This window comes from Thauera aromatica (assembly GCF_023093595.1).
GTDB lineage: Bacteria > Pseudomonadota > Gammaproteobacteria > Burkholderiales > Rhodocyclaceae > Thauera > Thauera aromatica_A.
The window spans coordinates 1-56,909 of sequence record NZ_JALLIK010000097.1; the positions used below are offsets into that span (position 1 = coordinate 1).

At 66.4% G+C, this 56,909-nt stretch carries 51 protein-coding genes (1 of these 51 running past the window's edge); 10 read left to right on the top strand and 41 right to left on the bottom strand.

Annotated elements, in window-relative coordinates; translation table 11 throughout:
• Positions 1-100: 100 nt before the first annotated feature.
• From MXC99_RS07590 to rpsB, 24 genes are all read right to left on the bottom strand, one after another.
• Positions 101-601, bottom strand: coding sequence for a hypothetical protein (locus MXC99_RS07590; RefSeq protein WP_247724876.1), 501 nt, complete (start codon positions 599-601; stop codon positions 101-103).
• Positions 602-670: 69 nt separating this feature from the next.
• Positions 671-2,359: an AIPR family protein gene (locus MXC99_RS07595; protein WP_247724877.1), complete on the bottom strand. Its 1,689-nt coding sequence runs from the start codon at positions 2,357-2,359 to the stop codon at positions 671-673.
• Positions 2,356-5,757, bottom strand: a complete 3,402-nt coding sequence (locus MXC99_RS07600; RefSeq protein WP_247724878.1) for a BREX-1 system adenine-specific DNA-methyltransferase PglX — start codon at positions 5,755-5,757, stop codon at positions 2,356-2,358. Before MXC99_RS07600 ends, MXC99_RS07595 begins: the two co-directional genes overlap by 4 nt.
• A 33-nt stretch (positions 5,758-5,790) precedes the next feature.
• On the bottom strand, positions 5,791-6,192 hold the full coding sequence (locus tag MXC99_RS07605; protein WP_247724879.1) for a PIN domain-containing protein: 402 nt from the start codon (positions 6,190-6,192) through the stop codon (positions 5,791-5,793).
• A gap of 5 nt (positions 6,193-6,197) precedes the next feature.
• Positions 6,198-6,494, bottom strand: a complete 297-nt coding sequence (locus tag MXC99_RS07610; protein WP_247724880.1) for an antitoxin — start codon at positions 6,492-6,494, stop codon at positions 6,198-6,200.
• 38 nt (positions 6,495-6,532) lie between these two features.
• A complete protein-coding gene (brxC, locus tag MXC99_RS07615; RefSeq protein WP_247724881.1) occupies positions 6,533-9,994 on the bottom strand; it encodes a BREX system P-loop protein BrxC in 3,462 nt (1,153 codons plus the stop codon).
• Positions 9,995-10,037: 43 nt separating this feature from the next.
• Complete coding sequence (locus MXC99_RS07620) at positions 10,038-10,604, bottom strand: BREX protein BrxB domain-containing protein (RefSeq protein WP_247724882.1); 567 nt, start codon at positions 10,602-10,604, stop codon at positions 10,038-10,040.
• Positions 10,597-11,376, bottom strand: a complete 780-nt coding sequence (locus MXC99_RS07625; RefSeq protein WP_247724883.1) for a hypothetical protein — start codon at positions 11,374-11,376, stop codon at positions 10,597-10,599. The genes MXC99_RS07620 and MXC99_RS07625 overlap by 8 nt, the downstream gene beginning before the upstream one ends.
• 30 nt (positions 11,377-11,406) lie before the next feature.
• Positions 11,407-12,213: a TrmH family RNA methyltransferase gene (locus MXC99_RS07630; protein WP_247724884.1), complete on the bottom strand. Its 807-nt coding sequence runs from the start codon at positions 12,211-12,213 to the stop codon at positions 11,407-11,409.
• Positions 12,210-12,848, bottom strand: a complete 639-nt coding sequence (gene rnhB / locus MXC99_RS07635; RefSeq protein WP_247724885.1) for a ribonuclease HII — start codon at positions 12,846-12,848, stop codon at positions 12,210-12,212. Before rnhB ends, MXC99_RS07630 begins: the two co-directional genes overlap by 4 nt.
• A complete protein-coding gene (lpxB, locus tag MXC99_RS07640; RefSeq protein WP_247724886.1) occupies positions 12,845-13,996 on the bottom strand; it encodes a lipid-A-disaccharide synthase in 1,152 nt (383 codons plus the stop codon). The genes rnhB and lpxB overlap by 4 nt, the downstream gene beginning before the upstream one ends.
• A 13-nt stretch (positions 13,997-14,009) precedes the next feature.
• On the bottom strand, positions 14,010-14,780 hold the full coding sequence (gene lpxA / locus MXC99_RS07645) for an acyl-ACP--UDP-N-acetylglucosamine O-acyltransferase (RefSeq protein ID WP_247724887.1): 771 nt from the start codon (positions 14,778-14,780) through the stop codon (positions 14,010-14,012).
• A complete protein-coding gene (gene fabZ / locus MXC99_RS07650) occupies positions 14,777-15,211 on the bottom strand; it encodes a 3-hydroxyacyl-ACP dehydratase FabZ (RefSeq protein WP_247724888.1) in 435 nt (144 codons plus the stop codon). The genes lpxA and fabZ overlap by 4 nt, the downstream gene beginning before the upstream one ends.
• A gap of 8 nt (positions 15,212-15,219) precedes the next feature.
• Positions 15,220-16,254 (bottom strand): UDP-3-O-(3-hydroxymyristoyl)glucosamine N-acyltransferase, encoded by a 1,035-nt coding sequence (lpxD, locus tag MXC99_RS07655; protein ID WP_247724889.1) that lies wholly within the window; start codon positions 16,252-16,254, stop codon positions 15,220-15,222.
• Positions 16,255-16,266: 12 nt separating this feature from the next.
• A complete protein-coding gene (locus MXC99_RS07660; RefSeq protein ID WP_247724890.1) occupies positions 16,267-16,767 on the bottom strand; it encodes an OmpH family outer membrane protein in 501 nt (166 codons plus the stop codon).
• A 35-nt stretch (positions 16,768-16,802) separates the two neighbouring features.
• Positions 16,803-19,163 (bottom strand): outer membrane protein assembly factor BamA, encoded by a 2,361-nt coding sequence (bamA, locus tag MXC99_RS07665; RefSeq protein ID WP_247724891.1) that lies wholly within the window; start codon positions 19,161-19,163, stop codon positions 16,803-16,805.
• A gap of 8 nt (positions 19,164-19,171) precedes the next feature.
• Complete coding sequence (gene rseP, locus MXC99_RS07670; RefSeq protein ID WP_247724892.1) at positions 19,172-20,536, bottom strand: RIP metalloprotease RseP; 1,365 nt, start codon at positions 20,534-20,536, stop codon at positions 19,172-19,174.
• Entirely contained in the window at positions 20,533-21,735 is a 1,203-nt protein-coding gene (gene ispC / locus MXC99_RS07675; protein WP_247724893.1) for a 1-deoxy-D-xylulose-5-phosphate reductoisomerase, read from the bottom strand. Before ispC ends, rseP begins: the two co-directional genes overlap by 4 nt.
• A 63-nt stretch (positions 21,736-21,798) precedes the next feature.
• On the bottom strand, positions 21,799-22,620 hold the full coding sequence (locus MXC99_RS07680) for a phosphatidate cytidylyltransferase (protein WP_247724894.1): 822 nt from the start codon (positions 22,618-22,620) through the stop codon (positions 21,799-21,801).
• A complete protein-coding gene (gene uppS / locus MXC99_RS07685; protein ID WP_247724895.1) occupies positions 22,613-23,398 on the bottom strand; it encodes a polyprenyl diphosphate synthase in 786 nt (261 codons plus the stop codon). The genes MXC99_RS07680 and uppS overlap by 8 nt, the downstream gene beginning before the upstream one ends.
• Positions 23,399-23,447: 49 nt before the next feature.
• A complete protein-coding gene (gene frr, locus MXC99_RS07690) occupies positions 23,448-24,005 on the bottom strand; it encodes a ribosome recycling factor (protein WP_247724896.1) in 558 nt (185 codons plus the stop codon).
• Positions 24,006-24,023: 18 nt separating this feature from the next.
• Positions 24,024-24,737, bottom strand: coding sequence for a UMP kinase (pyrH, locus tag MXC99_RS07695; protein ID WP_075148936.1), 714 nt, complete (start codon positions 24,735-24,737; stop codon positions 24,024-24,026).
• A gap of 10 nt (positions 24,738-24,747) precedes the next feature.
• Positions 24,748-25,644, bottom strand: a complete 897-nt coding sequence (gene tsf / locus MXC99_RS07700) for a translation elongation factor Ts (RefSeq protein WP_075148937.1) — start codon at positions 25,642-25,644, stop codon at positions 24,748-24,750.
• A gap of 90 nt (positions 25,645-25,734) precedes the next feature.
• Positions 25,735-26,490 carry a 30S ribosomal protein S2 gene (rpsB, locus tag MXC99_RS07705; protein WP_075148938.1) on the bottom strand — a complete coding sequence of 252 codons (756 nt, stop codon included), beginning with the start codon at positions 26,488-26,490 and terminating at the stop codon, positions 25,735-25,737.
• Between the two features lie 322 nt (positions 26,491-26,812).
• On the opposite strand from rpsB, the gene map reads away from it, so the two are divergent.
• Positions 26,813-27,634, top strand: coding sequence for a type I methionyl aminopeptidase (gene map / locus MXC99_RS07710; protein ID WP_247724897.1), 822 nt, complete (start codon positions 26,813-26,815; stop codon positions 27,632-27,634).
• Between the two features lie 29 nt (positions 27,635-27,663).
• A complete protein-coding gene (locus tag MXC99_RS07715) occupies positions 27,664-30,240 on the top strand; it encodes a [protein-PII] uridylyltransferase (RefSeq protein ID WP_247724898.1) in 2,577 nt (858 codons plus the stop codon).
• Positions 30,241-30,247: 7 nt separating this feature from the next.
• Here the strand turns inward: MXC99_RS07715 and MXC99_RS07720 are convergent, their stop codons facing one another.
• Entirely contained in the window at positions 30,248-30,754 is a 507-nt protein-coding gene (locus MXC99_RS07720; protein WP_247724899.1) for a TIGR00645 family protein, read from the bottom strand.
• Positions 30,755-30,762: 8 nt separating this feature from the next.
• Positions 30,763-31,500 (bottom strand): S-methyl-5'-thioinosine phosphorylase, encoded by a 738-nt coding sequence (locus MXC99_RS07725; RefSeq protein WP_247724900.1) that lies wholly within the window; start codon positions 31,498-31,500, stop codon positions 30,763-30,765.
• A 131-nt stretch (positions 31,501-31,631) separates the two neighbouring features.
• Between MXC99_RS07725 and typA the strand changes: the two genes are divergently transcribed.
• A complete protein-coding gene (gene typA, locus MXC99_RS07730) occupies positions 31,632-33,449 on the top strand; it encodes a translational GTPase TypA (protein ID WP_247724901.1) in 1,818 nt (605 codons plus the stop codon).
• Positions 33,450-33,623: 174 nt separating this feature from the next.
• Here typA and galU read toward each other — a convergent pair whose 3' ends face one another.
• The 4 genes from galU to smc form a co-directional block, all read right to left on the bottom strand.
• The gene (galU, locus tag MXC99_RS07735; RefSeq protein WP_247724930.1) at positions 33,624-34,526 is read right to left on the bottom strand and encodes a UTP--glucose-1-phosphate uridylyltransferase GalU; all 903 of its coding nucleotides are present in this window, start codon (positions 34,524-34,526) and stop codon (positions 33,624-33,626) included.
• 76 nt (positions 34,527-34,602) lie between these two features.
• A complete protein-coding gene (gene ligA, locus MXC99_RS07740; RefSeq protein ID WP_247724902.1) occupies positions 34,603-36,717 on the bottom strand; it encodes an NAD-dependent DNA ligase LigA in 2,115 nt (704 codons plus the stop codon).
• A 13-nt stretch (positions 36,718-36,730) separates the two neighbouring features.
• Positions 36,731-37,816, bottom strand: a complete 1,086-nt coding sequence (locus MXC99_RS07745; protein ID WP_247724903.1) for a cell division protein ZipA C-terminal FtsZ-binding domain-containing protein — start codon at positions 37,814-37,816, stop codon at positions 36,731-36,733.
• Between the two features lie 34 nt (positions 37,817-37,850).
• Entirely contained in the window at positions 37,851-41,456 is a 3,606-nt protein-coding gene (gene smc / locus MXC99_RS07750) for a chromosome segregation protein SMC (protein WP_247724931.1), read from the bottom strand.
• 187 nt (positions 41,457-41,643) lie between these two features.
• Here smc and MXC99_RS07755 point away from each other — a divergent pair, with 187 nt between their 5' ends.
• From MXC99_RS07755 to prmB, 6 genes are all read left to right on the top strand, one after another.
• A complete protein-coding gene (locus tag MXC99_RS07755) occupies positions 41,644-41,817 on the top strand; it encodes a hypothetical protein (protein WP_247724904.1) in 174 nt (57 codons plus the stop codon).
• Positions 41,814-43,007, top strand: coding sequence for a succinyldiaminopimelate transaminase (gene dapC, locus MXC99_RS07760; protein WP_247724905.1), 1,194 nt, complete (start codon positions 41,814-41,816; stop codon positions 43,005-43,007). The genes MXC99_RS07755 and dapC overlap by 4 nt, the downstream gene beginning before the upstream one ends.
• Before the next feature lie 20 nt (positions 43,008-43,027).
• Positions 43,028-43,849 carry a 2,3,4,5-tetrahydropyridine-2,6-dicarboxylate N-succinyltransferase gene (dapD, locus tag MXC99_RS07765; protein WP_247724906.1) on the top strand — a complete coding sequence of 274 codons (822 nt, stop codon included), beginning with the start codon at positions 43,028-43,030 and terminating at the stop codon, positions 43,847-43,849.
• 40 nt (positions 43,850-43,889) lie between these two features.
• Positions 43,890-45,065, top strand: coding sequence for a PilT/PilU family type 4a pilus ATPase (locus MXC99_RS07770; RefSeq protein WP_247724907.1), 1,176 nt, complete (start codon positions 43,890-43,892; stop codon positions 45,063-45,065).
• Positions 45,066-45,126: 61 nt separating this feature from the next.
• A complete protein-coding gene (gene dapE, locus MXC99_RS07775; RefSeq protein ID WP_247724908.1) occupies positions 45,127-46,275 on the top strand; it encodes a succinyl-diaminopimelate desuccinylase in 1,149 nt (382 codons plus the stop codon).
• Positions 46,276-46,385: 110 nt separating this feature from the next.
• Positions 46,386-47,336: a 50S ribosomal protein L3 N(5)-glutamine methyltransferase gene (gene prmB, locus MXC99_RS07780; protein WP_247724909.1), complete on the top strand. Its 951-nt coding sequence runs from the start codon at positions 46,386-46,388 to the stop codon at positions 47,334-47,336.
• A 152-nt stretch (positions 47,337-47,488) separates the two neighbouring features.
• Here prmB and iscX read toward each other — a convergent pair whose 3' ends face one another.
• The 11 genes from iscX to MXC99_RS07835 all read right to left on the bottom strand — a co-directional run bounded on the left by iscX (position 47,489) and on the right by MXC99_RS07835 (position 56,009).
• A complete protein-coding gene (gene iscX, locus MXC99_RS07785; protein ID WP_247724910.1) occupies positions 47,489-47,683 on the bottom strand; it encodes a Fe-S cluster assembly protein IscX in 195 nt (64 codons plus the stop codon).
• 1 nt (position 47,684) lies between these two features.
• On the bottom strand, positions 47,685-48,026 hold the full coding sequence (gene fdx / locus MXC99_RS07790) for an ISC system 2Fe-2S type ferredoxin (RefSeq protein ID WP_075148952.1): 342 nt from the start codon (positions 48,024-48,026) through the stop codon (positions 47,685-47,687).
• Positions 48,023-49,891 (bottom strand): Fe-S protein assembly chaperone HscA, encoded by a 1,869-nt coding sequence (gene hscA / locus MXC99_RS07795; protein WP_247724911.1) that lies wholly within the window; start codon positions 49,889-49,891, stop codon positions 48,023-48,025. The genes fdx and hscA overlap by 4 nt, the downstream gene beginning before the upstream one ends.
• Before the next feature lie 17 nt (positions 49,892-49,908).
• Positions 49,909-50,442: a Fe-S protein assembly co-chaperone HscB gene (hscB, locus tag MXC99_RS07800; RefSeq protein ID WP_247724912.1), complete on the bottom strand. Its 534-nt coding sequence runs from the start codon at positions 50,440-50,442 to the stop codon at positions 49,909-49,911.
• A gap of 10 nt (positions 50,443-50,452) precedes the next feature.
• Positions 50,453-50,776: an iron-sulfur cluster assembly protein IscA gene (gene iscA, locus MXC99_RS07805; RefSeq protein WP_107221146.1), complete on the bottom strand. Its 324-nt coding sequence runs from the start codon at positions 50,774-50,776 to the stop codon at positions 50,453-50,455.
• 38 nt (positions 50,777-50,814) lie between these two features.
• Positions 50,815-51,198, bottom strand: coding sequence for a Fe-S cluster assembly scaffold IscU (iscU, locus tag MXC99_RS07810; protein ID WP_247724913.1), 384 nt, complete (start codon positions 51,196-51,198; stop codon positions 50,815-50,817).
• Between the two features lie 80 nt (positions 51,199-51,278).
• A complete protein-coding gene (locus tag MXC99_RS07815) occupies positions 51,279-52,490 on the bottom strand; it encodes an IscS subfamily cysteine desulfurase (RefSeq protein WP_282100138.1) in 1,212 nt (403 codons plus the stop codon).
• Positions 52,491-52,509: 19 nt separating this feature from the next.
• The gene (locus MXC99_RS07820; RefSeq protein WP_247724914.1) at positions 52,510-53,706 is read right to left on the bottom strand and encodes a cysteine desulfurase family protein; all 1,197 of its coding nucleotides are present in this window, start codon (positions 53,704-53,706) and stop codon (positions 52,510-52,512) included.
• A 14-nt stretch (positions 53,707-53,720) separates the two neighbouring features.
• A complete protein-coding gene (iscR, locus tag MXC99_RS07825; RefSeq protein WP_247724915.1) occupies positions 53,721-54,203 on the bottom strand; it encodes a Fe-S cluster assembly transcriptional regulator IscR in 483 nt (160 codons plus the stop codon).
• A gap of 164 nt (positions 54,204-54,367) precedes the next feature.
• Positions 54,368-55,123, bottom strand: a complete 756-nt coding sequence (gene cysE, locus MXC99_RS07830) for a serine O-acetyltransferase (RefSeq protein ID WP_247724916.1) — start codon at positions 55,121-55,123, stop codon at positions 54,368-54,370.
• Positions 55,124-55,268: 145 nt separating this feature from the next.
• Complete coding sequence (locus MXC99_RS07835; protein ID WP_247724917.1) at positions 55,269-56,009, bottom strand: RNA methyltransferase; 741 nt, start codon at positions 56,007-56,009, stop codon at positions 55,269-55,271.
• 133 nt (positions 56,010-56,142) lie between these two features.
• Here MXC99_RS07835 and MXC99_RS07840 point away from each other — a divergent pair, with 133 nt between their 5' ends.
• On the top strand, positions 56,143-56,909 hold the 5' portion of the coding sequence (locus MXC99_RS07840) for an inositol monophosphatase family protein (RefSeq protein ID WP_247724918.1). The gene runs 46 nt beyond the window's last position; the window shows 767 of its 813 coding nt (coding positions 1-767); the start codon lies at positions 56,143-56,145; the stop codon falls past the right edge of the window.

Below are 56,909 nucleotides of genomic sequence, written 5' to 3' on the forward strand. Positions count from 1 at the left end.
TGGCGCAGCTCACCCCAAGGCTGTGGAAGCAACACTTCGCGGCCAATCCGCTGCGATCCGATCTCTTCGAAATCTCGAAGTAGGCAAGGACGCCGGGCAGTTACCGCTTACCGCCCGACGACAGGGCGCGTAGCAAAGCCTTCTGTGTCGCTTGGTCTTGAGCGACATCCAATCCCAGACCACCATTCTTCGACGTCAGGAAAGCGTTGAGCGTCCAGTCCTTGGCATTGACCTGAGTCCAGAACACACCGCGATACTGCAACTCGGCGAGAGGTTGGAGGTGGCGTGGGCAGGACTCAATGGCACGGAGGTCGGCACGCGAGACGCCCGGCAGGTACACCACCGGCACGCCATCCAGCGCCAAACCATCGAGCTTTCCGGCCAAAGCACATTTCAGCCAGATGGCCGGACCTTGAAGCGCCTCGGGCGCATACTCACCAAGCATCAAAATGGGCCGACCCGAGGCTCGCAAGGCCTTTACGACCGGAACCCACTGGTGCTCTGCGTCCGTCCAGAGTATCGCCTCTGGCTGTGCTTGCACCGATTTATTGAACCTGCCTGCCTCTTTCAGGGCCTGGGCAAGGGCTTTAAGAATATTCATTCAGCCTTCCTGCAGAAACCCATCACCAGTCTGCGAACTCACCAGAAACGGCGTGCGTGTCATCGACAATTATCCCAACAGTGGCATCTCCAGAATCTTCTGGATTAGGTCGCCACGGCGGAAGGTGGCCGACAACTGGAGCGTGGACACCGCCTTACTGCCGTACAAATCGTCAAGCGCGCGCTGGATGTCCTCGGCCGAACGCGCGAAATCATCCTCCCCGTGCGTCTCGATGTACCGCTTGGCCTCATCGAAGACACGATGGGTCAATCCCGACAGCGGCAGCTTTAGCGCCTTCAGAATACGCTGCCCCATTCGCATCGCGATGAAACACGAGGCGTAGCGCACCAACAGTGCGTCATCTGAGCTAGGCCTACGTCGATGGTTTTCGGCAATGCGATAGAGCAACACCGCCACAATGACCTGCGCCCCATTCACGTCGGCCGGAAACACATTGTCGTAGAGCTTCCCGAAGTGCTCCCGAGTCAAGAATTTGGCTTGATGCGGTGCCGTGCGCCATACCGCAAGCAGCGCCTCGGCGGCCGCACCCGCTGTGATATCGGTGGACTTCGGCGCACCATCCGTCCGCTTGCGCCGATAATTGAAACCCAGCGAGGCAATACTGGCTTCGAGCTGACGCTGAATTTCATCATTGGCACGCAAGTCCTTCAGATCGACTGGGTTCTGGCTGTTGGTCGCGTGCGTGATCTGGTGAACGATATCTTCCTTCTCTTTCGGCAGTTCATACACCCGCACCAGCACGCTTGCCTGCGCCGGCAAGAATTCGCCACGCTCTGCCATCTCGTCCAGCGTCTTGTAGATCGTCATGCAGGTCTGCGCGCCATTAACGATCTGCAGGTTCTCCGCCTGCACCTGATAATCCCCTCCCTGCAACCCGTTGTACTTGAAGTGGTCGCAGATGATGGTGAGGCCGTTGTTGAAGAAGTAGAAATTTTCCGGCGCACTAGAGCGCAGGGTGGCACGGATGCCCTCGTTCACCCGGTTACCGTGCAAGCCGAGGTAGCGCCGCACATTGCGCTCCAGCAGGCGTTCGCCGTGCGCCTTCATCAATGCCCCCACTTCGGTCACAGGCATGCGACCCACGCACACCCGGCTAAAGTTCATGTCCTCAACATTGGCCTTCCCGACCAGGCGTAACGTCGCGTCCACCTGCTTGGGCCGCTGCAAAATGCCGACAAGCACATCGTGATTGACGTGCTCCCAAGTCACCTGCTCGCCGAACCCCGCCAGCTCGATCAGGCGTTGAGCCTGATCGTTCCAGCGCAGGCCGTTGTTGCAGGCAATCGCACGCACCCGTGGGATGAAACCGTCGCGCACCATAGCGCGCGCCTGCTCAACCCGCACCCGCAACCTGTCGTTAATGGTGCCCAGTTCAGCTTGAGGATCGAAAATGTGGCGGATGGCATTGATGAGCGCCTTGATGCCGCCCTCATCGAAATTGCCATCGGCCTCGAGCCTCGTTGCGTACTTGGACTGAAAAACGGTGACGACGAACTCGCCGTCCACCTCCTCCGTCACCTGCATCGCATCCACGCCAAAGTCGCCACTGCCATCGGTCACACAATCGAACGCTTCGCGTGCATCCAGGTCGAGCATGGTCTTCACGCACAGATACACAAATGCTAACGACCGCAGCCGGCCTTCATCGGTCAGCTTCAGCTCATCCCTGGCCCATTCACGGATTTCATCCTGCACGCCCTTAAGACGCTGATCGATGATAGATGCATTGAGATTCATTGTTCCTTCTCCTTGCTTGCCGCCGCCCGCTTCTCCACCAGCGTCAGGTGATGGTCATTGATGCGGTCGCCATTGAACACAGCGAACCACGGTGCGCTTTCCACGTCCTTGCCGCGGTCCTTGTCCCACTTGATGTTGAGCTTCGGGCCCTTGTTGTGGCGCAGCACGCCGGCGGTCATCCAGGGGCGGATGTTGAGGCGCACGCCGTCGTTGAGGTCGGGGTTCCAGCCGATGGGCTGCTCGGCGAGCGGTTTCCAGCGCACGAAAATGTCGAAGGGCGCTTCGCCTTCGAGGATGGCTTCGAGCTTTTTCTTCAGCGCCTGCGCGGCGGCCAGCCGCTGCGGGGCGCCGTCGAGGCCGCTGGCCACACCGGCTTCCTGAATGCGAATCCAGTCGCCCAGGTAGGTGTGGATGAGGCGCTCCAGGTTGCGGGCGTCGAGCTTGTGGTAATTGACCAGCGCGCCGAAACCGTCCTTGAGGCCGTCCCACACATGCCAGATGAAGGGGCGGTGGTGGAAGCGCTTGGCGTGCTGCTCGAAGAACTTCTCGCGCAGCCACACTTCCAGGCTCTTGCCGGCGCAATCGGCCTCGGCCAGCAGGCGGTCGAGGGTGGAGGCTTTCCAACTGCCCGGGGTGACGGTTTCCCAGGCGTCGATGAGCAGTGCCAGCAGGCGTTCAAAGGCGGGCTTTTCACCGCGCACGGCGGGCAGGCAGACGATGCCGTCGTCATCGGCGTGAGCAGCGAGCTTGTCGGTGTGCGCAATCCACTGGCGGGCTTCATCGGCGAGTTCCATGTCGGCGTCGGTCTCGGCCGGCCAGCGGTAGCCGAGCAGGCGGGCGACGGCGACTTGCAGCGGGTCGGTGGCGGGCTGCGGGTGTCCGTGGAACAGCCACTGGGTGGGGTCGTCGGAATAGGGTTTGGGCAGGCCGTTGGGGTAGCGTTCGGCGGCGACTTGCTGCCAGTGGGCGAGGTCGAAGGGGACTTTGACCAAGTCTCCACGTACCTTGAGCGTCTGATTCGCCTTGCGAACCTCGACGGCATAGGACGGGTCTGCGCAGTAGCACCAAAGTGCTGGCACAACGGCTTCATCTTCTGCAATCAGAACGACTGCGTTCTCATCAAACAGGCCACCGAGGTATGACGTTGCTGGCAGATCCCGCATCGCACTGATAAGAACGCCCTGGCGCCCCCAGGCGTTCTTGCCTCGAAGCCAAGAACCTACTTGGTCTTCCCCCAGCTTCTCGACCACGAAATCGTAAAGTGCCCCATTACCGTCCTCCCAAAAAACCAGGCTCTCGCATCCGGAGAAATCTGCACGAGCGTCGACTGTGCTTTGCATCTTTGCCCAGCCTGACGGAATTTCACCGAACTCCCAGTGCTTTCGATAGAAACGAATCGAGTCCCCCGTGCAGATACCGAGGTTATGGTAGGCAAATTTGTTCAGCACAGTGACGGACGAGGACTCTCCGAACATCACCCGCGCATCCGGATTCCCCAACTGCCCCTTCTGCCCCACCGACACCACCTCCCCCTCCCGCAGCAGCGCCGCCTTCTCCACCGCCCCCTTCGGCCCGCTGGCATCCACGCCGCGCAAGTCAAACGCCTCGTCCGCCGGCGCATGGGTCTGGGTGAGCAGGACGGCCTGCACGACCTCGCCGCTGATGGTCTCGAAGGCACCCGGCCCCAGCCGCGCCAGCAGATTCCACTGCACCCGCTTCAGCAGACTTTCGCGCTGCTTCTTGTAGCTGGTGAGGAACAGCCAGTTCTGCGGCATCACAATCTGCACCACACCGGCCGCGCCGCGCTGCGACAGTTCCAGGCAACGCTCCAGGAACACGTTGGCGAGGTCGTTCTTGGCGTCCGGGTAATGGGTTTCGCAGAAGGCCTTCAGCGCGTCGGACTGCTTGCCGCGCGCCAGATAGGGCACGTTGGTCGCCACCAGGTGGTAGCGCGCATCCAGCAGCCGCGCCGCATCGAGCAGGCCGCGGGCGGTCAGGGCGTGGTCCCAAGCCTCATCCTGCACCTCGTTGCCCTCGCCCCACAGCGTGGCCGGGCGCTCGGTGGACAGTGCCCGCTCCAGCAGCGCGCGCAAGGTGTCGAAGCTGGGGGTGGCGAGGTCGTTCTTCAGGCTCCGCGCTGGGTCGAGCAGGCTGCCCAGCAGCGGCGCTTGCGAGAAGCTGTCGTGCAGCAGGCGCAGTTCCTGGCGCAGGTAGGCGGGGTTCGGGACGTCCTCAGTTGCGTTCTCTGGAACCAGCGCCATCCAGTCCGGCGCCCGCGCGGCCACCTTCAGCCCGCAGCAAGCGACGTTGGGCGCGGGCATGTGCGCGCGCACGCCCAGCGGCTGGCCGGCCTCGTCCGGGAAGCGCCAGGCGGCGAGCGCCAGCGCGAACACTGCGATTTCCACGCAGCGCGGGTCCAGTTCCAGGCCGTGCAGGTTGTCGCGCAGCACCGCATCCACCGCCTCGCGGGCGGAGAGGTGTTCCGCCGTCATGCGCATCGGCACCAGCATCAGAAAGGCCGCCACCAGAAAATGCCCCGACCCGCAGCAGGGGTCGAGCAGCTTGAAATCGGCGAGGGTGTCGGGCCAGCCCTCGAACTTGCCGGCTGCGGGCGTACCGTCGTCCAGCGTGCGCAGGTAGGTGAGCGGCACCGGGCAGGGCGTGTCCGGGTGGCGGGTGAGCCACCAGGCGCCGAGTGAGTTGTGGAGCAGGAAGTCCACCATGTAGGGCTCGGTGAACAGCTGGGTGACGGCGGGCAACTCGTCTGCGCCAATCTTCACCTCGGAGGCGTTGACCTCGTCCTTGCGCCGCGCCTGCCAGAACTGATACACCCAGCCCAGGCTGTCGCTGGCCTGAAAGACCTCGGGCGGCAGGCCGCTAAGCAGGCGTTCCAGCTCGCGCTGATGCTCGGGCGCGAACACGAGCTCGAACACCGGATGCTGCGGCTTGAACACCTGCGGCAACATGCGCGCGGCGAGCTTGCCCGCCAGTTCCCACTCGCTGCGCGCGCCCATCGCCATCTCGGGGTGGTGGTCGACCATCTCGCGGCAGTCCTGCAACGACACCGCCGCGCCCGGCTCCCACAGCAGCAGGCCGTTTTCGGCGAGGAAGCGGGCAAACAGCATGCGGTGCCAGTGCTCGTAGGCCACCTCCCACACCAGCCGGCGCAGCTCCTGGGTGTCGTCACCGTGCTTGGCATCGCCCAGGCTGCGGCCGTGGGCGCGCAGGCGGCGGCGCAGGGCGCGCTGTTCGTCGTTCAGGTAGTCCGGCGCCCTGCCCTCGCCCACCGCGAGCTGCTGCAAGGCGGCACGGGCGGCGGTCTCGGCGATGTCGCGGGCGGACTTGACGGTGTTTTCGAGTTGGGTGCGCAGGGGCTTGGCGAGGCTGGCTTGGGTCATGCAGAACCTTGATGTCGTATGCGATGGGCGCAGTCAGGCCGCGACCCAGTTTTCCAGCCGCAGGCCGGGGTAGTCGCGGAAGTCGTCTTCATTGTTGGTGACCAGCACCGCGCCGGCGGCGATGGCGTGGGCGGCGATGAGGCGGTCGAGCGCATCGCGGCGGCGGTCGCGGATGGCTGCACGCAAGATGCCGAACTGCTCGGCAGCCGCTTCGGTGAAGGGCAGCACCGGGATGCGTTGCACCAGCAGCGCGAGCACCTTTTCGTCATGGTCGCGGTTACGCTGCTGCATCTCCAGGCCGGCACGCAGCTCGGCGTAGGTGACGACCGACATCAGCGCTTCGCCCTGCTTCAAGGCAGCCAGGCGCTGCAACACCTGCGGCGGGTGACGCTGGATGAGGTGGATGCAGATGTTGGTGTCGAGCATGTAAGGCATCGCGCTCAGGCTCCGTCGGTCGATTTTGGCGACTCATCCGCATCCGCGGGGCCACTGCCGAACACGCCGCCCCAGTCGCGCTCTTTTTGTTCGTGAAACTCGCGCCCGCCCGCCATGAAATCGGGGCTGAAGGAGGCAAGAATCGCCGGCACGTCCGCCAGGGTTTCGCGTTCCACGGGGCGCAGCACCAGGGTGTTGCCAACGCGCTCGATTTCGACCTCGTCAGCAGGCCCCAGAAAGGCGAGCTCCTTGGGGATGCGCACCGCGAGCGAATTGCCGCTCTTGAACATACGCGTCAGCATGGCGACCTCTGTGTAATGTATATACTGGATATACAAGTTTAGAAGGTCAGCGGGCCTTTGGCTACCTGGGCCAGCAAGAGCTGCTCCACTTCAGCAAGCCAGCTCCTGACCTCATCGACATCGTTGAGCGTGCGCTGCGGCAGCTTGACTTGAACCACGTTGGGCTTGAGGAGCTTGGCGGCGTCCATGCGCACGGCAGCGAAGCGGGTCGTGAGCGCCTGCGTGCGCTCGATCCAGCGCTGCAGGTCGCAGTCGTCCAGTGCATCGGCGAGCCTCTCGGCGGTAGAGATGTCGAGCGTGGCAGGCGGGTCGATGTGGTGAGCGCGAATCAGCGCGGCGTGTTTTTCGCCGTCGAGCTTTTGCCAGTTGCTGTCGGCCTCGAGCTGCGCCATCTGCGCCTCATGCTCGGCGCGGTAGGCGTCAAGCTTGGCGGTAAGGGCCTTGCGCAAGGTATCGGTGGCGCGCTCCAGCACCGGGCGAACGGGGTCGGGCTCGGCCAGCAAGCTGCGCTGCGCGGAGATGGCCGCGACCTCGGCCTTCAGGTCTGCGTAAGGACCGAGTGAAGTGGCATAGTCCAGCAGTGCGTCGAGCTGATTCCAGAGCGGCAGACGCTTTTGAATGAGCTGCGCGGTCTGCTCCCACTGCTTGGCCAGCGCGGTGAGTTCATCGGCCTTGGAAACGAGCTCCAACAAGAGATCATTGCCGCTCGCCTGCTCCAGAGCGGTGACGGCTGCGGCACTGGGCGGTTCCGGCTGGGGCGCGGGGCCGCCAGCTGCAGCGGCCAGCGTCTTGAGCTTGGTAATGAATGCGGGCGCCTTGGCCAGCTCCTCACCCGGCTGGCAGCCGATGCCCAGATTCTGGAACAGCCCGCGAATCTTGATTTTCTGGATGGGGGTGATGTTGACGGATTCCGGCTCGAAGAAGGTCTGGGTGAGCTTGCTGCGTTCCAGCGATTTGGCGTCGACCGCCTTGTGCGCGGTGTCGCGCGCCTTGAGTTCGCCGGTGGCGAGCAGGATGTAGAGCGCGCCGTCGATGGTGTCGCGCGGCCAACCGTAAGGGGGCGATTCGAAATTCTCGCGGATGTCGGCGCCTTTCTTACCTGCTCCCAGGAAGCCGACAATCTTCTGGCACACCGGGTGGGACTTGGGCTCCTGCAGATGGTTGATAGCGCGCATGGCTTCGGCGTTGCCCTTGCGGGCTTCGTCCAGCACCTTGTCCCAGCCCTTCTGGTCGGCGACGTCGAACTCGCGATAGAGCCGGATGACCGAGGACTTCACCGCAGCGTTGAGACGCTCGGCCAGGTCGTTGCCTTGGGTAAGCTCCTGACCGCCCGCCTGAAACACGCGAACGCCCGCAAACAAGGTGTTGAGCAGGGTCTCGATTTCCTTCTCGGCGTTGCGCTGACGGCTTTCCATCGAGCGCTGCGCGTTGCGGCCTTCCTCGGTGTTGGGCGTGCCCTTGCGACTGAGCGTGGCCTTGGCGGCTTCCAGGGTGACGATGGCGTTGGCGAGGTCCGTCTTGCTCTGCGCCGGCAGGTAGGCAAAGAGCGTGGGGTTCTCTGCGCTTTTCATGCGCGCTTCGGCGATGACCGACTTCTCGTCCGTCTGCCAGCCATCCTGAATCCAGAGGTAAAGGGCCTTGTCGTGGTCTTTCGGCAGCGCCTCGTCGAAGCAGGCCGAGAGCGTGCGCACCTCGGGCGCCGAGCCCTGGACCGCGCGCACTTTGCTCAATACGGCACGGAAGCGCGTCTTGAAGAACTCCGCACGCTTGACCTCAACGTTCTGTGGCGAAGCCTTGAGCTGGGACTCCTGGGCGCGGAACTCGTCATACCAGGCGCTCGATTCGCGCGTCTGCAGATGGTACTCAGCGCCATTGGGGCCATCGAGCGCCATCACCAGGTGGTCTTTCTCCTGCAGCTCATCGAGCAGCGCAGGAATGGTTCGGCGAAGCTCGGTCGAGCCACCCTTCAGGTCGGTGACCAGCAAATCGGCCAGCACGTCCTCCGTCGGCTTGAGGCCGATGGCAAGCGCCTTCTCCGCGGGGAGCTTGTTGATGAGATAGATGAGCTTGAGCAGTCGCGCCTTGCGCTGAGACGACGCGTCGCCGGCAGCGAACTTCTGCACGCCCTCGAAGATTTCCCGCGACAGCTGGGCGGTGGAGACCAGGTTGGCGGCAATCTGGTCGTAGAGGAAATCGCCCGAGACCACGTGGCCCAGCGGCCGCTCGGCGGTTTCCAGCGCGGCTTCATGGACCACGCGCAGCTGACTGCGCAGTTGGGCGACCGTGCCGGTGGCGTCGATGGTGCGCAGGATGTTTTCCCAGAAGCGGCGGCGCACCGGCAGGATGGGGTAGTCGGCAGTGATAACCGCTTCGTCGTCGGTGACGTGTTCGAGCTTGGTGCCGCGCAGGTGGCGGGAGATTTCGCCCAGGTTGTCGCGCCAGACACGGTCGATTTCGGGCTGGGCGGTCGGCTTCTTGGCGAGGATGATTTTGCGGGTGACGTTCTCGACGTCCCAGTCGCCCAGCGTGACCTGCACCGGGAAGCGACCCATCAGGCGCTGCAGGTTGGGCATGCCGGAGAGCGCCGACTGGCCCGTACCGACGAACAGCAGCTGGCCATTGAAGTGCTTGGAGAGCGACTCGGTCACCTCCTGCACCTTGTAGGCCTTCTCGGCGTCGGAGCCGATGTACTGTTGTACCTCGTCAAGCACGACCAGCGTCAGCGGGAACTTGCCGCCTTCCGACAGCGCGCCCTGGATGGCAGCGACCATCTCGTCGTTGGTCACGTCGGTGACCTGCGGGAACTGGGCCTTGATGAGCTGCCGCAGCGCCGATTCGCTCTCGGCCATCTTCGGGCTGGCCTGCAGCAGTGCCTTGGACAGGTGGCCGGATACATACAGGTGTGGGAGCTCATGCGTAAAGCTGCGGCCCGCCGCCTCCAGGTTGGACTGCACCGCATCGAGCAGCCCCTCGTGCTTGAGCCACATCACGAAGCGGGCCTGTGCGAACTGCTCTGGCAGTCCCTTCGACTTGAAGATGATGCCCAGCAGCGCCAGGCGCACGTTGTCCCCTGCCCCGGCACCGAGCTTGCCGGCTGCCGCATGCAGCCCGCCGTTGCGCTTGCCTTCGGTGCTCAGCTCCTTGAGCTGGTCTGCGACCGCGTCGGGAAGGTGCGCCAGGCCGCGAGCCGAGGCACCGCCAGGTAGCTGCAGGTCGGTCCACAGCGCACGCAGCATCTTGGCCAGGTGAGACTTACCCGAGCCGTAGAAGCCGGAAATCCACACCCCAGGCTGTTCGGACTTGGTTCCGAGGTTGCGCAGGAAGGTCGAGAGGATGGTTTCCATGCCCTTCGCGTACTGGCCATCGCACACGAAGGTTTCGAGCTCGTAACGCAGCACCTCGAGGGCGGCGGCGGAGTGGTCTTCGGAGACTTCGGCGACACCATTGTTGGCCAGCCGGTTCTGCTCGGGGGATTTGACGTAGATGTCGCGGTTCAGCACAGCGTGTTCCCTTGTTCTTGTTGTGACTGCAGCTCCGTGTTGCTCAGGCTTCCTTGGCCAGCAGCGGCACGGCGAGGTAGTTCCAGCCGTCGCGCGCGTCGAGCAGCCGGTAGGCGTGGTTCTCCGGGTGGTACTCGCCGGGGAAGAAGACCACCAGGCGACCGCCCACCGCGTCCTTGATCCCTTCCACGACCGAGGAGACGCGCGCCAGTCCGAAGAGGCTGCCCACGCCCATCAGGGCCACCACCGTGCTCGGCGTCGCCTCGGCGGCAAGGGTCGTTTTGATGCGCTCGACCAGGTCGTGGACGAACTCGACGATTTCGCCGGCCTGATAACCGGTGAGGTCCTCCGGGCAGTCGAAATAGGCGTCGCGATATTCCTGCGCCGCCATCCACTCGGGGAAGGCGTTGGTGACATCGAGGAGCAGCCATTCATGGCCGGCCTCGATCGTGACCAGGCGGAACTCGTCGATATGCGCCCGCAGCCGCAGCTCGTCGGTCTTGTCGTAGACCGCGAAGATGACGCGCTGGATGGCCGCCAGGCCACCCGCCCACGGCACCGAGATGTGCGCCCGATAAGCGCCGACCAGTTTGCCAAGCTTGCTACTCATGCAGCCACTGCTCCTCTTCGGCAGTCAGGAACCCCGGGAAGCGGACTTCCTTGACCCCGCCCGCGTTCAGGAAAACGATTTGCCCACGATGCGAGGCCGAGTTCGCCAGGGCCTCGAGCTCACTCGGCGAGCAGCACAACAGCGTCATCCAGTGCGAGGAGAACAGCCGCTGCCCCGAGAGCCCTTCAAGATGACTCAAGAATAAAGCATAGGTGATGTTGGTTGGCGTGACTTTTGGCGCTGTGCGAACCTTTCGCACCTTACCTGCCATGAAGCCGGCCTGCGTCCAGCTCCCGTTGATGTTCTGCGCGAGGGACTTGAGCGAGGCGGCACTGAAACGGTCGGGCTCGTCTGACGCGATGAGCGCCTCCAGCTCCTCGCGGCGCACGCTTTCGCCTTCGGCCTTGGCGAGCACGAAGGCTTCCGACAACCGGAGCAACGGATCGCGCACGAGGGCAAGCATGAGGGCGAGCACGGGCCGGGCTGTTTCGTCCAGAGTCCAGAGCTTTCGAAAAACCCGGAACACAGGAATGGCAGGGTCTAATCCATAGAGTTCGACGAGATGACCGAAGGTAAGCTGGCGTGATTTTTGTGTCGGTTTGCCGAGGATATTGAGATTGACCACTTCATCCCGGTAGCCGTTATGGACGGTGTTCGGTGAGGTGTGCTCGAAAAGGAGCATGAGCTCGTCGAGCATCATCGTGCGGGCCGCATGCGTGCCGCCGCGACCAAGCCGGTAGCCGAACTTGATGAGGAATTCGTTTGAAATCACAGGTCCTTGGCAGACATGCAGCGACTGGTATCAGCCGGGAGCGCGGTCATGCAGCAGCGCGCGCTGGCGGCGCTGTTCGAACAGGCATACGGCGACCGCGGCGCCGACGTTGAGCGATTCGATGCCGCCCGCCATCGGGATCAGCACGCGCTGGTCGGCGGCGGCGAGCAGCGCGGGCGACAGCCCCTGGCCTTCGGCGCCGAACAGCCAGGCGACGGGGCCGGCGAGATCGAGCGCATACAGCGGCCGGGCGCCCTCGCCCAGCGCTGTCGCCAAGCGGCGGCCGGGATAAGCGGCGAGTCGGGATACGGCGTCGGCATGTTCTTCGATCCGCAGCACGAACTGTGCCCCCATCCCCGCGCGCAAGGCCCGCGGCGACCAGGCCTGGGTGCAGCCCGCGGTAAGCAGCGCATGGCCGATGCCGGCCGCCGCCGCGGTGCGCAGGATGGTGCCGAGGTTGCCGGGGTCCTGCACCCCGTCGAGCACGATGAGATCCCCGTCCAGCGCCCGTGGCGGCGCAGTGGGCGGCAGGTCGATCACGGCGAGCAGCCCGGAAGGGGCGTCGACCGGGCTGACGTGGGCGAACAGCGTGTCGGTGAGCAGGATGCGCTCGGTCGCGGACGGCGCGCGTTCGAGCAGGGCGCAATGTTCGGCGCGCAACAATCCGGACTCGGACACGATCAGGGCCTTCAGCGGCCACTGCGCGGCGAGCGCGGCATCGACGAGGTGGGCGCCGTCGAGCACGGTCTCGCCGGACTTGCGCCGCTCGCGCGCCGAGTGGGCGAGCGCGTGCAGGCGCTTGACCGTAGGGTTGTCGCGGGCGCGGATCGCCTTCACGGTGCCGGCGGGCGTCCCAGCAGCTTGCGCACCGGGGCGAAGCTGCGGCGGTAGAAGTCGGCGACGCCGTGCGCCTGCAGCGCGGCGAGGTGCGCCGCGGTGGGATAGCCCTTGTGCGCGGCGAGGCCGTATTGCGGCCACTGCGCGTCGAGCGTGCGCATCGCCGCATCGCGCGCGGTCTTGGCCAGGATGGAGGCGGCCGAGATCGCCGCTTCGGTGGCATCGCCCTTGACGATCGCGCGCGCCGGGTACGGCAGCGCCGGGCAGCGGTTGCCGTCGATCCGCACTTCGCCGGGGGCGCCGCAGCGCCCCAGGTCGAGCGCCATCACCGCGCGCTGCATCGCCAGCAAAGTGGCGTGGAGGATGTTCAGGCGGTCGATCTCCTCGACGCTGGCTTCGGCCACCGCCCACGCCAGGGCGTGGGTGCGGATCAGCGGCGCGAGGCGGTCGCGGGCCGCTTCGCTAAGCTTTTTCGAATCGGCGAGGCCGGCGATCGGGCGCGCCGGATCGAGGATCACCGCGGCGGCGACCACCGGCCCGCACAGCGGCCCGCGGCCGGCTTCGTCGACGCCGCAGACGAGCACGGGCGCCTGGCCGGCGGCCGGCAGGTCCGGAGCGAACAGGTCCGGGGTCATGCGCCGGCGCCTTTCAGATAAGGCAGGATCGCCGCCGCCGCCTTGGCCGCGGTGTCCTGGCGCAGGCTCAGGTGGAGTTCGGCGAAGCGCGCTTCGAGCGCGGCGCGGCGGCGATCGTCGGCGAGCCAGGCTTCAAGCGCGGTGGCGAGTTTTTCCGGCTCGGCGTCGTCCTGCAGCAGCTCGGGAACGATGCCTTCGTTGCACAGGATGTTCGGCAGCCCCACCCAGGGCAGGTAGGCCAGGCGCTTCATCAGCCGGTACTGCCACTTGCCGATGCGGTAGGTGATGACCATCGGCCGCTTGAGCAGCGCGGCCTCCAGGCTGGCGGTGCCGCTCGCCACCAGGACCACGTCGGCGGCGGTCATCGCTTCCACCGCCTGTCCGGGCAGGATGCGGATCGGCAGGTCGGCGGCCTGGGTGCGGCGCATGGCGTCGTCGAACAGCTGGCGCGTTTCCGGCGTCGCCAGCGGAACGAGAAAGCGCACCGCGGGGTTACGTGCGAGCAGGCGGCGCGCGGTGCCGATATAGGTGTCGGCGAGGTTGCGCACTTCCGACTGGCGGCTGCCGGGGAGCAGCGCGACGACCGGCCCCGCGCCGTCCACCCCGAGCGCGGCGCGCGCGGCGGCACGGTCGGGGTGCAGCGGGAAGACATCGGCGAGCGGATGGCCGACGTAGCTCACCGCCACGCCGGCGCGCTCGTAGAGGACGGGCTCGAACGGGAACAGGCACAGCATGTGCGACACCGCGCGCGCGATGCGCTTGATCCGCCCGCCGCGCCAGGCCCAGATCGACGGGCTGACGAAGTGGATCGCCGGGATCCCGGCGTCCTTGGCCCGGCCCTCGAGCCAGAGGTTGAAGTCGGGGGCGTCGACGCCGATGAAGGCGGCCGGGCGCTCGGCACGGATCTGCGCCAGCAGCGTGCGGCGGATTGCGGACAGTTCACGGTAGCGCTTGAGCGCATCGACGTAACCATGGACGGCGAGGCGCTCGCACGGCCAGCGCGCATCGAAGCCTTCGGCGATCATCTTCGGGCCGCCGATGCCGAAGAACTCGGCCTCGGGCAGGTGGCGGCGCAGGGCGCGGATGAGGTGGCTGGCAAGCAGGTCGCCGGAAGCTTCGCCGGCGACCATGGCGATGCGGACGGTCATCGCGTCGGGGCGCTCAGCGCACCAGGCCGCGCCCGGATTCGGCGATGAATTCGGCGAACGGCGCGGCTTCGGCGTGCCCGGCGACGATTTCGGCGACGCGCGCGCGGGCTTCGTCGAGCGACAGGCCGGAACGGTACAGCGCACGGTAAGCGCGCTTGATCGCGGCGATGCCGTCGACGCTGTAGCCGCGCCGCTTGAGGCCTTCGCTGTTGATGCCGTGGGGCTTGGCCGGATTGCCGGCGACGGTGACGAAAGGCGGCAGGTCCTGCAGCAGCACGGTGCCGACGCCGCAGAAACTGTGCGCGCCGACGCGGCAGAACTGGTGCACACCGGTGAAGCCGCCGAGGATCGCCCAGTCGCCGACATGGACGTGGCCGGCGAGGGTGGCGTTGTTGGCGAAGATGGTATGGTCACCGACTTGGCAGTCGTGGGCGATGTGCACGTAGGCCATGATCCAGTTGTCGCTGCCGACGCGGGTGACGTGGGCGTCCTGGCTGGTGCCGACATTGAACGAGCAGAACTCGCGGATCGTGTTGCGGTCGCCGATCTCGAGCCGGGTGGGCTCGGCGTCGTACTTCTTGTCCTGCGGGCTGGCGCCGATCGAGCAGAACTGGAAGATCTCGTTGTCGCGGCCGATGCGGGTATGGCCTTCGATGACCACGTGCGGACCGATACGGGTGCCGTCGCCGATCTCGGCGTGCTCGCCGACGATCGAGTAGGCGCCGACGCTGACGCCGGCCCCGAGCTTCGCGCCGGGATGGATGAGAGCGGTGGGGTGGATCATAGGGTCTTCAGCGCGCACATCAACTCGGCCTCGGTCGCGACGTCGCCGTCGACGCGGGCCACGCCCCTGTACTTGTAGATGTTGCGCTTGCTCTGGGTGATCTCGACGTCGAAGATCAGCTGGTCGCCGGGCACCACCGGACGCTTGAAGCGCACGCTGTCGATGCCGGCGAAGTACACCACGGAGTTTTCGTCGGGCTTGACGCCCATGCTCTTGAACGACAGCACCGCAGCGGCCTGGGCCATCGCCTCCACGATCAGCACCCCCGGCATTACCGGATGGTGGGGAAAGTGCCCCGGAAAAAAGGGCTCGTTGATGGTCACGTTCTTCAGCGCCTTGATGCGCTTGCCTTCTTCGATCTCGAGTACCCGGTCGATCAGCAGGAAGGGATAGCGGTGCGGCAGGTACTCGATGATTTCGTTGATGTTCATGGTGTGGTTCAGTCTGGATTGCGGCCGTTCCGACCGTCGTGCGGGTGTTCGAGGGCGCGTACACGCGTCGCAAGCGCATCGAGGCGGCGCAGGTGAGCGAAATTGCGTACCCATTCGGTGTGGCTCTGGACAGGCAGGCTGGCCGTATAGACACCCGGTCGGGTGATCGATTTGCTCACCAGAGTGCCGGCGGAAATGACGACATCATCGCAGATGGAAAGGTGGCCGATGATCCCGGCCTGGCCGCCGATCATGCAGCGCGCCCCGATCTGAGTGCTGCCGGCGATGCCGACACAGCCGGCGATCGCAGTGTATTGGCCGATGCGCACGTTGTGGGCGATCTGGATCTGGTTGTCGAGCTTGCAGCCGTCGCCGATCACGGTGTCGTCGAGCGCGCCGCGGTCGATGGTGGTGTTGGCGCCGATTTCGACCTCATTGCCGATGACGACCCGGCCGACCTGCGGAATCTTGACCCAGCGCCCGGACTTTTCACGGGCGAAGCCGAAGCCGTCGGCGCCGATCACCGCGCCGGCATGGACGATGCAGTTCTCGCCGATGACGCAGTCGTGGTAGATCGTCACGCGCGGCGCCAGCCGGGTGCCCTGCCCGATGCGGGCGCCGCGGCCGACGTGGCAGCCGGCGCCGACCACGACACCGTCACCGAGTTCGACGCCCGCCTCGATCGAGGCGCCGGGGCCGATCTCGACCGTCGGCGGCACGGCGCAGGCGACGACTGCGTGCGGATGCACGCCGGGCTGCGGCACCGGCAGGGGAGAGAACAGCTGGGCAACGCGCGCGAAATACAGATAAGGATCGGGGGTGACGATACGCGGCCGGTCGACGAGCAGATCGGCCGCGTCCGGCGCGACGATTACCGCGCTCGCCGCGCTGCGCTGCAGCTGCGGCAGGTACTTGCGGTTGGCGAGGAAGGCCAGGTCGCCCTCCCCGGCCTGCTCCAGCGTGGCGACGCGGCGTATCTCGACACCGGCATCGCCGACCAGCGCGCCGCCGAGCCGCGCCACCAGTTCGTCGAGACGGAACATGCGGGCGTGGCTTTACTTGGCCTCGGACAGGGCCTTGATGACCTTGTCGGTGACGTCGATCTTCGGGCTGGCGTAAACCGCTTCCTGGAAGATGATGTCGTAGCTTTCGCTCTCGGCGATCTGCTTGACCGTGCGGTTGGCCTTGTCCAGCACCGAGGCGAGTTCCTCGTTGCGGCGCTGGTTGAGGTCCTCGCGGAATTCGCGCTGCTTGCGCTGGAAGTCGCGGTTGAGCTCGCCCAATGCGCGCTCTTTGGTGCGCCGGTCGCTGTCGGCCATGGTCGTGCCGTTGCGCTCGAGTTCTTCCTGCATGGACTGGAGGTCCTTCGCCAGGCGCTGCAGTTCCTGGTCGCGCTTTTCGAATTCCTTCTCCAGTCGCTGCTGGGCGCGCACGGCGGGTGCGGCCTCGCGCATCACGCGATCGGAATTGACAAAGCCGATCTTCGTCTCGGCGATGGCGACCTGGGAAATGCCGACCAGCGCGGCGGCCACCAGGGAGAGGGTGCGGACGTTCACTTATGCCTCCGGATGAAGCTTGATGTTGTGGTCAATCAAAACACGCTGCCAAGCTGGAACTGGAAGCGCTGGATTTCGTCGTCCGCTTCCTTTTTCAGCGGATGGCCGAAGCTGAACTTGAGCGGCCCGATCGGCGAACTCCACGAAAAGGCCAGGCCGGTACTGTAGCGCAGGTTGCTGAAATCGAGATCCTGGTCGACGAAACCCGTGCTGCCCTTGACCAGGGGGTCCTGCTGCTCGCCCCAGACGTAACCCGCGTCGAAGAAGGCCGAGACGCGGAAGGTACGGTCCGAGCCCGCCCCCGGCATCGGGAAGTAGAATTCGGCATTGCCGACGAGCTTGCGCGTACCGCCGGTCGAAGTGATGTCGCCGTCGTTGTCGATGTAGGTCGGGCCGACCGAGCCCTGCTCGTAGCCGCGGACCGAACCGATGCCGCCGACGAAGTAGTTCTTGTAGAACGGTACCTCCTTGCCGCCGAAACCTTCCGCCCAGCCTAGATCGGCGTTGAGCATCAGCGCGTAGTCGCGTCCGATCGGGAACCAGTGCTGGTACTGGTAGCCGAGCTTGGCGTAGCGCAGATCGCCGGCGGGGACGGTCACTTCGCCATAAACGCGCTGATAGACCCCTTTGCGGGTGTAGATCACGCTGTCGCGGCTGTCGCGCGACCAGCCCATCGTCAGCAGCAGGCTGCTGACCGTGGTTTCGCCGACGCCATCGGCGCCGCTGCAGCCGTTATCCCTGCAGAATTCCTGGTAGAGGAAAGGGCTTTCCGCATAGGTCGTGATCTGGGTGCGGTCCGCGGTCAGGCCGAAATTGATCTGGTCGTCTTCGGCGATCGGCCAGCCCAGGCGCAGACCGGCGCCGGTCGATACCGTCTTGTAGGGCGACACGGAATCGAGTTCGGTCGGGTCGTAGGTGCGGTGGTACAGGTCCCAACCGAGACTGACGCCGTCGACGGTGTAGTACGGATTGGTGAAGGACAAGGACAGAGTGCGGCTGGATTTGCTCGTATTCAGGCCGAGATTGAGCGCGTTGCCGCTGCCGAACAGGTTCTGCTGCGCGATCGATGCCGACAGCACGATGCTCTCCGAGCTCGAGAAGCCGGCGCCCAGCATCAGGTTGCCGGTGGGTCGTTCCTTGACGTTGAAGTTCACGTCGACCTGGTCGGTCGTGCCCGGCACCACCGGAGTCTCGACATTGACCTCCTCGAAGAAACCGAGGCGGTCGATGCGGGTGCGCGAGCGGTTGATCGCCTCGGCGTCGTACCAGCCGCCTTCCATCTGCCGCATCTCGCGGCGGACCACCTCGTCGCGGGTCTTGGTGTTGCCGCCGACGTTGATGCGGCGCACATAGACGCGGCGGCCCGGGTCGACGAATACGGTGAACGCGACTTCGCGTTTTTCCTTGTCGACTTCGGGGGCGGCGTTGACGTTGGCGAAGGCGTAGCCCTCGTTACCGAGCCGGTCGGTGATCGCCTTCGTCGTTTCGGTGAGTTTTTCGCGCGAGAACGTGTCGCCGGGACGGATCTGGGCAAGCGCCTGGTACTCGGACTCGGGCAGCACCAGATCACCGGTGAAACGCACGCTGCCGACGGTGTACTTCTCGCCTTCGGTGATGTTCAGGGTGATGTAGATGTCCTGCTTGTCGGGGGTGATCGAAACCTGGGTGGAGTCGATGTTGAAGTCGAGGTAGCCCTGATTCAGGTAGAAGGAACGCAGGGTCTCGAGGTCGGCCGACAGCTTCTGGCGCGAGTACTGGTCGTTTTTCGTGTACCAGGTCAGCCAGCCCGGCGTGGTCAGCTGCATCCGGTCGAGCAGGTCCTTGTCCTTGAAGGCCTTCGCGCCGATGATGTTGATCTGGCGGATCTTGGCGACGCCGCCCTCGTCCACCGCGAAGTCGATCGCGACCCGGTTGCGCTCGAGCGGCGTCACCGTGGTGGTGACGGTAGCGGCGTATTTTCCGCGCGACAGGTACTGCCGCTTGAGCTCCTGCTCGGCCCGCTCGAGCAGGGCGCGGTCGAAGATGCGCGACTCGGCCAGGCCGACTTCGCGCAGCCCCTTCTTGAGGGCGTCCTTGTCGAACTCCTTGACCCCGGCGAAATCGATCTGCGCGATCGCCGGGCGCTCATCGACGACGACGACGATCGTGTCGCCTTCGGTCTCGATGCGCACGTCGTTGAAGAAGCCGGTTGCGAACAGGGCCTTGATGGCCTGGGCAGCCTGGGATTCGTCGAAGGTTTCCCCCACCCGCACCGGCAGGTAGTTGAACACCGTGCCCGCCTCGGTGCGCTGGATGCCTTCCACCCGGATGTCCTTGACTACGAAGGGGTCGAACGCGAAGGCCGGCGCTGCGGCGAAAAGGGCCACCATGAGCCCGGGCAGGAGCTTACGATTCATGCGGGAGTTCAGCCGGAAATGAGACGATTGATGTCGTTATAGAAGGCGAATGCCATAAGCATCACCAGGAGGACGAGACCGATCTGCTGACCGATCTCCATGACGCGCTCCGGGATCGGGCCGCCCTTGATGAGCTCGACCGTATAATACAGCAAGTGTCCGCCGTCCAGCACCGGGATGGGAAGCAGGTTGAGCACCCCCAGGCTGATGCTGATGAGAGCGACGAACTTCAGGTAATGGCTCAATCCCAACTGCGCGCTCTGGCCCGCGTAGTCGGCGATCGTCACCGGCCCGGAAAGGTTTTTCCACGACACTTCTCCGGTGATCATGCGGCCGATCATCTGCAGGCTGAGCACGCTGGTTTCCCAGGTCTGGCGGACCGCTTTCGCCGCCGCATCAAAAGGCCCGTAGCGCACGGTGGCGAACATCGACAATCCGCCCGGTGCCGGCTCGGCCACCGCGACGCCGATGCGGCCGATGCGCTCGCCGTTCTCGCTCGCCGCATCGGGAGTCACGAGGTATTCCGCCTCCTCCCCTGCGCGCCGGATCTCGAAGCGCAGCGGCACACCGGGCGCCTGGCGCACCTTGAGCACCAGCTCGCCCCAGGCCGCAATCGGCTCGCCGCCGATGGCAAGCACCTCGTCGCCCGGCAGCAATCCGGCGCGGGCGGCCGCACCGTCCTCGGACAGGCGTCCGAGCACCGGCCGGATCAGCGGGCGCCAGGGCTTGAGGCCGATGCGGGCGATCAGATCCTGGTCCTCGCCATCGATCGCGATCCCGCTCAGATCGAACCGCCGGAAAGTCTCCACGTCTTCGAGCGTGCGCACCTGGAGCAGCACTTCGCGACGATCGAGGGCATGGCGCAGCAGGACCCAGCGCAGATCCTGCCAGCTGTGCACCGGCTCCTCGTCCACCGCCACCACCAGATCGCCTTCGCGCACCCCCGCGGCGACGGCGATGGCCGGCGTATCGGAGAGCGCGATGCGCGGGCGCAGCTCCTCGATTCCGGCCACGAACAGTCCCCAGTACAGCACGATGGCGAGAAGAAAGTTCGCCAGCGGACCGGCGGCGACGATGGCGAAGCGCCGGTACACGCTCTGGCGGTTGAAGCTGCGGTGCAGCTCGGCCGGCGCGACCGGCGCTTCGCGTTCGTCGAGCATCTTCACGTAGCCCCCCAGGGGGAAGGCGGCGATCGCCCACTCGGTGCCGTCGCGTCCGGCGCGCCGAACGTACAGCGGCTTGCCGAAACCGATCGAAAAGCGCAGCACCTTCACTCCGCACCAGCGGGCGACGAGGTAGTGCCCCATCTCATGCACCAGGATCAGCAGACCAAGGGCGAGCGCGAACGGAATCAGGTAGTTCAGCAGGTTCATCGGGCAGCCTGTCGTTGGCGGATTTCGCTGCGGGCCCATTCACGGCCGCAGGCGTCGGCGGCGAACACCGCCTCGAGCGAATCGACCGTGAGCGTGGTGCTGCGTTCCAGGCAGGCGGCGATCACGCGGGCGATGTCGAGAAAGCCGATGCGCCGCTCGAGGAAGGCGGCCACCGCCTCCTCGTTGGCGGCGTTGAGCACCGCCGGCGCCGCGCCGCCCGCACGCAGCGCATCGAAGGCCAGCGCCAGGCAGGGAAAGCGCTGCAGGTCGGGACGCTCGAAATCGAGCCGTGCGACTTCGAACAGGTCGAGCGGGCGCACCCCGGCCTCGATGCGCTCGGGCCAGGCCATGGCATGGGCGATCGGGGTGCGCATGTCGGGGTTGCCGAGCTGGGCGATGACCGACCCGTCGGCGTACTCGACCATCGAATGAATGACGCTCTGGCGATGGATGACGACCTCGATCATCTCGGCGGGCACACCGAACAGCCAGTGCGCCTCGATCACTTCGAGGCCCTTGTTCATCATCGTCGCCGAATCGACCGAGATCTTGCGCCCCATCACCCAGTTGGGGTGGGCGCAGGCCTGCTCGGGGGTCACCGCGGCAAACGCCTCCGGCGCCGCGGCGCGGAACGGCCCGCCCGAAGCGGTGAGCAGCACCCGGCGCACGCCCGCCGCCCGCGGCTGGCGCGCATAGCCGGCCGGCAGGGACTGGAAAACGGCGTTGTGCTCGCTGTCGATCGGCAGCAGGGTCGCGCCGCTGGCGGCGACCGCGTCCATGAACAGCGCCCCGGACAGGACCAGTGCTTCCTTGTTGGCGAGCAGCACCTTCTTGCCCGCCCGTGCCGCGGCCAGGGTCGGGCGCAGCCCGGCGGCGCCGACGATGGCGGCCATGACCATGTCCGCCTCGGGGGCGGCGGCAATGCTCTCCAGCGCCTTCGCCCCGCTCAGCACTTCGGTGGCGCTGCCCGCCGCACGCAGCTCGGACGCCAGTCGCGCGGCCGCCTCCTCGTCCACCATCACCGCATAGCGTGGCGCGAACTGCAGGCACTGGGCGAGCAGCTTGTCGTACTGGCGCCGGGCGCTGAGGGCAAAAACCTGGAAGCGCTGTGGATGACGTGCGACCACGTCGAGCGTGCTCTGCCCGATCGAGCCGGTGGCTCCCAGCAGGGTGAGGCGTTGAGGTGCGTGTTCAGCCATGGAAAGGAGGCCTTGGAGATCCGGAGAGTCGCCGCTGTACTGTGCCGGAAACGTGAGCGGCGGTCAGCGGGCCAGCCACAAGGTGGCGAGTGCCACCAGCGGCAGGGTCGAGGTGAGGCTGTCGATACGATCGAGGATACCGCCGTGGCCGGGCAGCAGGGCGCCACTGTCCTTGAGACCGGCCTGGCGCTTGAGCAGCGACTCGAACAGGTCGCCGACGACGCTGGCCGCGGTCCAGGCGATCAACGCCGCAGCGATCGCCGGCGCTCCCCCGGCGTGGTCCGCCCCGAGCGCGACCAGCACGCCGAAGCCGAACAGCAGCACCGCGAGCACCGCGCCGACTGCGCCCTCCCAGGTCTTGCCCGGGCTGATCGAAGGCGCCAGTTTGTGCCGTCCGAACGCGCGCCCGGAAAAATAGGCGGCGATGTCCGCGACCCAGACCACCGCCATCGTCCCCAGCAGCACCCAGGGGCCGAACGCGCGCAACTGCATGAGCGCGAGCGCAGTCGGGATGAGCACGACGAAGCCGACCAGCGAGGCGAGCAGCGGACGGGTGAAGGACCATTTGCGCGCAAGCCAGAGCGGGACGACGAAAGCCCAGAACAGGGCACTGATCCCATACAGCGGAATCAGCACGACCGCGCCGCCCGGCTCGCCCCGCCCCAGCCCGGTGAGAAAACCGAGCATGGCGCAGGCGATCCCGAACACGATTGCGGTGGACATGCGCAAGGAGTACTCGAAGCGTGCCAGCCCGCCCCACTCCCAGGCGGCCGCGGCACAGACGGCCGCGCACAGCACCACCCAGCCGGTGGCGGGGAGCAGGAACACCGCCCCCAGCAGGCCGCCGAGGAGCAGGATCGCGGTGATGACCCGCTCTTTAAGCATGGGGAGCCCGTGGCTCGCCGCCCGCTGCGGCCAGCTGTTCGCTCGTGCGCCCGAAGCGGCGCTCGCGGCCGTTATAGGATTCGATCGCGAGGTCGAGGGCGGCGCCGTCGAAATCAGGCCACAAGGTATCGGTGAAATACAGTTCGGTATAGGCCAGTTGCCACAGCAGGAAGTTGCTGATGCGCTTTTCGCCGCCGGTACGGATGAAAAGGTCGGGCTCGGGAGCGAAGCACATCGACAGCTCGCCGGCGAGTTCTTCCTCGCTGAAGCCTTCACTGCGCCCGGGATGGCGCGCGATCAGCCGCGACATCGCCTGCAGGATGTCCCAGCGTCCGCCGTAATTGGCCGCAACGCTCAGATGGAAGCGGGTATTGGCCGCGGTCAGCGCTTCGGCTTCACGGATCACGCCGACCAGCTGCGGGTCGAAGCGCGACAGATCGCCGATGACGCAGAAACGGATGCCGTTTTCGTGGAGGCGGGCGACCTCCTTCTGCAACGACTTGAGGAACAGCTGCATCAGGAAGGAAACCTCGTCGGCGGGGCGGCGCCAGTTTTCCGAGCTGAACGCGAACACGGTGAGATATTCGACACCACGTTCGATGCAGCGCCGGATCACCGCGCGCAAAGCTTCGACGCCACGCGAATGCCCCGCCACCCGGGGCATGAAGCGCTTGCGCGCCCAGCGCCCGTTGCCGTCCATGATGACAGCGACGTGGCGCGGCACCGAGGCCACTTCGGGAATGTCGCGCGTGGAGCTCTTGAAGCGTTTGCCGCTCATGGTCCGCCTCCTGTTCGACGCTGGCGGCAACCGTGCCGCCGCGCGCGGATCAGATCTGCATCAGCTCCTGCTCTTTCTGGGCAAGCAGCTTGTCGATCTCGGCGACGTACTTGTCGGTGAGCTTCTGGATTTCGTCCTCGGCCCGGCGCTCGTCGTCTTCCGAGATCGCCTTGTCCTTGACCGCGTCCTTGAGCTGCTGGTTGGCATCGCGACGCAGGTTGCGGATCGCGACCTTGGCGGTTTCGCCTTCGTGGCGCACGACCTTGGTCAGGTCGCGGCGGCGCTCTTCGGTCAGCGCCGGCATCGGCACGCGCAGCAGTTCGCCCATGTTGGCCGGATTGAGGCCGAGGTCGCTGTCGCGGATGGCCTTCTCGACCTTCGCCATCATCGGCTTTTCCCAGCACTGCACGCCGATCGTGCGGGCGTCGATCAGGGTGATGTTGGCGACCTGATTGACCGGCACCATCGAGCCGTAATACTCGACCATGACGTGGTCGAGGAGGCCGGTATGGGCGCGGCCGGTCCGCACTTTGGCGAGATCGGTCCTCAGCGCCTCGACCGACTTCTGCATTTTCTGTTCGATGATCTTCTTGAGTTCGGGAATCATGCGCGCACTCTCCAGGGTTCAGGAATGGACCAGGGTGCCTTCGTCTTCGCCCATCACCACGCGCTTGAGCGCGCCGGGCTTGAAGATCGAGAACACGTTGATCGGCAGCTTCTGGTCGCGGCACAGGGCGAACGCGGTGGCATCGAGCACCGCCAGGTTGCGGCCGATCGCCTCGTCGAAGCTGATCCGGTGATAGCGCTGTGCGCTCGGATCCTTCTTGGGGTCGGCGGTATACACGCCATCGACCTTGGTCGCCTTGAGCACGATCTGGGCGCCGATCTCCGAGCCGCGTAGCGCGGCGGCGGTATCGGTAGTGAAGAAGGGGTTGCCGGTGCCGGCGGCGAAGATCACCACCCGGCCTTCTTCCAGATGACGGATCGCGCGGCCGCGGATGTAGGGCTCGACGACCTGGTCGATGCGCAGCGCCGACTGCACGCGCGCCTCCAGGTCCATGCGCTGCATCGCGTCGGCCAGCGCCATCGCGTTCATCACCGTCGCCAGCATGCCCATGTAGTCGGCAGTGGCGCGGTCCATGCCGGAAGCCGCGCCCTTCATGCCGCGGAAGATGTTGCCGCCGCCGATCACCACGCCGACCTGCACACCGAGCCGGGTGACTTCGGCAATTTCGGAGACGATCCGGCTGACGACGTCCTCGTTGATCCCATAGGCATCGTCACCCATGAGGGCCTCGCCCGAGAGCTTGAGCAGGATGCGCTTGTAGGCGGCGGACACGCTGTTCCCCTTACTTCTTGGCTGCGGCGGCAGCCTGTTCGGCCACTTCGGCGGCGAAGTCGGTGACTTTCTTCTCGATGCCTTCGCCGACCAGATACAGCACAAAACCCGCGACCGAGGCGCCCCGGGCCTTCAGCAGTTGCTCGATGGTCTGTTTGCCGTCCTCGGCCTTGACGAAGACCTGGCCGAGCAAGGTGACTTCCTTGAGGAACTTCTGCACCGTGCCTTCGGCGATCTTCTCGAGCATCGCGTCCGGCTTGCCGGCTTCGCGCGCCTTCTCGATGGCGATGCGGCGCTCGGCGTCGATCAGCTCCTGCGACACGCCGCTGGAGTCCAGCGACTTCGGCTTCGAGGCGGCGATGTGCATCGCCAGATCCTTGGCGAGCTGCTCGTCGCCACCGACGAGATCAACCAGCACGCCGATCTTGGCCCCGGCATGCACATAGCTGGCGAGCTGACCCTGAGCTTCGATGCGGGCGAAGCGACGGATGCTCATGTTTTCGCCGATCTTGCCCACCAGCGCGGTGCGGATCGCCTCGACGCTCTGACCGCCGATCTCGAGCGCGGACAGCGCGGCGACATCGGCCGGGTTCTTCTGCGCGACCAGTTCGGCGAGCTGTGCGGCGAGGGCGATGAAGTCGTCGTTCTTGGCGACGAAGTCGGTTTCGCAGTTCAGTTCGACCATCGCGGCGAGCTTGCCACCGGCAGCCAGAAAGGTGCCGACGATGCCTTCGGCGGTGACGCGGGCAGCGGCCTTGGACGCCTTGTTGCCGAGCTTGACGCGCAGGATCTCTTCGGCCTTGTCCATGTCGCCGGCGGCTTCGGTCAGCGCCTTCTTGCACTCCATCATCGGCGCGTCGGTCTTCTCGCGCAGTTCCTTGACCATGCTTGCGGTGATTTCCGCCATGCTAGCTCCTGAATATTCGTGTGTGGGGTATGCGGCGGGAAGATCGGGCCGCAGTGCAAACGGGGCCTCGCGGGCCCCGTGTGATCTGGATCAGGCCTGGTCCTGCGTGCCTTCTTCCTCGACCTCGACGAACTCGTCGCCGCCGGCATCGACGATTTCCTGCAGCACCTGGCTGCGTCCCTGGAGCACGGCATCGGCCACGCCGCGGGCGTAGAGGCGGATCGCGCGCGAGGAGTCGTCGTTGCCCGGGATCACGTAATCCACGCCTTCGGGCGAATGGTTGGTGTCGACCACGGCGACGACCGGAATACCCAGCTTCTGCGCTTCGGTGATGGCGATCTTGTGGTAGCCGACGTCGATCACGAACAGCGCATCGGGCAGACCGCCCATGTCCTTGATGCCGCCGATCGACTTCTGCAGCTTCTCGAGTTCGCGGCGCACGGTCAGCGCTTCGCGCTTTGACAGACGCTCGACCGAGCCGTCTTCCATCATCGCCTCGACTTCCTTCAGGCGCTTGATCGACTGCTTGACCGTCTTGAAGTTGGTCAGCATGCCGCCGAGCCAGCGCTCATCGACAAAAGGCATGCCCGCGCGCTGGGCTTCTTCGGCGATGATCTCGCGCGCCTGGCGCTTGGTGCTGACAAACAGGATGTTGCCGCGGTTGGCGGCGAGCTTGCGCGTGAACTCCACCGCTTCGTTGTACTTCACCATCGTCTTTTCGAGATTGACGATGTGGATCTTGTTGCGCTGACCGAAGATGTAGGGGGCCATGCGCGGGTTCCAGAATCGGGTCTGGTGGCCGAAATGGACGCCGGCTTCGAGCATCTGACGCATTGTGACTGACATGTGTGACTCCAAACTAAAAGGGTTGAGCCTCCGCCCTGCAGAGGGGATCGCGACATCCGGCGCGCTTTGCACGCTAGCGGATGCTGGTCCCCGACACGCCATCGACTGCGAAATGAAAGCCGTGCATGCCGCACTTTGCCTTCCCGCGCCGATGGACCCTTTCCTGCCGGGCGTGCGGATTTTGCCTGCCTGAGCAGACAAGCCGGCGATATTAACATGGCGTCAGCAGGCCACTCAAGGCTTGTGCCGCTCGGCGTTTGCCCACGCGGGGCGCTTGCGATAGCCTTGTCGTATTTTCCGCCCCAACCCAGAAGAACAGACAATGAGCATCACCATCAAGACCCCTGAAGAGATCGAACGGATGCGCACGGCCTGCCGCCTCGCCGCCGAAGTGCTCGACTACATCGCCCCCTTCGTCGTCCCCGGGGTGACCACGGCCGAACTCGACCGCCTGTGCCACGACTACATGGTCGATGTCCAGCACACCATTCCCGCGCCGCTCAACTACGCGCCTCCGGGCTACACCCCCTACCCGAAATCGATCTGCACTTCGATCAACCATCAGGTCTGCCACGGCGTCCCCGGCGGTAAGGCGCTGAAGAAAGGCGACATCGTCAATATCGACATCACGGTGATCAAGGACGGCTTTCACGGTGACACCAGCCGGATGTACCTGGTCGGCGGCGAAGGCAGCGCCAGCATCATCGCCCGGCGCCTGACCCACATCACCTACGAGTGCCTGTGGCTGGGCATCGCTGCGGTCCATCCCGGTGGCCGCCTGGGCGACATCGGCGCCGCGATCCAGAAGCATGCCGAGGGCAACGGCTTTTCGGTGGTGCGCGAATTCTGCGGCCACGGCATCGGGCGCAATTTCCACGAGGACCCGCAGGTCCTGCACTACGGCAAGGCCGGCACCGGGCCGGAACTGAAGCCGGGGATGATCTTCACCATCGAACCGATGATCAATGCGGGCAAGGCGGCGATCTCCGAGTTGCCCGACGGCTGGACCATCGTCACCAAGGACCGCAGCCTGTCCGCACAGTGGGAACATACCGTTCTGGTGACCGAAACCGGGGTCGAAGTGCTCACCCTGTCCGCCCACTGCCCGCCGCCGCCCGCCCTGGTCGCGGCCCGCTTCGGCTGACGTGGGCTTCGAGCGGGACGCCCGCCCCGATGTACGACGCACTGACCGCTGCGCTGCAGCCGACCGTGGCGGCGGCGAGACGCCGGCTCGCCGAGGGCATGGCCGCCCTGCGCGCCCGCTACGAGGCCAGGCCGCAGACCGCCACCGTGCTCAGGGGACGGGCGCAGCTCGTCGATGAGGCGATCTCGACCCTGTGGGCGGCCTGCGCCATGCCCCCGCCCGCCGCCGTGGTCGCGGTGGGCGGCTACGGCCGGGGCGAGCTGTTTCCCGCTTCCGATGTCGATCTGCTGATCCTGCTGCCGGCACCGGCCGACGCCGACCTCCAAGTGCGCCTCGCCGCGCTGGTCGGCGCGCTGTGGGACATGGGCCTCGAAATCGGCCACGCGGTGCGCACGGTGGACGAATGCCTGGTGATCGCGGCAGACGACATCACCGTGCAGACGAACCTGCTCGAGGCGCGGCTGCTCGCGGGCAGCGCGGCGCTGTTCGGCGAACTCTGCGCGCGCTACCGCGAAGCCCTCGACGTGCGCACCTTCTTCAAGGCTAAGCGACTCGAACAGGAACAGCGCTACGCCCGCTTCAACGAAACGCCGTACGCGCTCGAACCCAACTGCAAGGAAAGCCCGGGGGGACTGCGCGACCTGCAGATGCTCGGCTGGATCGCGCGCGCCGCCGGCCTCGGTCGCAACTGGCGCGACCTCGCGCGCCGGCGCCTGATCACCGGGGGCGAGGCGGGCGAACTGCGCAAGGTCGAGCGTTTCCTCCAGCATCTGCGCATCCGCCTGCACTACCTCGCGGGGCGGGCCGAAGACCGCCTGCTCTTCGATCACCAGGAAAAACTCGCCGCGATCCTGGGCATCGAAGCCACCGCTACCCGCCGCGCCTCCGAAGTGCTGATGCAGCGCTACTACGTCACCGCCAAGATCGTCATGCAGCTCAATACCGTGCTGCTGCAGAACTACGGCAGCGTGATCTTTCCCGACCGCGGCGCGGCGATCGTCGTCAATGCCCGTTTCCAGGTCGTACACGAACTGCTCGACCTGCGCGAGGAAGACCTGTTCGAGCGCGAGCCGGCGGCCATCCTCGAATCCTTCCTGCTGCTCGAGCAACGCTCCGAGCTCAAGGGCATGAGCGCGCGCATGCTGCGCGCCCTATGGATCAACCGGAACCGGGTCAACGCCGCTTTTCGCGCCCGCCCCGAGCACCGCGCCCTGTTTTTGCAGATCCTCCAGCAAAAGCGCGGCATCCTCCATGCCTTCCGGCGGATGAACGAATACGGCATCCTGTCGCGCTACATTCCGGCCTGGCGCCGGATCGTCGGTCAGATGCAGCACGACCTCTTCCACGTCTACACCGTGGACCAGCACATCCTGATGGTGCTGCGCAACCTGCGCCGCTTCACGATGGGCGAACACGCGCACGAATACCCGCTGATGACGCGCTTGATGATGGGCTTCGAGCGCTACTGGCTGCTTTACCTCGCCGCCCTCTTCCACGACATCGCCAAGGGCCGTGGCGGCGACCATTCCAAGCTGGGGATGGCCGACGCACGCGAGTTCTGCACGCAGCACGCCCTGCCCGACGAAGACGGCGCGCTGGTCGTCTGGCTGGTCGAGCACCACCTGACGATGTCGCACGTCGCGCAAAAGGAAGACACCTCCGACCCCGAAATCATCGCGCGCTTCGCTGCCGTCGTCGGCGACGAGCGCCGCCTGGTCGCGCTCTACCTGCTCACCCATGCCGATGTCCGCGGCACCAGCCCGAAAGTGTGGAATGGCTGGAAGGGCAAGCTGCTCGAAGACCTGTTCTTCGCTACCCGCCGCCTGCTGCGCGGCGCCACGCCGCAGGAAGCACTCGGCCTCGACGACCGCCTCGAGGACGCGCGCAAGCTGCTGCGCTACTACGGCTTGCGCCCGGGCATCGAGGAGGCGCTGTGGGCGCAGCTCGACCCGGTGTATTTCATGCGCCACTCCGCCGAGGAGATCGCTTGGCACACCCGCGTGCTCTACCACCGCCCCCGCTCCGAACAGCCGGTGGTGAAGGCGCGCGTCGCCGAGGGCGAGGACGGCGTGCAGGTGATGGTGTTCACCCGTGACCAGAAGGATTTGTTCGTACACCTGACCGGCCTCTTCGGGCGCATGGGCTTCACCATTCTCGACGCCAAGGTACACACCACCCGCCACGGCTTCGCCCTCGACAGCTTCATGTTGCAGGACCCCGGGCATGCGGCCTCGTACCGCAACATCGTCACCCTCATCGAACATGAGCTGAGCACCCGCCTGCAGTCCCCGGGCGCACCCGAGCGCCCCGCGCGCGGGCGGATGTCGCGCCAGGTCCGGCATTTTCCGATCACCCCGGAAGTCAGCATCCGCCCCGACGAGGCCGGCCGCCACTACGTGCTGTCGCTGACCGCGGCGGATCGGCCGGGGCTGCTGTTCGATGTCGCCTCGGTCCTCGCCGCCCACGGCATCCGCCTGCACACGGCGAAGATCGCCACCCTGGGCGAGCGCGTCGAGGACGCGTTCCTGCTCACCGGCCAGGCGCTGGCGCAGGATACCCAGGTCCTGAAGATCGAGCGCGAGCTGCTCGAGCGCCTGCAGGTTTGAGCAGAACTCAGTGACCCTTGCCCGCCAGCCGGTCCATCGCAGCGTAAAGGAGACCGGAAACGACGAAAGTCAGGTGAATGCCGACCATCCAGCCGAGATGGCTGTCGGTGAGGTTGGCGACGTTCATGAAGGCCTTCAGCAGCTCGATCCCGGAAATCGCCACGATCGAGCCGATCAGCTTGAGCTTCAGGTCGGAGAAGCCGATGTGGCCCATCCAGTCGGGGCGGTCGCGGTGGCTGTGCAGATCCTCCATTTTCGAGACGAAGTTCTCGTAGCCGCTGAACATGATGATGATCAACAGATTCATGATCAGCGCGATGTCGACCAGCGACAGGACGCCGATGATGAGCTCGCCGCCGCTGGCGGTGAAGATGCCGGCGAACAGGCGCACGATTTCCTTGCCGAACTTCACCAGCAGCAGCAACATCGCCAGCACCAGCCCGAAATAGACCGGCGCCATCAGCCAGCGGCTGGCGAACAGCACATGTTCGAACGCGCTTTCCAGACGTTTCATATCGCTCCTCAGACCCGGCAAAGACATTCGAGCACGGCGCGCACGCGCACCATGGACTCCTGCAGCACCACTTCGATGTCGTCGAAATGGATGCCGTGCTCGCTCGACGAGCGGCCCGCTGCGTAGTTCACCACCACGTTGATCGCCGCATAGGGAAGCTCGAGTTCGCGCGCGAGCACCGCTTCGGGCATCGCCGTCATGCCCACGAGTTCGGCGCCGTCGCGCTCGAAGCGGTCGATTTCCGCCGCCGTTTCCAGGCGCGGCCCCTGGGCCGCAGCATAGACGCCGCCGTCGAAGGCGCTGTCGCCCGCCGCCGTTGCCGCGCGCAGCAGCCGCTGGCGCAAGGCCTCGTCATAGGGGCGGGTGAAATCGACGTGCCGCACCGGAGTGTCGATGCCGTCAAAAAAGGTGCTCTCGCGCCCCCAGGTGTAATCGATGATCTGGTTCGGCACCACCAGCGTGCCCGGCGGCCAGTCGGCGCGGATGCTGCCCACCGAGGCCACCGAGACGATGCCCTCGACCTTGGCCTGCTTCAGCGCCCAGATATTGGCGCGGTAATTGACCCGGTGCGGCGGAATGGTGTGGCCGTGGCCGTGGCGGGCGAGAAAGACCACCGGCGCCTCGCACATCCTGCCGAACGTCAGTGCAGCGGAAGGCTCGCCGAAGGGCGTGCGCGCCACTTCACGGCGCACGTTTTCCATATTCGAAAGCTGCGTCAGGCCGCTGCCGCCGATGATTGCGAGCATTGAGCGAAACTCCATGGAACGGGGCGGCGGATTCTATCACGGGCCCGTTCCCGCCCAGCTCGCCGAGAATTCATGTTGCAGCGCCGCAGCCCATGGTAGAATCCTCGCCCTTTCAAAGACTTCCCGCCTCCATGTCCCGCGCCATCCGCAACATCGCCATCATCGCCCACGTCGACCACGGCAAGACCACCCTCGTCGACCAGCTGCTGCGCCAGTCCGGCACCTTCCGTGAAAACCAGCAGGTCGCCGAACGGGTCATGGACTCGGGGGACATCGAGAAGGAGCGCGGCATCACCATCCTGTCGAAGAACTGCGCGATCCAGTACGGCGACACCCACATCAACATCGTCGACACGCCGGGCCACGCCGACTTCGGCGGCGAGGTCGAGCGCGTGCTGTCAATGGTCGATAGCGTGCTGCTGCTCGTCGACGCGGTCGAAGGCCCGATGCCGCAGACCCGCTTCGTCACCCGCAAGGCGCTCGCCCTCGGCCTCAAGCCGATCGTCGTCATCAACAAGATCGACCGCCCCGGCGCGCGCCCGGACTGGGTCATCAACCACACCTTCGATCTGTTCGACAAGCTCGGCGCCACCGAGGAGCAGCTCGACTTCCCGGTGATCTACGCTTCCGGCCTCAACGGCTTCGCGGTGGTCAACGAGAATGACGAGCGCACCGACATGCGCCCGCTGTTCGAGGCCATTCTCGAGCATGTCCCGGCGCCGGAAGTCGATGCCGACGGCCCGCTCCAGCTGCAGGTGTGCTCGCTCGACTACTCCACCTACATGGGCCAGCTCGGCATCGGCCGCATCAAGCGCGGGCGCGTGCGCCCGAACCAGGAAGTCGTGGTGATGTACGGGGAGGAAAACCGCGGCAAGGGCAAGGTCAGCCAGGTCCTCACCTTCAAGGGGCTGGAGCGCTCGCCGGCGGAGTTCGCCGAGGCCGGCGACATCGTCCTGATCGCCGGCATCCAGCAGGTCAACATCGGCGTCACCTTGTGCGACCCGGACTGCCTCGAAGGCATGAAGCCGATCGCCGTCGACGAACCGACGCTGACGATGAACTTCATGGTCAACACCTCGCCCCTGGCCGGGCGCGAAGGCAAGTACGTCACCAGCCGCCAGATCCGCGAGCGCCTGGAAAAGGAACTGCTCAAGAACGTCGCCCTGCGCGTGACCTACACCGGCGACTCGGACGTGTTCGAAGTTTCCGGCCGCGGCGAACTGCACCTCACCATCCTGCTCGAGAACATGCGCCGCGAAGGCTACGAGCTGGCGGTCGGCCGCCCGCGCGTCGTCTACAAGGAAATCGACGGCGCCAGATGCGAGCCCTATGAACTGCTGACCGTCGACGTCGAGGAAGACCACCAGGGCGGCGTCATGGAAGAGCTCGGCCGCCGTCGCGGCGAGCTGCAGGACATGCAGCCCGACGGCAAGGGTCGGGTGCGTCTCGAATACCGCATTCCGGCCCGTGGCCTGATCGGTTTCCAGGGCGAGTTCCTCACCATGACCCGCGGCACCGGCCTGGCCAGCCACGTCTTCGACGACTACGGCCCGATGGCCGGGGCGATGGCCGAGCGCCGCAACGGCGTGCTCATCTCACAGAACGACGGCGACGCCGTGGCCTACGCCCTGTGGAACCTGCAGGACCGCGGCCGCATGTTCGTGAGCCCGGGCGAAGCCCTCTACGAAGGCATGATCATCGGCGTGCATTCGCGCGACAACGACCTCGTCGTGAACCCGATCAAGGGCAAGCAGCTCACCAACGTGCGCGCCTCCGGCACCGACGAAGCCGTGCGCCTGATCCCGCCGATCGCGCTGACGCTGGAGTCCGCGATCGAATTCATCGCCGATGACGAGCTGGTCGAAATCACCCCGAAGAGCATCCGCCTGCGCAAGCGCCACCTCAAGGAAACCGAGCGCAAGCGCGCCGCCAAGGCCGCCGACGCCTGATCCCCGACGCCTGATCCATCTCGTTCTGCACCTGCAGGCGACGAGGCCCCGCCGGGAACATCCCGCCGGGGCCTCTGTCCTTCCGTGCCCGCCGGCGGGATCGCGCTGGCGCCGATCCCGCGACGCCGGAGCGCCGGAGCGCCCGAGTCGTCGGGCGCCACCGCCGATGAACGGTTATTTCTTCTTGCCGCTGGCCGCTTCCCCGCCGAAACGGCCGCGGAGATACTGCGCGAATTCGGCTCCGGTTTCCGAGTGGCGCAGGCCGAATTCGATCGTCGCCTTCAGGTACCCTAGTTTGGAGCCGCAGTCGTAGCGCACGCCGTCGAACTGGTACGCCAGCACCGCCTCCTCCTTCAGCAGTGAGGCGATCCCGTCGGTGAGCTGGTATTCCCCTCCCGCGCCCGGCTTCAATGCGCGGATGTGGTCGAAGATGCGCGGAGTCAGGATGTAGCGCCCGACCACGGCCTGGGTGGTAGGAGCTTCTTCGGGTTTCGGCTTTTCGACGATGCCGGTCATGCGCTGCACCTGACCCTTGTCGGTCTCGGTGCTGACGATGCCGTAGCTGCGGGTTTCCTCGCGCGGCACGTTCATGGTGCCGAGCACCGAGCAGCGGTGGTAATTGTAGACATCGACCATCTGCTTCAGCACCGGCTTGCCGTCCTTGTTGTCGAGCAGGTCGTCGGCGAGGATCACGGCAAAGGCCTCGTCGCTGACCACGTGGCTCGCGCACAACACCGCATGGCCCAGACCGAGCGCTTCGGACTGGCGGATGTAGATGCAGTTGACCCCCTTCGGCACGGTCTTGCGCACGATTTCGAGCAGTTCTTTCTTGCCGCGCGCTTCGAGCTCGGTTTCCAGCTCGTAGGCCTTGTCGAAGTGATCCTCGATCGAACGCTTGGTGCGACCGGTGATGAAGATCATGTCGGTGATCCCGGCCGCCACGGCTTCCTCGACCGCGTACTGGATCAGCGGCTTGTCGACGATCGGCAGCATTTCCTTCGGGCTGGCCTTGGTCGCCGGCAGAAAGCGCGTGCCCATGCCGGCAACCGGGAACACCGCCTTGGTGACCTTCTTCATTTTCATTGCTCTCCCAGAGTGAAAGATTGCTGCATTGCAGCGGGCACGATCCTGCGCCGATCCGCCCCCGGCCGCATCAGCCGTTCATGTCCGTTTCGTTCAGCAGCGCGCGCAGCCCGTCCTCGTCGAGGATGGCAAGGCCGAGCGCCTGCGCCTTGTCCAGCTTCGAGCCGGCTTCGGCACCGGCCACCACGTAGTGGGTCTTCTTCGATACCGAGCCGGCGACCTTGCCGCCCCGCGCCTCGATCAGCGCCTTGGCTTCGTCGCGGCTGAGTGTCGGCAGGGTCCCGGTGAGCACGAAAGTCTTGCCCGCGAAGGCCCCGGCCGCCGCAGTCGCCGGCTCATTCTCCTGCCATTGCACGCCGGCCGCACGCAGCTGCACGATGACTTCGCGGTTGTGCGACTCGGCAAAGAATTCGGCGATCGACTTCGCCACGATCGGGCCCACGTCCGGCACCTGCTGCAGCGCATCGACGCCGGCGGCCATCAGCGCATCCAGCTTGCCGAAGTGGCGTGCCAGATCGCGCGCGGTGGCCTCGCCCACGTTGCGGATGCCGAGCGCGAAAATGAAGCGCGCCAGCGTCGTGCTGCGACTCTTCTCGATCGCGGCCAGCAGGTTCTGCGCCGACTTTTCGCCCATGCGCTCGAGCCCGGCGAGCGCAAGCACGTCCAGCCGGTACAGATCCACCGGCGTCTTGACGGTGGCCGCATCGACCAGCTGATCGACCAGTTTGTCGCCCAGGCCCTCGATATCCATCGCCCGCCGGCCGGCAAAGTGCAGCAGCGCCTGCTTGCGCTGCGCCGGGCAGAACAGGCCGCCGGTGCAGCGGGCCGCCGCCTCGTCCTCACCGCGCACGACATGCGAGCCGCACACCGGGCAGGTGGGGAATTTATCCAGCAGCACGAAGCGCGGCAGCTCGCGGGTCCGGCGCTCGAGCACCGGCGCGACGACTTCCGGAATGACGTCGCCGGCGCGGCGCACGATCACCCAATCGCCGATGCGCACGTCCTTGCGGTCGATCTCGTCCTGATTGTGCAGGGTGGCGTTGGTCACCGTGACTCCGCCGACGAATACCGGCTCGAGCCGCGCCACCGGAGTCAGCGCTCCGGTGCGCCCGACCTGCACCTCGATGTCGCGCAGCAAGGTCACCGCCTCCTGCGCCGGATATTTGTGCGCGACCGCCCAGCGCGGTTCGCGGGTCAGGAAGCCGAGGCGCTGCTGCAGGGCGAGCGCATTGACCTTGTACACCACGCCGTCGATGTCGAACGCCAGCGCCTCGCGCAGCGCACCGATGCGGTCATGGAATCCGGCCAGCCCGGCGCCGCCCCGCACCACCTCGCGGTACGCACACACCGGCAGGCCGAAGGCAGCGACGGCGTCGAGCACTCCGGCATGGGTCGGCGGCAGCGTCCACCCCACGGTCTCGCCCAGGCCGTAGGCGAAGAACGACAAGGGGCGGCGCGCGGCGACGGCGGGATCGAGCTGTCGGATGCTGCCGGCAGCGGCATTCCGCGGATTGACGAAGACCTTGTCGCCGGCTTCGGCCTGGCGGCGGTTGAGGGCCTCGAAATCGTCGCGGCGCAGGTAGATTTCACCGCGGATCTCGAGCACCGGCGGCGCCTCGCCGCGCAGGCGCAAGGGAATCGCCTTCACCGTCCGGACGTTGGCGGTCACATCCTCGCCGGTTTCACCGTCGCCGCGGGTGGCGGCCTGGACCAGCACGCCGTGCTCATAGCGCAGGTTGATCGCCAAGCCGTCGAACTTGAGCTCGACCGCGTATTCGACTTCGGGATCGCCCTCCCCCAGGCCCAGCTCGCGGCGCGTGCGTGCATCGAACGCCCAGGCCCCGCTCGCCTCGGTGTCGGTTTCGGTGCGGATCGACAGCATCGGCAGCCGGTGGCGCACCGGAGCGAACTGGGCGAGCGGCTGGCCGCCCACGCGCCGGGTCGGCGAGTCCGCCGTGCACAGCGCCGGATCGGCGGTCTCGAGCGCCTGCAGTTCGCGAAACAGGCGGTCGTATTCGGCGTCCGGAATGGTCGGCGCGTCGAGCACGTAGTAAGCGTGGTCGTGGCGCGCGATTTGCGCACGCAGTTCGGCTGCGCGCAGAGCGGCCGCGTTCGGGTCGTCCTTGCCGGACGCGGCGGGGCGATCGCCGCGCGGCTGCGCGGCACCGTTCGCAAATGGATCCATCACGCCAGGATCGTCACACTGAGAACAGCCGCCGCGCCAGCAGGCCGCCAGCCGAAATGCCGCGCTCGGCCATGCGCTGCTGGAACTGCTCGACCTGAGCCCGGATCAGTGCCGCGGCATCCGCCCCGAACGGGGTACGGTTGTCATCGACGACGCTGCCTTCGAGGCGCTCGGCGAGATCGGAGGCGGTACGCATCAGGCGGTCGAAGGCCGTGACCCCATCGGCGACGTGCGGCACATCAATGACGAACGTCAGGCCGCGGGTCACCAGCCGTGCCATGCCGCCTTCGACGAATAGTTCGGGTTCGAGGTTGCTCAATGTGAACAGGGTCGCGCCGCCATCATCGACGGCATGGAAGCTGCCATCGCCGGCCAGCCCGAGACCGAGCTGTTCGGCGAGCCGCTGCACTTCTGCGCCTTCGAACTGGCGCTCGCGGGCGACCACGTTGACTCCGATCTGCACGTCGACATCGGCGCAGAAGCGATCCAGTTCGGCGGCGTTGCGCAGGGTTTCGGCGCGCAGCGGCAAGCCCGGCGGCAGCGCCATCACGGCGTCGGCGACGCGCTGCACGCCGCCGCTGAAGCGCATGAAATCGGCCTCTCCGATCGAGCCCTGGCGGTCGACCAGCTGCAGCCCGGCACAGAACCAGTGGCAAGCGCCCGTGCGCTCCGGCCCCAGCGCATGCCACTGGTTCTGGGTGTCGTCGAAGCCGAACCAGCGCACCGGCTTGCCCAGCCCGGCCAGATACTCCGACTGAAGCTGCCACAGCCGCTGCACCTCAAGCGGTTCGATGACTTCCAGGTGGATCACGCAGTCGGCACGCGCATCGAGCAGATCGGGCAGCGACGGGGCGCTGCGCTTGAGCGGGGCCTCGTTGAAGCGGCGCGGGCCGTCCTCCTCCGCCAGGCCGGGCTCGCGGCGCTCAGCCGTGGCGCTGCCGCCGACTTGCGGCTCGAGCAGCACGTCGCGGTGCTCGGACTTGAAGGCACGCTCGGCCTCGCGCCGGTGCTTGCGTTCCTGCCACTTGTTGTAAGCCACGATCAGCACCACCACGGCGATGCCGGCGCCGATCAAAGCGATCTGAAGTTCGCTATCCATTCGTATCCCATATTCCAGAATTGCCTTGAATTCCTCAGGCTGCGGCCGGTTCGGCCAGACGCAGCGCCTGTTCGATATCGACTTCGACGACGCGCGACACGCCTTGCTCCTGCATCGTCACACCGACGAGCTGCTGCGCGAATTCCATCGTGATCTTGCTGTGGCTGATGAAGATGAACTGGGTCTGCGATGACATGCGCTTGACCATGGCGGCGTAGCGCTCGGTGTTGGTATCGTCCAGCGGAGCATCCACCTCGTCAAGCATGCAGAACGGCGCCGGATTGAGCTGGAACATCGCAAACACCAGCGCAATCGCGGTCAGCGCCTTCTCACCGCCCGAGAGCAGGTGGATCGAGGTGTTCTTCTTGCCCGGCGGCTGAGCCACGATCTGGATGCCGGCATCGAGAATCTCCTCGCCGGTCAGCACCAGCGCTGCGCGACCGCCGCCGAACAGCTGCGGAAACAGGGTGCCGAACTGGCGATCGACCGTATTGTAGGTCTGCTGCAGCTGCTCGCGGGTCTCGCGGTCGATACGCCGGATCGCGTCCTCCAGCGTGTCGATGGCCTGCAGCAGATCCTCGGTCTGGGCATCGAGATAACCCTTGCGTTCGGCTGCGCTGTTCAATTCGTCGAGCGCGGCGAGGTTTACCGCCCCGAGCTCGGCGATTTCGCGCCCCAGGCGGGCCACTTCGCGCTGCAGCGCGGCTTCCTTCGGCGCGTCGGCGAGCAGTGGCGCGAGGGCGGCTTCGTCGGCCTGCGCTTCCTGCAAGCGCTCGTCGCACTGGCCCTCCGCCAGCGCGGCGGCCTGCACCGCGAGGCGCAGCTCCGCGACCCGGGCGCGGACCGGAGCGGCCTCGTGCTCGGTGCGCAGGCGTGCCTCCTCGCCTTGCCTGAGCGCCGCGGCGGCCGCCTCGAGCGCATCGCGGCTGGTGGCGAGCGCGCTTTCACGCCGCCCCCGCAGGGCGAGCGCATGTTGCAATGCGTCGGCGCTGCGGCGGTCGTCGACCCCACCCAGCTCGGCATCGGCGACCGTGCGCTCGGCCGCGATACGCGCCAGCTGCTCGCCGGCAAGGAGCCGGTTGCGGGCGAGGTCTTCGAGCTTTCCGCGACATTCGCGCGCGGAAAATTCCGCCTCCTGCACTTCACGCACTGCGGCCTGTTCCAGCGCACGCGCTTCGCGCAGCGCTTGTTCGCGCTCGCGCAGCACCTCGGCGGCGGCATCCAGGCGGGCGCGCTGCACGTCGGCCAGCTCGGCCGAGCGCGCCTGCTCGAGTTCGGCACGGGCGAAGTGTCCGCGCTCGCTCGCCTCCAGGCGAACCACGTCTTCGAGATCGCGGGCGAGCTGGTCGCGACGCTCCTCGGCGCGGCTGCGCGCCTGGGCGAGCTTGAGCGCTTCGACCTGCTCCGCATGCAGCCGGGCCTGCGCTTCCTGGATGTCGCGACGCAAGCCGTTGGCGCGCTCGTGCAGCGCCGCGGCGGCCGACTCGGCCGTGCGCAGGGCGTCGCCGGCGGTGCAGGCGTCCGCCTCGAGCGTCTGCCGCTCGAGAGCGAGGGCGTCGATTTCGCGCTGGCGCTCGAGGACGCCGTGGGTACGGCTGTCGGGGACGTGATGGACCAGCGCATCGCGGCTCAGGATCTGTCCGCGGGGGCCAACCAGGCTGACCCCGGGTGGCAGCTCCGCACGGCGGGGAAGCCAGTCTTCCAACTGGTCGACGGCGTGGATGCCGGCGAGGAAATCATCGACCAGCGCGCGCAGGGCGGGATCGGCGACGCGCACCAGGGTCGCCAGTGCGCGCGGCAGCGTGCCGTGCGCGGCTTCGCCGCCGGCACGCGCCGGAGTGCTCCCTGGTGCACGGGCGAAACCGATCGCCAGCGATTCCGGCGGAGCTTCGTCCAGCACCGCCTGCGCCGCGCCTCCGGCGACCGGCGCATCGTCTACGATCAGGGCGGAAAGGCGCTCGCGCAGCGCGGCATGGACGGCACCGTCCCAGCCGGCTTCCACCTGCAGCTGCGTCCACAGCGGCGCCAGCGTGTCGAGGCCGTGGCGTTCGAGCCAGTCGCCGAGCTTGCCCTGCGACTGCACGCGGGCCTGCAGCTGGGCCAGCGCGTCGTGGCGCGCGCGCAGCTCGGTCAGCCGGCGCTGCACCCTGCGCTCGTGCTCGAGCGCGGCTTCGAGCCCCGCCTGGGCACCGGGCAGGCGCAACTGGACCGCGGCAAGCTCGTGCTGCGCGGCTTCGAGCGCCTCCTGCATGGCTTCGAGGCGGGCTTCGCACTCGGCGATCCGCTCCGGATCGGGGCCGGCGATGCTCCCCTGCTCCACTTCGAGGCGGCCACGGCGTTGCTGCAGCGCATCGAGCGCACGCGCGGCATTGGCGCAGTGGGCCTCCTCCACTTTCAGCTGCTGCTCGGTCTGTGCCAGTTCGCGCCGCACTGCGGCCACGGTGGTGTCGGCGGCCTGGCGGGCGGCCTCGAGCTCGGGAACGCGCCCGGCGATCTCGTCATGGCGGGCTCCGGCCTGTTCTGCACGCAGCGCGGCATGTTCGGCGAGTGCCTCCCAGCGCTCGCGCTCGGCACCGAGGCTTGCGCTGCGCGCCTGCCAGTGGTCGTGTTCGGTTTCGAGCTGGGCGAGGCGGGCTTCGAGGCGTGCGCGGGCTTCCGCCCGGTGCCGCAGTTCGGCTTCGAGCCGGGTGACTTCGGCACTGCTTGCGAGGAGTTCGCCGTGGGCATGATGGACCGCTTCGGAGGCTTCGAAGTGCGCGCCGCGAGCGGCCTCCACCGCCGCCTCGAGCGTCTGCAGGCGGGCGCTGTCGGCTTCGATGCGCTGGCCGGCCTCGGTCAGCGCCTGGGCCAGGCGCCGGTGTTCGGCACGCGCCTCGTCACGCTTGATCAGCCACAGCAGCTGCTGCTTCTGCAGATGGGCGGCACTCAGCGCGTGATAGCGCGCGGCGACTTCGGCCTGCGCCTCGAGATGGACGATGCGCTCGCCCAGTTCCATGCGGATATCGTCGAGACGGGCGAGATTGTCGCGTGCATCGCGCAAGCGCCCTTCGGTTTCCTTGCGCCGCTCGCGGTACTTGGTCACCCCCGCGGCCTCTTCGAGAAAGCCGCGGATTTCTTCCGGACGGGCTTCGATGATGCGCGAAATCATCCCCTGCTCGATGATCGCGTAGGCCCGCGGCCCCAGGCCGGTGCCGAGAAAAAGGTCGATCACGTCCTTGCGCCGGACGTGCAGGTTGTTGATGTAATAGGTCGACTCGCCGGAGCGGTCGAGCACGCGCTTGACCGCGATTTCCGCATAGCGCGACCACTGTCCGGCGGCCTTCCCTTCGCCGTTGTCGAACACCAGCTCGACGCTGGCGCGCGACACCGCCTTGCGCGTGGTCGAACCGTTGAAGATCACGTCCTGCATCGACTCGCCGCGCAAGGCCGAGGCCCGCGTCTCGCCCAGCACCCAGCGCACCGCGTCGATGATGTTCGACTTGCCGCAGCCGTTCGGCCCGACCACGCCGACCAGGTTGCCGGGAGTGAGCACCGTGGTCGGATCGACAAAGGTCTTGAAGCCGGCGAGTTTGAGCTTGGAAAGACGCACGAAGGGGAAGGCCGGAGAGGAAATCCGAAATCGCGCCTGCGACACCGCCATCACAGCAGGCACGGCGCGCATGATAGCACCCTCCCCTGCGGCCAACGCCTGCGCCCGGCGGTGAATTGCAACGAAGTATCGACCTTGCCGCGCGCCCTCTCGCGCGACATGAAACATACTGCAGCTCGCGGGGAGATGCGATAATTCCGTGCCACGCAACGCCAACAACGCAGGACAAGGGAAAACCATGCCGACCGATGTCGAAATCATGGCGCGGATCACAGCGCGGCAACAGCAGGTCGTCGCGATCCGCCCGCAGGAAGGAGCCGCAGGGATGCCCGCGTGGCGCAAGGCGGCGATCACCGCCAGAGGCGCGAGCGACGGCTTCCCGGTCCCCGCGGAGGAGGCAGGACAGCCATGAATCCGAACCTCGCCCGTCTGCAGACCTATCCGTTCGAGAAGCTGCGCACGCTGTTCGCCGGCATCGAGGCGCCTGCCGAGCTGAAGTCGATCCGCCTGTCGATCGGCGAGCCGCAGCACCCGACACCCGGCTTCATCCGCCAGACCCTGGCCGACAACCTCGGCGGCCTGTCGAGCTACCCCGCCACCGCCGGCAGCGATGCGCTGCGCAGCGCCATCGCCCACTGGCTCGAGCGCCGCTACGGCCTGCCGAAGATCGACCCGGTGACCCAGGTGATCCCGGTCAGCGGCACCCGCGAAGCCCTCTTCGCCTTCGCCCAGTGCGTGGTCGACGGCACCCGGCCGAATGCCAAGGTGCTGTGCCCGAACCCCTTCTACCAGATCTACGAAGGCGCCGCCTTCCTCGCCAACGCCGAGCCGGTGTTCATCAACAACCTGCCGGAAAACGATTTCGGCTCGGACTTCTCCGCCATCGACGACGCCACCTGGCGCGACATCCAGCTCGTCTATGTGTGTTCCCCGGGCAACCCCACCGGGCGCCTGCTCAAGCTCGACGAGTGGAAGACCTTGTTCGAGCTGTCCGATCGCCACGGCTTCGTGATCGCAGCCGACGAGTGCTACTCGGAGATCTACTTCGACGACGACGCCAAGCCGATCGGCGGCCTGGAGGCGGCCTGGCGGCTGGGACGCACCGACTTTCGCAACGTGGTGATGTTCTCCAGCCTGTCCAAACGCTCGAACGTGCCCGGCATGCGCTCGGGCTTCGTCGCCGGCGACGCGCGGATCCTGAAGGACTTCCTGCTCTACCGCACCTATCACGGCTGCGCCCTCGGCCCGGCGGTGCAGGCCGCCTCGATCGTGGCGTGGAACGACGAAGAGCACGTCGTCGAAAACCGCCTCCTGTATCGCGACAAGTTCGCCCGCATCACGCCGATGCTCGCGCCCTATCTGCCGGTTTCGCTGCCCGACGCCGGCTTCTACTACTGGGTGCGCACGCCGCTGCCGGACACCGAGTTCGCCCGCCGTCTGCAGGCTGAATATAATGTGACGGTCCTGCCGGGCAGCTTCCTCGCCCGCGAAGCCCATGGCGTGAACCCCGGCGCGGGCTTCGTGCGCATCGCCCTGGTCGCCGACCCCCATGAATGCGTCGAAGCCGCCGAGCGCATCATCGATTTCTGCAAGAACCTTTGAACAAGAGAGAGACCTCCCCCATGCACGCTTTGCAAAACCTCATCGACGACGCCTTTGAAAACCGCGCCGGCCTGTCGCCGGACTCGGCCCCGGTCGAGATCCGTCGCGCGGTCGAAGAAGTCATCGCCGGCCTCGACGCCGGCACCCTGCGCGTGGCCGAAAAGAAGGACGGCCAGTGGGTGGTGAACCAGTGGATCAAGAAGGCGGTACTGATTTCCTTCCGCCTGCGCGACAACGAAGTGGTCAACGCTGGCGGACTCAATTACTACGACAAGGTCGACACCAAGTTCGGCGACTACACCGCCGAACAGTTCCGCAGCGGCGGCTTTCGCGTGGTGCCGCCGGCGGTGGCGCGCAAGGGCAGCTTCATCGGCAGGAACGTGGTGCTGATGCCGTCCTACGTGAACATCGGCGCCTACGTCGATGAAGGCACGATGGTCGACACCTGGGCCACGGTCGGTTCCTGCGCCCAGATCGGCAAGAACGTGCACCTGTCGGGCGGCGTGGGCATCGGCGGCGTGCTCGAACCGGTGCAGGCCGGCCCCGTCATCATCGAGGACAACGTTTTCGTCGGCGCGCGCTCGGAAGTGGTCGAAGGGGTGATCATCGAGGAGAACGCGGTGCTGTCGATGGGCGTCTATATCGGCCAGAGCACCAAGATCTACGACCGCGAGACCGGCGAGATCAGCTACGGCCGCGTGCCCGCGGGCGCGGTCGTGGTGCCGGGCAGCCTGCCTTCGGCCGATGGCAAGTACAGCCTGTACTGCGCCGTGATCGTCAAGAAGGTCGACGCCCAGACCCGCGCCAAGACCGGCATCAACGAACTGCTGCGCGGCGCCTGAGCCTTCGTCCTCCAACGCTTCCCGCCCGAGCCTGCCCGGCATGATCTTCGACAGCCTGTTCCAGCTGATGTCCGAGAAGAAGGCGTCGGACATCTTCATCACCGCCGGCGCCCCGATCCACATCAAGATCCAGGGGCACACCCTGCCGATCAACAAGCAGGTGATGGATCCGCAGATGATCCGGCGCATGCTCGGCGAAGCGTTGAGCGAGGCCCAGCTGGCCACTTTCGAGCGCGAGCGCGAACTGAACCTGTCGTTCGGGCGGCGCGAATTCGGCAATTTCCGCGTCAATGTGTTCTGGCAGCGCGGCTCCCCGGCCGTCGTGGTGCGCTACATCCAGAGCGACATCCCCAGCATTCACAGCCTCGGCCTGCCGCCGGTGCTGACCGAAGTGGTGATGGACAAGCGCGGCCTGGTGCTGGTGGTCGGTGCCACCGGTTCGGGCAAGTCGACGACGCTGGCATCGATGCTCGACCATCGCAACCGCAACCGCAGCGGCCACATCCTGACCGTGGAAGATCCGATCGAGTACCTGTTCACCCACCGCAAGTCGGTGGTCAACCAGCGCGAAGTCGGAATCGACACCCTGAGCTGGAGCGAAGCCCTGCGCAATGCGATGCGCCAGGCTCCCGACTGCATCCTGATCGGCGAGATCCGCGACCGCGAGACCATGCAGGCGGCGATTTCCTATTCACAGACCGGCCACCTGTGTCTGGCGACCTTGCATGCAAACAACGCCTACCATGCGCTGACCCGGATGGTGAACTTCTTCCCGCTGGAAAACCGCCAGCTGCTCTACCTCGATCTCGCGGTGGCGCTGCGCTGCATCGTTTCCCAGCGCCTGGTGCGCAAACCCGACGGCCAGCGCGTGCCGGCGGTCGAGATGCTGATGAACACCCGCCACACGGCCGAGCTGATCGAGCGCGGTGCGCTCAACGACATCAAGGAAGCGATGGAACAGTCGCTGGCGCCCGGCTCGCAGACCTTCGAGCAGGCGCTCCACCGGCTCTATGCCGACCAGGTCATTACCCTGGAAGAAGCGCTCGCCAACGCCGATTCGCCGAGCAACCTGAACTGGCTGATCAGCAACACCCAGCAGGCCGCCCCCGATCTGCCGCCGCCTGCAGCCCGCTCCGGGTTGCTGACCGACTTCGAGTCGACCAACGCCGACGGCGCCTCCTTCCAGGAATTCATCCTCGACATGGACAACCACTGAGAGCCGCAGCGCACCATGCACCTGTAGCCGCGTCATTCCCCACTTCCCTCCCTCCAACTCCATGCCCGATACCCCCACTCCAACGCTCGCCCTGGCCTGCGAGCTGATCTCCCGCCCTTCGGTCACCCCGGACGACGCCGGTTGCCTCGCCCTGATCGTCGAACGCCTGCAGGCCCTCGGGTTCGCCTGCGAGCGCCTCGACCGCGCTGGCGTCTCGAACCTGTGGGCCCGCCGCGGCCAGGTCGCGCCGGTACTGTGCTTCGCCGGCCACACCGACGTCGTCCCGCCGGGCCCAGCCGATGCCTGGCGTACCCCGCCCTTCACCCCGACCCTGATCGACGGCATGCTGTACGGGCGCGGTGCGGCCGACATGAAGAGCTCGCTGGCCGCTTTTGTCACCGCGATCGAGCGCTTCGTCGCCGCCTGCCCCGACCACGGCGGCAGCATCGCCCTGCTGCTGACGTCGGACGAGGAAGGGATCGCCACCGACGGTACGGTCAAGGTGGTCGAAGCCCTGGCCGCACGCGGCGAACGCCTCGACTACTGCATCGTCGGTGAGCCCACTTCGGTGAATACGCTCGGCGACATGATCAAGAACGGTCGTCGCGGCTCGCTGTCGGGCACGCTGCGGGTGAAGGGCCAGCAAGGCCATGTGGCCTACCCGCAGCTCGCACGCAACCCGATCCACGCCTTCGCCCCGGCACTGGCCGAACTGGCGGCGATGCGCTGGGACGACGGCAACGAGTTCTTCCCGCCGACCACCTGGCAGGTCTCCAACATCCACGCCGGCACCGGCGCCAACAACGTGATTCCGGGGGTGTGCGAAGTGATGTTCAACTTCCGCTTCGCCTCGGTCTCGAGCGCCGACGAACTCCAGCGCCGCACCTGCGCAGTGCTCGACCGCCATGGCCTGGAATACGAGATCGACTGGCACCTGTCGGGCAAGCCGTTCATCACCGGCCGCGGCCGGCTGGTCGGGGCCCTGTCGGCGGCGATCCGCGACACCCTGGGGGTGGACACCGAACTATCGACTTCGGGCGGCACTTCCGACGGCCGCTTCATCGCCGACATCTGCGCCGAAGTGGTGGAGTTCGGTCCGGTCAATGCGTCGATCCACAAGGTCAATGAATGCATTGCGGTGGCCGCCGTCGAACCCTTGTCGGTGGTCTATGAACGCACCCTGCAGGCGCTGCTGGGGCGCGGCGCATGAGGCCTTTCCCGGCGAGGCGGCCCGGTGGCCGGACTTGCCACCTCCGAAGCTCGTCTTCGCCCCCACGGCCGCGCCCGCGGCACAACTGAACTTCCCTGCAGAGCGCACATATGACCGAACACGATCACAACGACACCGACCTGGGCCACGAGCACGAACACGAGCACGGCCCGCTCAGCGAACTCGTCACGGTGCGCGACTGGCTGCGCTACGCGGTAACGCGCTTCAACCGCGCCGGCATTTTCTGCGGCCACGGCGTCGGCGACACCTACGACGAGGCGGTCTGGCTGATCCTCGGCAGCCTGGCGCTGCCGCTCGACCGCCTGGAGCCCTTCCTTGACGCCTGCATTCCGGGCGAAGAGCGGATCGGGCTGCTCGAGGCCATCGAGCAGCGTGCCGATGCGCGCAGGCCGACCGCTTACATCCTGGGTGAAGCCTGGCTCGGCGACTTCCGCTTCACCGTCGACGAGCGCGTGATCGTGCCGCGCTCGTTTTTCGCCGAGCTGCTCGAAGACGGCCTGAGTCCTTGGGTGGAAGACCCGGAGAGGGTCGGCAGCGCGCTCGACCTGTGCACCGGTTCCGGCTGCCTCGCTGTGCTGATGGCGCACGCTTTTCCCCATGCCGAAATCACCGCTGCCGACCTGTCCGAGGATACGTTGGACGTGGCGCGACAGAACGTCGCCGACTATGGCCTGGAAGAGCGCATCGAACTGGTCCACAGCGACGTCTTCTCGGGGCTGCGGGGCCGTCGCTTCGACTTGATCCTGAGCAACCCGCCCTACGTGACGGCCGAGGCGATGGACGCCCTCCCTCCCGAATACCTGCACGAGCCGCGCATGGCGCTGGCCTCCGGTGAGGACGGGCTCGACGTCGTGCGCGAATTGATCGCGCACGCCGCGCAGCACCTGCACCCGGGCGGCGTACTCGCGGTCGAGGTCGGGCACAACCGGGCCCTCGTCGAAGCGGCGTTCCCGGGCCTGCCCTTCACCTGGCTGTCGTCGCGTGGAGGCGATGACATGGTGTTCGTACTGAAAAGGGAGGAGCTACCCGGCGCGGACTGAAGCCTGGCCGAAAACCGGCGCGCCGGGCTGGTTCGACCTCCCGTGCCGGCGGAGCAAGGCGGCCGGGCAGCGCGCCTGCTGCACCACCGAATCGCAGCTTCAGTGCCCCCTGCCGCATTTCGCGCGCGGCCCCGGGAGTGGCCTGATCCGGCTCAGGCGAGCTCGTCGATCCAGGCCTGCTGGATCCCCTCGAGGATGCGCTCGCCGCAATGCTTGGGGTCGTCGTCGAACTCCGGCAGCGCCATCACCCAGTTCATCAGATCGACGAAATTGACTTTCGCCGGATCCACATCCGGGTAGGCATCGGTGAGCTGGATGGCAATTTCCTGAACATCGGTCCACTTCATCTCAGTGCTTTCCTTCGCGGGCCATGTTGATGGTATAGCGCGGGATTTCCACGACCAGCGGGGTGTCGGCCACCACCGCCTGGCACGACAGGCGCGACTGCGGCTCCAGCCCCCAAGCCTTGTCGAGCAGGTCTTCTTCTTCGTCCTCTGCCGGGGTCAGCGAGTTGAAGCCTTCGCGCACGATAACGTGGCAGGTGGTGCAGGCGCACGATTTCTCGCATGCGTGCTCGATGTCGATGCCGCCCTGCAGCAGGCTGTCGCAGATCGTGGTGCCGGGCGCGGCCTCGATCACGCTGCCGTCGGGGCAGAGTTCGACATGGGGAAGAACGATGATCTGGGTCATAGCTCGAGTTCGTCTACCTTGTGGCCCGCCAGGGCGCCGCGGATGCTGCTATCCATGCGGCGGGCGGCAAATTCGTCGGTGGCACGCGCAAGCGCGTCGATGCCGGCCTTGATCGCGCGGTGGTCGCTGCCTGCGCGCAGTTCCTGCAGGCGGGCGATGGCGGCATCGATCGCGGCGCGTTCGCTGTCGGTCAGCAGCGCGCCGTCCTTTTCCAGCGCATGGCCGCAGGCCTCGATGACCCGGTCGGCTTCGACCTGCTGCTCGCGCAGGTTGCGCGCCATCATGTCGTCGTCGGCGTGCTCGACGCTGGATTTGAGCATCTCGGTGATCTCGTCGTCGGACAGGCCGTAGGACGGCTTGACCAGCACGCTGGCCTCGACGCCGGAAGACATCTCGCGCGCCGACACCGACAGCAGGCCGTCGGCATCGACCTGGAAGCTGACCCGGATGCGCGCCGCCCCGGCGACCATCGGCGGGATGCCGCGCAGTTCGAAGCGCGCCAGCGAACGGCAGTCGGACACCAGTTCGCGTTCGCCCTGGACGACGTGGAAGGCCATCGCCGTCTGGCCGTCCTTGAAGGTAGTGAACTCCTGGGCGCGGGCGATCGGCAGGGTGGAATTGCGCGGCACGACCTTTTCCACCAGTCCGCCCATGGTCTCCAGGCCGAGCGACAGCGGAATGACGTCGAGCAGCAGCCAGTCGTCCTGGTCGGTGCGGTTGCCGGCGAGGATGTTGGCCTGCATCGCCGCGCCGAGGGCGACGACCTTGTCCGGATCGAGGTTGGTGAGCGGCTCCTGGCCGAAATAGTTGGCCACCGCGCGCTGGATGTGCGGCATGCGGGTGGCGCCGCCGACCATCACCACGCCCTTGATGTCGTCGGCCGCCAGTCCGGCATCGCGCAGGGCCTTGCGCACCGGGCTCAGGGTCTTCTGCACCAGGTGGCGGGTCATTTCGGCGAACTGCTCGCGGGTGACGACGAGATCCACTTCCTCGCCCGACGCCAGGCGCAGGTGGATCGGCGCTTCCTCGCACGAGGTCAGCAACTCCTTGGCCTCGCGCGCCTTCATCTGCAGGCGGCGGGCGTCTTCGAGCGACGGCGGCTCGATGTTGGCCTGGTCGAGCACCCAGCAGAACAGGCGATGATCGAAATCATCCCCGCCCAGCGCCGCGTCGCCGTTGGTCGACAGCACTTCGAACACGCCGCGCGACAGCTTCAGGATCGACAGGTCGAAAGTGCCGCCGCCGAGGTCATACACCGCATAGACCCCCTCGGCCGCGTTGTCCAGGCCGTAGGCCACCGCCGCTGCGGTCGGCTCGTTGAGCAGGCGCAGCACGTCGAGCCCGGCGAGGCGCGCGGCATCCTTGGTCGCCTGGCGCTGGGCGTCGTCGAAATAGGCGGGCACGGTGATCACCGCGCCGACGAGCGGACCGCCGAGGCTGGCTTCGGCGCGCTCGCGCAGGCGGCGCAGGATTTCGGCGGAAACCTCGACCGGGCTCTTGATCCCCTGCACCGTGCGCAGGCGGACCATGCCGGCGCTGTCTTCGAAGTCGTAGGGCATGGTCTCGATGTAGGCCACGTCCTTCAGCCCCCGCCCCATGAAGCGCTTGACCGAAACAATGGTGTTGCGCGGGTCAGTGGCCTGCGAGCGGATCGCACCATGGCCGACTTCGATGCTTCCATCGGCACAGTAGCGCACCACCGAAGCGAGCATGGTGCGACCGCCCTCGTCGGGCAGGCATACGGCGATACCGTTGCGGACGGTGGCGACGAGCGAGTTGGTGGTACCCAGATCGATGCCCACCGCGAGCCGGTGCTTGTGCGGCTCGGCGGAGAGGCCGGGTTCGGCGATTTGCAGCAGGGCCATCTGATGTCTTCCGTGCTCTAGTTTTCGAGGGCCAGCAGGGCCTCGTCGATTTCTTGCTGGAGTTTGTCGATGAACATCAGCCGACGCACGGTGTCGGCTGCCGCTTCGTAGTCGTGTTCGTCATCGAGCTGGGTTCCGAGGTGGCTGCGGACCTCGCGCGCGTGGTGCAGCAGGCGCCGGTGCAGTTCCTCGAGTTCGTGTGCCTCGGCGGCGTCGCGCGCCTCCTCCACCGCTTCGCGCCATTCCATCTGCTCCATCAGGAACTCGGGCGACATCGCGGTGTTGGTTTCGAGCGCGGCATCCACGCCCGCCAGCTCGAGCAGATACTGGGCGCGGTCGAGGGGCCGGCGCAAGGTGCGGAAGCCTTCGTTCACCCGGGTCGCCATCTGCATCGACAAGCGTTTCTCGGCGTCGGACAAGTGGGCGTGGCGGTCGGGGTGGACCTGCGCCTGGAGCGCATGCCATGCCGCCTCGAGGGCGGCCTCGTCGAGCGCGAAGCGGCGCGGGAGGCCGAACAGGCTGAAGTAGTCGCCGGTGAGATCGATGCTCATCGCGACTGCCTCAGACGTTGAAGCTTTCACCGCAACCGCACTGATCCTTCACGTTCGGATTGTTGAACCGGAAACCTTCGTTGAGGCCGTCCTTGACGAAGTCCAGTTCAGTGCCGTCGAGATAGGACAGGCTCTTGGGGTCGATCACGACCTTCACGCCGTGGCTCTCGAAGACCAGGTCCTCGTCCTCGGTCTGGTCGACGAACTCGAGCTTGTAGGCCATGCCCGAGCAGCCCGAGGTCTTGACCCCGAGACGGATGCCGACGCCCTTGCCGCGCTTGCTGAGGAAGTTCGAAACGTGCCGGGCAGCGTTTTCAGACAGGGTCACGCCCATGGTTGTTGCTCCTGTTCATCCTGTTCGGTAAGCGCCGCTCAGGCGTCGTTCTTCTTCTTGTAGTCGGCGACGGCGGCCTTGATCGCATCCTCGGCGAGGATCGAGCAGTGGATCTTCACCGGCGGCAGCGCGAGTTCTTCGGCGATCTGGGTGTTCTTGATCTCGAGCGCCTGCTCGATGGTCTTGCCCTTGACCCACTCCGTGACGAGCGAACTCGACGCGATCGCCGAGCCACAGCCGTAGGTCTTGAATTTCGCGTCTTCGATCACCCCGTCCTTGCCGACCTTGATCTGCAGCTTCATCACGTCCCCGCACGCGGGGGCACCCACCATGCCGGTGGCGACGCCTTCCTCTTCCTTGCCGAAAGAGCCGACGTTGCGCGGATTTTCGTAGTGGTCCAGAACTTTTTCGCTGTAAGCCATGATGTTTCTCCGTTTGGAGGTATTCCAATAATTAGACCGGGATACGCTGCCCCGGTGCCTTGACCGTGCGCAGGTGCCGCTCAGTGCGCGGCCCACTGCACCGCATCGAGATCGACGCCGTCCTGCACCATCTCCCACAGGGGGGAGAGTTCGCGCAGTTTGCCGATCTTGTCGTGCAGCAGCTTGATCGTGTAGTCGACTTCCTCTTCGGTGGTGAAGCGGCCGATCGAAAAACGGATCGAGCTGTGCGCCAGTTCGTCGTTGCGCCCGAGCGCGCGCAGCACGTAGGACGGCTCCAGGCTGGCGGAAGTGCAGGCCGAACCCGACGACACTGCGATGTCCTTGATCGCCATGATCAGCGACTCGCCCTCGACGTAGGCGAAGGAAATGTTCAGATTGTGCGGCACCCGCCGCTCGAGGTCGCCATTGACGTAGGTGGCCTCGATATCGGTGAGGCCGGCGAGCAGCTTGTCGCGCAGCCGGCGGATGCGCGCGTTTTCTTCGGCCATCTCCTCGCGGGCGATGCGGAAGGCTTCGCCCATGCCGACGATCTGGTGGGTGGCGAGCGTGCCCGAGCGCAGGCCGCGCTCGTGGCCGCCGCCGTGCATCTGTGCTTCGAGGCGCACGCGCGGCTTGCGCCGCACGTAGAGCGCACCGATCCCCTTCGGGCCGTAAGTCTTGTGTGCGGAAAAACTCATCAGGTCGACTTTGAGCGTATCGAGGTCGATGTCGACCTTGCCCGTAGCCTGCGCCGCATCGACGTGGAAGACGATGCCCTTCTCGCGGCAGAGTTCGCCGATTTCGGCGATCGGCTGCACGACGCCGATCTCGTTATTGACGAACATCACCGTCACCAGGATGGTGTCGGGGCGAATCGCCGCCTTCAGCACCTCGAGATCGATCAGGCCGTTTTCCTGGACGTCGAGATAGGTGGCCTCGAAGCCTTCGCGTTCGAGTTCGCGCACGGTGTCGAGCACGGCCTTGTGCTCGGTCTTGACGGTGATGACGTGCTTGCCCTTGCCCTGATAGAAGTGGGCGGCGCCCTTGATCGCCAGATTGTTCGACTCGGTCGCCCCCGAAGTCCAGATGATTTCCTTGGCATCGGCATTGACCAGCGCGGCGACCTGCGCGCGCGCCTCCTCGACCGCCTGCTCGGCTTCCCAGCCGAAAGCGTGCGAGCGGCTCGCAGGGTTGCCGAAGTGCTCGGTCAGCCAGGGAATCATCTTTTGCGCGACGCGCGGATCGACCGGGGTCGTGGCCGAATAATCGAGATAGATCGGGAACTTCAGCATTACGTATCTCCGCAGAGCGTTATCCGTGTTCAGGGTTGAGGCCCGCCGACGGCCGGATCGCCACCGAGGCCAGGTTCTTGAGTTCGTCCACGACGCGGGCGAGGGCTGCGATGAATCGCTCCGTGTCGTCGGCGCGGGTATCCCGCCCCAGGCTCACCCGCAGCGCGCCGCGGGCGATTTCCGGCGCCACCCCCATTGCCAGCAAGGTGCGCGAAGGCTCCGGGTTGGCGCTCGAGCAGGCCGAGCCGCTGGCGCAGGCGAAACCGGCGCGATCGAGCTTGCCGACCAGCGTCTCCCCTTCGATCGGCTCGAGGGCGAAGAATACCGTATTCGGCAGACGCGGCGCGCCGGCGCCGAAGACCCTCGCCCCCAAGTTGTGCAGCGCGCGGGCGATGCCGTCGCGCAGCTTGCCCAGGCGCTCGGCCTCGGCCTCGCGGCGGGCGCGCGCAAGCTCGCAGGCAACCCCGAAGCCGACGATGGCGGCGACATTCTCGGTCCCCGAACGCAGCCCGCGCTCCTGGCCTCCGCCGGCAATCAGCGGCAACAGTTCCACCCGCTTGTCCACCACCAGCGCGCCCGCACCAAGAGGTCCGCCGATCTTGTGCGCCGATAGTGTCATCGCATGCACGCCGAGGGCGCGGAAATCGGTTTCGATCTTGCCCAGAGCCTGGACCGCATCGGTATGGAACCACGCCCCCGCCGCCCGCGCCTGCGCCGCCAGCGCAGCGATGTCCTGCACGACGCCGGTCTCGTTGTTGGCCTGCATCACCGATACCAGGCGCGGCCGCTGGGCGAGCACGGCCTGCCAGGCGCGGTCGTCGATGCGGCCCTCGCCGTCGACCGCGATTTCATGCATGTCCCAGCCTGCCCGTGCGAGCTGGCGCGCCGGTTCACGCACACAGGGGTGCTCGATTGCACTGACCGCCACCCGCCCCGGCCTGAGCATCGCCGCCGCCCCTTTCAAAAACAGGTTGTTCGCTTCGGAGCCGCCGCTGGTGAAGACGACCTCGGTGGCGTGGGCCCCGACCGCGGCGGCCACCCGCGCGCGCGCTTCATCCACCGCCGCCCGGGCCTGGCGGCCGTATTCGTGGCGGCTGGAAGCATTGCCGAAACGAATCGGCTCAGCGCCGCCGAGCCAGGGCAGCATGGCCTCGCGCACCGCGGGATCGAGCGGCGTGGTGGCGTTCCAGTCGAGATATACCGGAGCGAAACCCATGCCCTCCTCCCCTTTCAGGCCGCGGCGACTTCGTGCATGGCGGCGACGGCACGGCGCCGGATGTTCTTCAGCACGGCCATGTCGGGGTCGGGATGGACGCGGCGATTGACCAGGGCTTCGAGAGTGACCGAATCGAGGTAGGCGTACATACGCTTGTTGAGGTTGGCCCACAAGTCGTGGGTCAGGCAGCGATGATCGTCGTGACAGTTTTCCTTGCCGCCGCACTGGGTGGCATCGAGCGGCTCATCGACCGCGACGATGATGTCGGCCACGGTGACGCTGTCCATGGTGCGCGCCAGGCGGTAGCCGCCCCCCGGACCGCGCACGCTGCTGACCAGCTTGTGGCGGCGGAGCTTGCCGAAGAGCTGCTCGAGATAAGACAACGAGATTTTCTGGCGCTCGGCGATGCCGGCCAGCGTGACCGGCCCGTCGGCCTGGCGCGCAGCCAGATCGACCATCGCCGTTACGGCAAAGCGCCCCTTGGTCGTCAGTCTCATGCTTTCTCCTCGCAGAATGGTGGTGCGGTGGCTAGTCGGCGCTCGCTGTGCGTTGCAGCGCGAATACCCGAATTTTTCACTCGACTATACGTATCCCGACAAAAACGGTCAACTACTCACGGGACGTAGGCTGTGCGCCTCATGCCACCCGCCCGGCGCGGCACTCAGTCGACCATTTTCGACAACTGGTCGGGATCGAAGTGATCGGCCGACTCTGCGGCATCGTCGAACCTGATCCCCGCGCTCTCCAGGCGGGCGATGATGGTGTGCAGCCGGCGGTCGGTATCGACTGCGTGATCGAGCAGTCCGTGCAAAGCCTTGGCGACCGGATCGTCCATGTCGCGGGTAACGCCGTACGCGCTGAAGCCGATCTGCTCGGCCTTTTGCGCGCGTGCGGCGTCACGCTCGGAATCGAGGATGCGCGCCGGATTGCCGACCGCGGTGGCGCCCTCCGGAACCGGTTTGACCACCACCGCGTTGGAGCCGATCTTGGCCCCGTCACCGACGGTAAACCCCCCCAGCACCTTGGCTCCTGCGCCCACCACGACGCCGCGACCGAGCGTGGGATGGCGCTTGGTGCCGCGATACAGGGAAGTGCCGCCGAGTGTCACTGCCTGATAGATCGTGCAGTCGTCGCCGACCTCGGCGGTCTCGCCGATGACCACGCCCATGCCATGGTCGATGAACACGCGGCGGCCGATCACCGCGCCCGGATGAATCTCGATCCCGGTGAGAAAGCGGCTGACGTGGCTGATGAAGCGCCCCAGCCAATGCCAGCCGCGCGTCCACGCGCCATGCGCAAGGCGGTGGAACATCAGCGCATGAATCCCCGGATAACAGGTCAGCACCTCGAGCGTGGAGCGTGCGGCGGGGTCGCGCTCGCGAACGCTGGCCAGATCTTCTCGCAGGCGACTGAACATGATTCGGAAACTCCGGAAGGAAAGGGACGGGAACGGGAGCACGGCAGCGACGGCGGCTGGGCGCCGATCAATTCCCGAGAATTTTAATCGACTATCACGATACACAGAAAGCCCGGGTCGGGCAGCGGCCGCCGAATCGCAAGGCTCAACCGCGCTTGCGCGGTGTCTCGAAGGTGGTGAGCATGCCGCGCAGGATGGCGACCTCCTCCTTCTCCAGGCGAACGCGGTTGAACAGCCGGCGCATGCGCGGCAGCAGGCGCTTGGGGTTGGCCGGGTCATGAAAGCCGCTGGCCGTCACCGCCCGCTCCAGATGGGCGATGAAGCCTTCGAAATCGGCATGCGTCGCCGGCTCGACCTGCACATCGAGAGGGGCCGTGACGACTTCCCCGAGCGCGGCCATGCGCATCTCGTAGCTCAACACCTGCACCGCCGCGCCGAGATTGAGGGAAGAGAAATCCGGATCGGTCGGAACCGTGACCGGCAGGCTGCACAGGCCGACCTCGTCATTGGTGAGGCCGCTGGTCTCGTTGCCGAACACCAGCGCGACGATGCCGTCGCGGCTGCGCGCGACCAGTTCGCGGGCGGCGTCGCGCGCCTGCATGCGCGGCAGCGAGAGCTCACGCCGGCGCGCCGTGAGCGCAGCGGAGAGCACCGTGTCGGCCAGCGCTTCCTGCAGCGTACCGACCACCCGCGCGGATTCGAGCAGATCCGCCGCCCCGGAGGCGCGTGCGGTCGCCACCTCGTCGGGAAAGGACTCGGGGGCAACCAGCCACAGGTCGCGCAACCCCATGGTCTTCATCGCACGCGCGGCGGCACCGATATTTCCGGGATGGCTGGTACGCGACAATACGACCCGGATACGGTCGAGCGCGAGGGGGCGATTCATATTAAAATTCCACGTTTTCCGAATTTGCCGGGCCGCCTGCCCGGAACGTGTGCAGCCGGGCCGCCGCATCGCTTGTCGACGGGGGAAGGCCGCACGTCGCAGGCGCCCGATTCTTTAACCGAGACCGCTCCGCATGCATCCCACCCTGAACATTGCCGTCAAGGCCGCCCGTCGCGCCGCGTCCGTCATCAACCGCGCCTCGACTCAGCTCGATCTGCTCACCGTGCAAGCGAAATCGCCCAACGACTTCGTCACCGAGGTGGATCGCGCTGCCGAACAGGCCATCATCGAAGTGCTGCGCGAGGCCTTCCCGGGGCACGGGATTCTAGCAGAGGAGTCCGGGGAACTCGGCCCCGTGAGCGGCGCGGAGAGCGAGTTCAACTGGATCATCGACCCCCTCGACGGCACCACCAACTTCATTCACGGCTTCCCCCAATACGCGGTCTCGATCGCCCAGACCAAAAAAGGCGTACTCGAGCACGCGGTGGTCTACGATCCGGTCGCCAACGAGATGTTCACCGCCTCGCGCGGCAGCGGCGCCTTCCTCAACGACCGCCGTATCCGCGTATCGCGCCGCACCCGGCTGAACGAAGCCCTGATCGGCACCGGCTTTCCCTTCCGCCAGTTCGACCACGTCGACGCTTACCTGGCGATGTTCAAGGAACTCACCCGCAAGACCGCCGGCATCCGCCGCCCGGGCGCCGCGGCGCTCGATCTCGCCTACGTCGCCGCCGGGCGCCTCGACGGCTTCTGGGAAATGGGCCTGGCACCGTGGGACATGGCCGCCGGCGTGCTGCTGATTCAGGAAGCGGGAGGCCTGGTGTCCGACCTTTCGGGCGAAGCCAACTTTCTCACCACCGGCAACATGGTCGCCGGCGCACCGAAGATCTTCGGCCAGCT

Excerpts from the sequence above, each read along its gene's own strand:
- MXC99_RS07590 (WP_247724876.1), bottom strand. The coding sequence starts at position 601 with ATGAATATTCTTAAAGCCCTTGCCCAGGCCCTGAAAGAGGCAGGCAGG.
- frr (WP_247724896.1), bottom strand. The coding sequence starts at position 24,005 with ATGATTCCCGAACTCAAGAAGATCATCGAACAGAAAATGCAGAAGTCG.
- MXC99_RS07720 (WP_247724899.1), bottom strand. The coding sequence starts at position 30,754 with ATGAAACGTCTGGAAAGCGCGTTCGAACATGTGCTGTTCGCCAGCCGC.
- MXC99_RS07620 (WP_247724882.1), bottom strand. The coding sequence starts at position 10,604 with ATGAGTAGCAAGCTTGGCAAACTGGTCGGCGCTTATCGGGCGCACATC.
- hscB (WP_247724912.1), bottom strand. The coding sequence starts at position 50,442 with ATGAGCATCGATCTCACCGGCGACTACTTCAGCCTGTTCGGCCTCCCG.
- fdx (WP_075148952.1), bottom strand. The coding sequence starts at position 48,026 with ATGACCCAGATCATCGTTCTTCCCCATGTCGAACTCTGCCCCGACGGC.
- lpxB (WP_247724886.1), bottom strand. The coding sequence starts at position 13,996 with ATGACCGTCCGCATCGCCATGGTCGCCGGCGAAGCTTCCGGCGACCTG.
- dapC (WP_247724905.1), top strand. The coding sequence starts at position 41,814 with ATGAATCCGAACCTCGCCCGTCTGCAGACCTATCCGTTCGAGAAGCTG.
- uppS (WP_247724895.1), bottom strand. The coding sequence starts at position 23,398 with ATGAGCGGCAAACGCTTCAAGAGCTCCACGCGCGACATTCCCGAAGTG.
- MXC99_RS07610 (WP_247724880.1), bottom strand. The coding sequence starts at position 6,494 with ATGCTGACGCGTATGTTCAAGAGCGGCAATTCGCTCGCGGTGCGCATC.
- MXC99_RS07725 (WP_247724900.1), bottom strand. The coding sequence starts at position 31,500 with ATGCTCGCAATCATCGGCGGCAGCGGCCTGACGCAGCTTTCGAATATG.
- galU (WP_247724930.1), bottom strand. The coding sequence starts at position 34,526 with ATGAAGAAGGTCACCAAGGCGGTGTTCCCGGTTGCCGGCATGGGCACG.
- dapD (WP_247724906.1), top strand. The coding sequence starts at position 43,028 with ATGCACGCTTTGCAAAACCTCATCGACGACGCCTTTGAAAACCGCGCC.
- fabZ (WP_247724888.1), bottom strand. The coding sequence starts at position 15,211 with ATGAACATCAACGAAATCATCGAGTACCTGCCGCACCGCTATCCCTTC.
- ligA (WP_247724902.1), bottom strand. The coding sequence starts at position 36,717 with ATGGATCCATTTGCGAACGGTGCCGCGCAGCCGCGCGGCGATCGCCCC.
- rnhB (WP_247724885.1), bottom strand. The coding sequence starts at position 12,848 with ATGACCCCGGACCTGTTCGCTCCGGACCTGCCGGCCGCCGGCCAGGCG.
- MXC99_RS07755 (WP_247724904.1), top strand. The coding sequence starts at position 41,644 with ATGCCGACCGATGTCGAAATCATGGCGCGGATCACAGCGCGGCAACAG.
- tsf (WP_075148937.1), bottom strand. The coding sequence starts at position 25,644 with ATGGCGGAAATCACCGCAAGCATGGTCAAGGAACTGCGCGAGAAGACC.
- ispC (WP_247724893.1), bottom strand. The coding sequence starts at position 21,735 with ATGGCTGAACACGCACCTCAACGCCTCACCCTGCTGGGAGCCACCGGC.
- MXC99_RS07770 (WP_247724907.1), top strand. The coding sequence starts at position 43,890 with ATGATCTTCGACAGCCTGTTCCAGCTGATGTCCGAGAAGAAGGCGTCG.
- prmB (WP_247724909.1), top strand. The coding sequence starts at position 46,386 with ATGACCGAACACGATCACAACGACACCGACCTGGGCCACGAGCACGAA.
- lpxA (WP_247724887.1), bottom strand. The coding sequence starts at position 14,780 with ATGATCCACCCCACCGCTCTCATCCATCCCGGCGCGAAGCTCGGGGCC.
- MXC99_RS07600 (WP_247724878.1), bottom strand. The coding sequence starts at position 5,757 with ATGACCCAAGCCAGCCTCGCCAAGCCCCTGCGCACCCAACTCGAAAAC.
- lpxD (WP_247724889.1), bottom strand. The coding sequence starts at position 16,254 with ATGTTCCGTCTCGACGAACTGGTGGCGCGGCTCGGCGGCGCGCTGGTC.
- MXC99_RS07595 (WP_247724877.1), bottom strand. The coding sequence starts at position 2,359 with ATGAATCTCAATGCATCTATCATCGATCAGCGTCTTAAGGGCGTGCAG.
- MXC99_RS07815 (WP_282100138.1), bottom strand. The coding sequence starts at position 52,490 with ATGCTGAAGTTCCCGATCTATCTCGATTATTCGGCCACGACCCCGGTC.
- smc (WP_247724931.1), bottom strand. The coding sequence starts at position 41,456 with ATGGCGGTGTCGCAGGCGCGATTTCGGATTTCCTCTCCGGCCTTCCCC.
- MXC99_RS07715 (WP_247724898.1), top strand. The coding sequence starts at position 27,664 with ATGTACGACGCACTGACCGCTGCGCTGCAGCCGACCGTGGCGGCGGCG.
- bamA (WP_247724891.1), bottom strand. The coding sequence starts at position 19,163 with ATGAATCGTAAGCTCCTGCCCGGGCTCATGGTGGCCCTTTTCGCCGCA.
- map (WP_247724897.1), top strand. The coding sequence starts at position 26,813 with ATGAGCATCACCATCAAGACCCCTGAAGAGATCGAACGGATGCGCACG.
- cysE (WP_247724916.1), bottom strand. The coding sequence starts at position 55,123 with ATGTTCAGTCGCCTGCGAGAAGATCTGGCCAGCGTTCGCGAGCGCGAC.
- iscX (WP_247724910.1), bottom strand. The coding sequence starts at position 47,683 with ATGAAGTGGACCGATGTTCAGGAAATTGCCATCCAGCTCACCGATGCC.
- dapE (WP_247724908.1), top strand. The coding sequence starts at position 45,127 with ATGCCCGATACCCCCACTCCAACGCTCGCCCTGGCCTGCGAGCTGATC.
- rseP (WP_247724892.1), bottom strand. The coding sequence starts at position 20,536 with ATGAACCTGCTGAACTACCTGATTCCGTTCGCGCTCGCCCTTGGTCTG.
- MXC99_RS07835 (WP_247724917.1), bottom strand. The coding sequence starts at position 56,009 with ATGAATCGCCCCCTCGCGCTCGACCGTATCCGGGTCGTATTGTCGCGT.
- iscA (WP_107221146.1), bottom strand. The coding sequence starts at position 50,776 with ATGGGCGTGACCCTGTCTGAAAACGCTGCCCGGCACGTTTCGAACTTC.
- MXC99_RS07680 (WP_247724894.1), bottom strand. The coding sequence starts at position 22,620 with ATGCTTAAAGAGCGGGTCATCACCGCGATCCTGCTCCTCGGCGGCCTG.
- typA (WP_247724901.1), top strand. The coding sequence starts at position 31,632 with ATGTCCCGCGCCATCCGCAACATCGCCATCATCGCCCACGTCGACCAC.
- MXC99_RS07820 (WP_247724914.1), bottom strand. The coding sequence starts at position 53,706 with ATGGGTTTCGCTCCGGTATATCTCGACTGGAACGCCACCACGCCGCTC.
- MXC99_RS07605 (WP_247724879.1), bottom strand. The coding sequence starts at position 6,192 with ATGCCTTACATGCTCGACACCAACATCTGCATCCACCTCATCCAGCGT.
- iscU (WP_247724913.1), bottom strand. The coding sequence starts at position 51,198 with ATGGCTTACAGCGAAAAAGTTCTGGACCACTACGAAAATCCGCGCAAC.
- hscA (WP_247724911.1), bottom strand. The coding sequence starts at position 49,891 with ATGGCCCTGCTGCAAATCGCCGAACCCGGCCTCTCCGCCGAGCCGCAC.
- MXC99_RS07745 (WP_247724903.1), bottom strand. The coding sequence starts at position 37,816 with ATGGATAGCGAACTTCAGATCGCTTTGATCGGCGCCGGCATCGCCGTG.
- iscR (WP_247724915.1), bottom strand. The coding sequence starts at position 54,203 with ATGAGACTGACGACCAAGGGGCGCTTTGCCGTAACGGCGATGGTCGAT.
- rpsB (WP_075148938.1), bottom strand. The coding sequence starts at position 26,490 with ATGTCAGTCACAATGCGTCAGATGCTCGAAGCCGGCGTCCATTTCGGC.